The organism is Candidatus Poriferisodalis sp., from assembly GCF_965208555.1.
Taxonomy (GTDB): domain Bacteria; phylum Actinomycetota; class Acidimicrobiia; order Acidimicrobiales; family Poriferisodalaceae; genus Poriferisodalis.
The window spans coordinates 2,515,104-2,572,216 of sequence record NZ_OZ242342.1 but is presented as its reverse complement, the minus strand read 5'-3'; the positions used below and the strand labels follow the sequence as shown (position 1 = coordinate 2,572,216).

Here is a 57,113-nt window from a genome sequence, read left to right as displayed (position 1 = left end):
CGGCCTCGTCGAGCGCCCGGTTCGCCTCGCGCGATTCCAAGCGGCGGGCCTGGATGCGCAGCAGCGATGAGACCGTCTGCAGGTTGTTCGTGACGCGGTGGTGGATCTCGCGGATCGTGGCGTCCTTGGAGATGAGCAGCCGGTCGCGGCGCCGCAGCTCGGTCACGTCGCGCAGCAGCACCAGCGCGTTGCGCACGGGGGTGTCGGTGAGCGGCAGCGCCTGCAGCTGCACCGTCACCGACTGGTGCTCCACCTCGCCCACCACGGGAATGCCGCCGCTGATGGCGCGTCCCACCACGTCAGGCCCCAGTTCGAGATCTCGCACGCGGCGGCCTTGCACGTTGCCGCCGACGCCGATGCGGTGCAGCGCGCTGACCGCATTCGGCGATGCGAAGCCGATACGTGTCGTCTCGTCGGTGAGGAACAGCCCGTCGCCCACCCGCGGAGCCTCCTGGTCGGCGACATCGGCACCCCGGTAGGGGAACAGGCCGCCGGCGACCATGCGGGCAAGGCGGCCGAACGTCGCGATGTAGGTGCGCTCGAGTTCGCCTGGATCGCGGATGTCGGTGAAGCGCGGTGTGACCTCGCTGCTCATCACGGCAATGGTCACGCCGTCGAAGGTCACCGGCACTGCGGTGATGCGTGCTCGCCGGTCGCCGGGCACCCGCAGGCCCTCACCGGTGACGATGACGCCGCGGGCGAATGCCTCCGACACCAGCGGCCGCTCGCTGGCAGCCACGCACAGCCCGATGTGGTCGTCGCGGTACAGCGTGCGACCGGTCGTGGGCCGGATCTGGCCGATCACGGTCAGCGGAGTCTCAGAACCGAGCCGGCGCCACGGACGCGACGGGCCATCGGGGTCGTTCGAATGCAGGTCGGCGACCTCGTCGGGCAGTTCGTCAAGTGCGGTCACCTGCCCGGGCACGAACAGCAGCAGGTCGGAAAACGACAGGTCGGCCAGCAGCGACCACCACGCGAGCAGCCGGCGCAGGTGCTCGCGCGGGCCGTCGTCGGCACTGTCGCGCATGTCGGCCGCGGGCAGCGGCCGGTCGGCGGGCGCCCGCATTCGAATCTCAGTCCGCTGCGAAGCCGATGCGCCGATCGCCGGCCGGACCCAGCTCGAGGTAGGCGAGCTTGTCAATGGGCACGCCGACACGACGCCCGCTGCGATCGGTCAGCCAGAGCACCGTCTCGTCGCCGCTCAATGCGCCTTCGAGCGACGCCGCGGCGTCCTCGGCAGCCTCGTCGTCGATCTCGACGCTGAGCTCACGACCGCCGTGGGTGATGCCGATCCGGATGTCCATGGCCGCAGGCTACCGGTGGTGCCCGCAACGCCCTAGGAGCTGCAGGAGAGCTGGCTGCAGCCGACTCGGGTGCGGGCCCAGTCGGGGCGCATCGCCGCGTAGGTCTCGCTGTCGGGCTGCTCGTCGTAGGGGCGGCGCATGACGTCCAGCAGCTCGCCGATGGCCTCGGGGCGGCCCTCGGTGGCGGCGTCGATGGCCAGTTGGGCCAGGTAGTTCCGCAGGACGTACTTGGGATTGACCCGGTTCATGGCCTCAAGCCGAGGCCCGTCGGCAATGCCGAGCGCCCGCAGCCGTGCCGCGTAGCGCTCGACGAACTCGCTGGTCGCCGAGCGGTGCTCGTCGGTGACCTCGTCGGGGCGGTAGTACGCAGCGGCGAGCGGGGCGATGCGCTCGGCCGGATCGACGCCATCGCCCGTATCGACTGCGGCGAGGCATCGCCAGAACACCGTCATGTCGGTCTCGACGAGCCGCAGCACGCCGAGCGCGCCGGTGGCCAGATCGCTGTCGGCATCGCCGTCGAGCCTCGGCAAGCCGAGCTTGGCGGCCATCATCGCCGACCACTTCTGCTCGAAGTACGGCACATAGGCGTCGAGCGCTGCCTGCAGCGGCTCGGCCTCGCCGATCAGCGGGTAGAGCGCATTCGCGAGCTGCATCAGGTTCCACTGCGCGATGTGGGGCTGGGTGCCGAAGCGGTAGCGCCGGTGGGCGGCGTCAGTGGTGTTGGGAGTCCAGTCAGGGTCGTAGTCGTCGAGCCAGCCGTAGGGGCCGTAGTCGATGGTGAGGCCCAGGATCGACATGTTGTCGGTGTTCATGACGCCGTGGACGAAGCCCACCCGCATCCACTCGCAGACCATGTCGGCCGTGCGCCGGACCACCTCGTCGAAGAACTGCACGTAGCGGCCCGGTGCCGCCTCGGGAGCGAGATGCGGGAAGTCAGCGTCGATGACGAAGTCGGTGAGGGTGCGCAGCGTGTCGATGTCGCCGCGGGAAGCGAAGATCTCGAAGTTGCCGAACCGCACGAACGACGGTGCCACACGGCAGACCACGGCCCCGGGCTCGAGCTCGGGATGGCCGTCGTAGAGCATGTCGCGCATCACCATGCCGCCCGTCGCCACCAGGCTGAGCGCCCGGGTCGTCGGCACACCCAGATGCGCCATGGCCTCGCTGCACAGGAACTCGCGCACCGAGCTGCGCAGCACTGCCAAGCCGTCGGCGGTACGGGAATACGGCGTGGGGCCGGCGCCCTTGAGCTGCAGGGTCTGGTGCTGTCCGTTGCGGTCCACCACTTCGCCGAGCGCGATCGCACGGCCGTCGCCGAGCTGACCGGCCCAGTTGCCGAACTGGTGGCCGCCGTAGCAATGGGCATGCGGATCCATGCCGTCGAGCAGCGCGCTGCCGCCGAACACCGCAGCGAACTCCGGATCGCTGGCCAAGTCGGCGTCGAAGCCCAGCAGTTCGAACATCTCCGCGCTGTGCGCCAGCAGGTGCGGTGCCGGCACCGGTGTCGGATCGACCCTCGAGTAGCACGCGCCGATCACCTGCCGGCGGGCGTTGGCAGCCTCGGGGTCGGCGGGGAGCGCGGCCGTGAAGCGGTTGTCGAAACTGAGCTCGTCGAGCGAGCCGATCGGCATCGCCACGGCGCTCACAGCAGCTTCAACCCCTCGTTGTAGCGGCGGGTCGGCAAGTGCTCCTCGCAGAGCAGGCGCGCCATGTCCCCGAACACACCGGCCGCCTCGCTGTCGGGATCTGCCGCCGTGATCGGCATGCCCTCGTCGCCACCTGAGCGCAATTGCGGCACCAGCGGCACCTGACCGAGCAGCGGAACCTCCAACTCGTCGGCGAGCGCCTGCCCGCCTCCGGAGCCGAAGAGCTCGTAGCGCTTGCCGTCGTCACCGGTGAACCAGCTCATGTTCTCAATCACTGCCCGCACCTGCAGGTTCACGCGTCCCGCCATCTGGGCAGCGCGCTGGGCAACCTTCTGCGCTGCCGGCTGCGGCGTGGTCACCACCAGCATCTCCGAGCGCGGCAGGAACTGTGCCAGCGACAGCGAGATGTCGCCGGTGCCCGGTGGCAAGTCGATGAGGAGGTGGTCGGGCTCGTCCCAGAAGACATCGGTGAGGAACTGCTCGAGCGCCTTGTGCAGCATTGGGCCTCGCCAGATGACCGGCTGGTCCTCGCGGGCGAAGAACCCCATCGACATGCAGCGCACGCCATGCGCCTCGGTGGGCACGACCATCTGGTCGATCACCGTGGGCGGACGCTGGACGCCGAGCATCCGGGGAATGGAGAATCCCCAGACATCGGCATCGATGACAGCGGTACGTGTGCCGCGCTGGGCCAACGCGATCGCAAGATTGACCGTCACGCTGGACTTGCCGACGCCGCCCTTGCCGCTGGCCACCAGCAGCACGCGGGTCTTGTTGCCGGCTTGGGCGAACGGAACGGCGCGTCCTTCAGCGTGACCGTGACCGTCGTGGGTGCCCGCCGTAGCAGCCGGGTCGCCGATGAGCTGCGCTCGCAGCGCCGACTGCTCGGCCTCGTCCATGACCGTGAACTCCACGACCACGTCGTCGATTCCCTCGAGCGCACACCCCGCCTCGCTGACAGCGTGCGAGACATGCCCAGCAGCCGGCCAGTCATTCGACGGCAAGGCGACGAGCACCTGCGCGGCGCGTCCGGCCACTGCGGCAGCTCGCAGCATGCCCATCTGACCGATGGGCCGGCGCAGCTCGGGATCGATGACGTCGGCCACTGCGGCAGCCAGCTGCTGATCGGTGACGCTGGCTGGTCCGCCGTTGGCGGCTGACCCTCGACGCTTGCCCTTCACTGGGTGCCCCTGACCGGTTGCGATCCATTGTCGCGTGGTGACTGCACCGGCATTACAGCCGCATCTGCCGCTCGCCAAGCACGCTACTGCCGCAACCGACGACTCGACAGTTAGTCCAGTTGAGGTGTCGCTCTGTTGCTGGATTTGGGTTGCGATTGCGACAACGATTCCCGGACCGTCGACTGCTTGCGCCTCAGGGCAGCTCTCGCCGACTCGCCCGACTACAGCGTCCGAGAATGTGGATATGAGGAAACACCTATGCAAGACTCCTGCGCGGTCAAACACACATAATCGATGGAGTCAACGTGAAACGACACCTACGTCTCGGTGCAGTGGCAGCCGCCCTGGCTTTGGCAGGCAGCTTCTTAGTGACGGTACCGGCAGCCGCCGAGAACTCGGGTGTCATCGGCCCCGGCAGCGGGGAGCTGAAGGACGACTCGCGCCCGCAACCCAACACCGGCGCAGGAACCGGCCCCGGTGAGAGCCGCGAGGAGTCCCCACCCATCGACGAAGGGACCGGACCCGGCGGTGAGGAACAGCCCAGCCATAACGATGCGGTTGGGGATCTGCAACCCGAGGGGCCGATCGGCCCCGTCGGCTCCACCGGCGTGCCCACATATGAGGCCGTGTGGATGCCCGGTGAGACAATCCCAACAGCTGTCACGATTCTCGCCGACGACGCAAACGTTGAATTGGTCACGCTCGGGACTGAAGACAGATCGCTGTTTGCTGCGCTGGTCGTAATCGACAACCACGAGGCACCCGCCGAGTACCGGTTCGAGAACGCCGTGCCGGACGGCCACACCGCTAAAGCGCACCCGGATGGATCAGTGAGCTTCGTCGATATCGACGGCACCGAATCGGGCGGCATCGCCGCGCCATGGGCCCTCGACGCCAACGGCGAGGAAGTGCCCACCCGCTACATCCTCGACGGCACAACGCTCATTCAAATCGTCGATCACGAAGGCGCTGCGTATCCCGTCGTTGCCGACCCAGCGTGGGTTGTAGCCGCCGTCCTAGTGGTACGGATCGTGGCTCCCACGGTCTCGACAGTTGCGGCGGCCTGTGCTCGGGCGTATTGCGGGCATATCGCCGCGACCACGGGCAGTGCCCTCTACGACGCCGTCAAGCCCAGTGGCGGATCTGGCGGCGGCCGCCCAACCAATACGTGCAATATGCGCAACCGGACTGGGTGTTAGGTACTGGGGCAAACCGTCGTTGCAGTCCGTGGCCTTCTGGCCCGGAAGCTCTGGTTCATGACTGGTTGAGACGATGACACATGCTGCGGAGATGTTCCGCAGGCCGCGCTGGTCCGACGGTCGTATTGCCAGTTATCGGCAGGCCCGAGTCGCGCTCGGCCTCCACCTATTGTCCTGGGTGTCTACGGTCACCGTGACTGTCCTGTGGATGGTCTCCTCGAGATGGGCGGGATGGTGGGTCCTGATTCCAGTGAGTGCTGCGTGCAACCTTTCCTTGGAACAGATCGCAAGAATCCGCTTGCGCCGCGCTGTTCTGCGAGTCGAGGCCGTCGAAGGTTCAGCACGGGCCACGTCCGATATGGGTCATGAAGAGATCGGTCTCGAAGACTGGATCAACTTCAAGCTCAATCGCTTCTACGACTACGGGATTCGGCTATGCGATCGGAAAGCGGTGGACTTCCAGGCTCGAGCCGAAACGGCCATGGCCAACGGGAAGCAGCGGTCTGCTGCGAGGTACTTGCGACGTGCTGAGCGTGAGCGCAAGTACAGCAGGTGGAGTAGGAACATCACCCAACGCGATCCCGATCCAGTCTGAAGTTGTCCAATAGGCGTCGAAGCAGCGAGTTGCGGGCACTCACGGATGCTGTGCGGTCGGTTATTCGAGTTCGGCTTGCATTTCGGTGATTGCGTTCTCGAGGGCGGCGGCCATGGCGGGGGGCGGGTTGCGTTGGAGCGCTGCGCCGTAGTAGCCGATGGCAGCTTCGAGGTCGCGCTCGATGAAGCGGGCCGTGTAGCCCCGGAACACCCACGGGTCGAAGTCGCCGGGCTCCAGCGCCACGGCGGCATCCAGCGACGCGATGCCGGCGGCGATCAGCTCGGCGTCGGGGATGCGCACCAGCAGCCAACCGCGCAAGGCGAGCGCTTCGACGTCGCTGGGGTCTCCGGCCAGCACACGGTCTAGGTCCACGAGCGCAGCAGTCGGGTCGCAGCCACCATCCCCAGCGCTGTCGGTGCCTTGCGCGACGGCCGTTTCGCACTCTCGCAGGTGCAGGCGGGCTGACAGCACCAAGGCGCCGCGCAGGTCACGGTCGAGGCGAGAGATCTCCTCCAGCGTGGCCCGAGCCTCGTCGAGCTGATTCGCCGCGAACTGCCGCTGGGCGTCGACCAGCAAGGAGCGGGCCGAGCGGTCGATGTCTCCCGAGAGGGTCTCGCCCCCCAGGCGCAGCCCTGCTGAGCGGGCGACGAGCAGGCCGGCCGCGACGCCGATGACGACGAGAGCACTCACTGTGAGGACGCCCGACGTGCGCCATCGGCGCTGCCGCTGCGGGCCGCCCGGCTCGGCACCAGCAGAATCGCCGGCGGCAGTGCGGTCTTCATCGGAGGCGTCGGCTCGCGCCCGCCAACGCCGGGCAGCGGCCCACAGGCCGGCCGACGCGACCGCAAACGCGGCCACCGGCAGCGCCCACACCAGCGTGCCCACCCCCTCCCCTGGCGGCAGCGCATTGACGTCATCGCCATAGGCGGCGGCGAGGTCAGAGCGGATCTGCGTGTCGGTGCGGCCCTCATCGACCCAGAGGTCGATCTGGCGGCGCATGGCCGCCGCCGCCGGTGCGTTCGACTCGAGCACGCTCTGGCCGTCGCAGACCGGGCAGAGCGTGTTCTGCTTCAGCTCATAGGCCCGTTCCGATTCGGTTGCAGGCGGGCGCGAAGCAGTGGCAGCCAGCACGCCGGCAACGACGGCGACGGCCGCCACGACGAGCCAGGCGGTCCGTCGCAGCGAGCGGCTGCGAGCACGCGCCGGCTGCGGGGCCGTCGAGGGCTGGACACCGGAGGTGCTCATCACTCAGCCGCTGGTGCTGCCGGATCGGCACTCGCCGCACCCACGAGCAGCGCTATGACATCGTCAGGGTCGTCAGCGCTGATCTGGCCCTGCCAACGAGCCGCCACCACGCCGTCCGGAGTGATCAGGAACGACTCAGGCGGTCGCAGAACACCGAACTCCACCGCCCAGCGGGCATCGGGATCGTCGATCACGGCCCAATTGCCGCCGAGCCGCTGGTAGAAGGCGATGGCATCGGGCGTCCGGTCGCCGAACGGCACGGCGACGACGGCGCCGTCGAAGCGATGGCGCTCCGCCCATTCGACGAGCGCCGGATGCTCTCGCTCGCAGGGAACGCACCACGATGCGTAGAAGTTCACGAGCACCCAGCGGGGCGCGGCAGCGTCGATGTCGAAACGGGCCACACCGTCGGGACCCGAGCGCACGCCGGGCAGCGTCGGGGCGAGGTCGGACGCCAGCAACGGTGCCGGAGGCCAGATCAGCTCACCGCGCAGATGCGGCACCGGCTCGCCGATGAGCGGGCTGGCCGCCCGGATGCTGCCGCCGTCGGAATCCCTCGTCGCGAGCAGGGCGATCAGTCCCGCAGCGACGAGCCCTACCAGCACGGCGGCGACACGCACCCACGAACGCGAGCGAGATGCGTCCGCAGACCTGCCGGAAGAGTCGGGTGTATCCGACTCCGGGGCGGACTCTGTCCTCGTCTCGCCGTCAGACGCAGGGATCATGTGTGCGGTTCCGGCGCATCCGCGCCGGTTCGTTCGGGCGCGGTACCAGCAAGGACCCGACCGTCGTGGGGACGGCGGATCCGGTCGCGTGCCCCGATCCGGGTGGGAACCAAGGCCGCAGCCACACCGAGGGCGAGGACAGCGCCGCCCAGCCACATCCACGCCACAAGCGGCTTGATGAGCACCCGCAGCGCCACCTCGCTGCTGCCCTCTTCGGGAATCGTGGCCAGCGACAGGTAGACGTCGTCGACGAGGCTCGTCGCCACCGAAGGCGTCGAGATCGGCTGTCCGAACTCGGCGAAGCGCGTCACTGCGGGCTCGAACACGCCCCGGCCTTCGACGTCCACGCGTACCCGCACCACCCGGTTGCCGTTCTCGACGCCGTCGGTCAGCCCGAGGTAGGTGACCTCGTGGCCGGCGACCGTGCCGGATTCGCCGGGTGCGAGCGTGAACTCCCCCTCTGACCCATAGGCACTCGAGGCGATGAACCCGAAGGCGATCACTCCCACACCGATGTGGGCGATCATCCCGCCGCCGGTTCGTCCCAGCAGCCCGCGCCAGCCGTTGCGCCGGACGCCCAGCCACAGCAGCCGCACCGCGGAGCCGATCACGAACCCGCCCAGGCCCAGGGCCAGCACCTGCCACAGACCGTGTGCGCCGGCCCAGATCGACAGCACCATCGTCGCTGCTCCCGCAGCTGCCGGGCCGAGCAGGCGTGCCGAACGCACCTCTGCGGGTGTGCCGCGCCAGTTCAGCGCCGGCGACAGCGCCATGAGTCCCAGCAGGGCGATGCCGACCGGCGCCAGCATTCGATCGAAGTAGGGCCGGCCGACGGCCAGCCGCTCATTCGAGACGGCCTCAGCCAGGAGCGGGAACACGGTGCCCAGCAGCACGACGAAGGCCGCTACGGCGAACAGCAGGTTGTTTCCCAGGAATGCTCCCTCCCGCGACCAGATCGAACGCAGGCTGGCGGCAGTGCGCAGGGCTTCGCCACGCCATGCCACCAGCACCACGCCGGTGGCCACGATCACGCCGAAGAAACCCAGCAGGATGGGCCCCAGCGATGACTCGCTGAACTCGTGCACCGACTCCAGCACGCCCGAGCGAGTCAGGAACGTGCCGAAGATGGTCAACGCGAACGTGACGATGAGCAACGACAGGTTCCACACCCGCAGCATCTGGCGCCGCTGCTGGGTGATGAGCGAATGCACGAACGCCGTCGCGGTCAGCCACGGCAGCAGCGAGGCGTTCTCGACCGGGTCCCACGCCCAGTACCCGCCCCAGCCCAGGACCTCATACGACCACCAGGCGCCGAGCATGATGCCGGTGCCCAGGCAGCCCCAGGCCACCAGCGTCCAGCGGCGGGTGTCCGCCAGCCAGCGGGTGTCGAACTGGCCCGTGATGAGCGCGGCGACGGCGAATCCGAACGGCACGGTGAAGCCCACGTAGCCCAGGTACAGCATCACCGGATGGATGGCCATGAGGGGGTGGTTGCGCAGCAACGGGTTCAGGCCGCCGCCGTCGGCCGGCGGGCTGGTCAGCGTGCCGAACGGGTTGGCCGGGCCGGCGAGCAGCGCGAAGAAGAAGATGCACACGCCGAGCATCACGGCCAGCGCCCACGCCACCGTCGGCTCCTCGGTGCGCGCACGGAATCGCCATGCGGCCGCCGCGACGTAGCCGCACAGCACCAGGACCCACAGCAGGATCGATCCCTCCAACGCTCCCCAGAGGGTCGCGATCTTGTAGATGAGCGGCGTCGCGATTGTGGAGTTGCGAGCCACGTAGGCCAGCGAGAAGTTGTCGCTCAGCAGCGCAATCTCCATGGCAACCACCGCCAGCACGCAGCCGAAGGTCATGGCCGCGATCCACGCCAGCGCCTGGCGGCAGCGCGCCGGCTGCCGCTGCACCCTCGCTGCGACGAGCGTTGCAGCCCCGCCGAGCGCGCTGACGAGGCCGACGGCCACGCCGAGCGTGCCCAGCACGGCGGTCACAGCCGGGGCACCTCGAAGGGGCAGTCGTCCAGGAAGCCTTCAGGGGGCTCGTTGGGGTCGGGCAGGCGGTTTTCGTTCGCCGCCACGTACTCGTTGGTGTGCTTCACCAGCATGTTGTCGCTCGAGAAGAAGTGAGTGTCGCGGCCCGCCACCGTCACGACGTCGCCCGCCACCCATCGGCCCTCGAGCACGACAGGTATCCAGGGCGACTCGAACAGGTCCGGCGGGTCGACGCTGTGACGCACCGAGACCGACGCGCAGTTGTGAACGACCTCGAAGGTGGTCACTCCCCCGTCCACCGCCACCGACGCTGGCACCACCCGCCCCTGCAGACGGAACCTGCGATCGCCCAGCTCGACCCGCTCGGCGATGGCCTCATCCGCGTTGCGGAAGAACAGCGTGGCGTTGCGCAGGCCCGCAACCGTGGCCGCGCCGCCCGCGATCACCAGCAGCACCACGAAGGCGCCGATGATGGCCTTGCGGCGGCGGCCCAGCAACTGGCGTGCCTCGGCCCGGTCTGGCTCGGCGGGAAGGGGATGACGGGGGCTGAGGTCGGTCACTGGCTGGTTTCTGTGTGCGACCGGCTCGGATCGGGGATGGCTCCGGCGGGGCCGATGCCGAGGTCTCGGCCGAGCGCGCGGCCGCGGCGGACCACCCAGGTCGCGTAGGCGACAACCGCAAGCGCGGTCAGCGCGTAGCCCGAGAAGACGTTGGCTGCCCAGGTCATCGGTCCGTCACTGATTCGTGGTGGCCCGCCTCGCTGCGACGCGCCGAGAGCAGTTCTTCGAGAGCGGCCTCTTCGGCGAGCTCTTCCAGGCGCAGCACCCGGTAGCGGTGGATTCCGATCCACAACGCGATGAGGGTGAAGGTGGCCCAGGAGTACAGCAGCGTCCAGTACATCTCGCCGCTGTAGTTGCGATCGCCGCCGATCCCGATCTCCAGGCTGGCTTCCTGGTGCAGCGTGCGCCACCAGTCCACGGAGTAGTGGACGATGGGCAGGTTGACCACCGCGATGAGGGCCATCACCGCCGAGCGCCGAGCGCGGGCGCGCGACTCGGCGGGGAGCCGCCGCAGAGCCAGATACCCCAGGTAGGTCACGAACAGCAGCACGGTGGTGGTCAACCGTGCGTCCCACTGCCAGTAGGTGCCCCACGTCACTTTGCCCCACAGCGACCCGGTCACCAAGGTGAGCGCTGTGAACAGCACGCCGAGCTCAGCCGCAGCACCGGCTACCCGGTCCCAATGGCGCGCCTGACGATCGGCGATGACGCCCTCGGAACCGCCTGCCCCGCTGCGTGTTCGCCACAGAACCCGTGCGCTGGCGAATGCGGTCAGCACGAAACTGCCGTATGCGACCCAGATGGAGGGCACATGGGTGTACATCAGCCGGACCGCATCGCCCTGCACCTCGTCGGCGGGCGAGACCCACAGCGCCAGCACTGCCATGACGGCCGCTGCGGCGAGCGCGATGGCGCCGAGCACCCTCGTCGCCACGCTGCCGGTCATCGACACGGATCCGACTCGCTGTGCCTGCCGGCGAAGGTCGGGCGGAGCGGCCTCGGTCATACTCAGGCATCCTCCAGCAGCGGACCGGCCGCCGCCCAGCCCACTGCGATGTAGGTCACCAGCACCACTGCCAGCAGTGCTGTCCAGCTCCAGCCTTGGTCGGCGCTGGTCCCGAGCGCCACGTCGAACGCCCGGGTTCCGGCCAAGAGCACCGGCGCCGCCACCGGAATCAGCAGCAGCGGGAGCAGGGTATCCGCCGACCGCAGGCCTACCGTCATCGCCCCGTACAACGTCCCGCAGATGGCGAAGGCGGCCATGCCGCACAGTCCTGAGACCACCATCAGCAGCCAGTCGTGGACGGTCACCGAGTAGAGCACCAGCAGGCCGGCGGCGGTGAAGACGCCGACGACCACGAGCTGCAATGCCAGCGCTGCGGCCTTGCCCCACAGGATGGCAGCGGGCACAAGCCCTCCGAGGCGCAACGCGTCGAGGTTCCCGCCTTCGGCTTCGATGTCGAAGCTGCGCTTTGCGCCGAGCACGGCGCCGAAGAGCACCGCCACCCAGAACAGGCCGCCCGCCCCGGCGCCCAGCAAGGAGGGGTTCGCGTCGAGCGCAAATGCGAAAACGACCAGCACCAGCAGCACGGTCGGGACGATCTGGACGAGGGTGACGCGCGCTCGCCACTCGATGACCATGTCCTTGCGGCAGACGAGCCAGATCTCACGCCACATCGGTGGGGCCATCCGTGGGTTGCACCAGTCCGGGCGTCTCGACGCGGCCGCCGGCCAGCAGCACCTGGCGGGCGGCCGCGACGCGGGAGCGGCCCGTCTCGTGCGTCGCGAACATCACCGTGGCGCCCGCCTCGACAGCGTCAGCCAGCAGTTCGTCGAGCGCGTCCCGGCTCGAGGTGTCGAGCCCGGCATGCGGTTCGTCCAGCAGCCACAGCCGCGGGCGCGCGATGGTCAGGCACGCCAAGGCCACCCGCCGCTGCTGACCTTCGGACAACCGTCGAATGGCAACATCGCCGAGACGGCCGCCGAGTGCGAAGCGCTCGACGGCGGCTGACACCTCGGCCGCTCCAGCACGATGCACGTCGGCGCAGTGGCGCAGCTGGTCGGCGACCCGCAGATCGCCGTACAACGGGGATCGATGGCCCAGCAGCCCCACGTGCGGCCGTACCGAGCGACGCTGCGCTTTCAGGTCAAAGCCGAGCACCTCGGCCCGCGCGCCTCGCACCGGTACCAGTCCCGCGCACGCCCGCAGCAGCGTGCTCTTGCCCGCTCCGTTGGGTCCTCGCAGGCAGACCATCTCGCCGGCTTGCACGCTGAGATCCACTCCCGCCAATGCGGGAAAGCGGTCCAGCAGGGCCACGACGCCCTCGAAGGCAACGGCAGCGCCCACGGAAAACCAAGGCTACGGCCGGGGCACGGCTCAGGACGTGGCGACCACCGCGAGCACGTCGCCCTCAGCCACGGAGTCGCCCTCGGCCACGTGCATCTCCGCGAGCGTGCCGCCTTCGGGTGCCGTGACCGGGATCTCCATTTTCATGGACTCGAGGATGAGCAGCTCGTCGCCGGCAGCGACAGCAGTGCCCACCTCGGCGACCACTTTCCACACGGTCGCGGTCAACTCAGCTCGAACGTCCAGCACGTTGTCTCTCCTCCACGGACCCGGAGCGAAGGGCCGGCGCAAAGCTAACCGCACGACGGCCGCGCCGCCCCGCTCGAGCGCCTCCGACCATCCACAAGCGCGCGGCAGACGTTCGGTACCTTCAAAACGCGGTGTTCTTCATCGTGCTCGTGACCATCATCGGACTCGGCGTCGGCTTCGCTGTCGCTCTTGTTTCCGGCGGCACTCCCGCAGGGATCTTCAACAGGCTTCGGGTGCTGCAGGTCAACCATTGGCCCGTGCTGGCGCTCGGAGCAGTCCTGTCGCTCGCCGTCGGGCTGGACACCAACATGCTCGCTGGCAGGTACGCCCTCGGCATCTCGCTGGCGCTGCTGCTCGCGGGATGCCTGCTCAACCGGCACATCACCGGTGCAAGCGTTGCTGCAATCGGCCTCGCTGCCAATCTCGGCGTGCTCCTGGCAAACGGCTACGTGCCGGTGAGCGAGGGCGCTGTCGTCGCTGCAGGCATCATCGATTTCGAAGGACTCGACCGAGTGCTGCTGGGCGCAGCACGCCGGTGGTCCGATGACGCGACGATCACCGCATGGTTGGGTGCCGCAATCCCGCTCGCGCCGCTGAAAGACGTCATCACGCTGGGCGACCTGTTGACGGCAGCCGGCCTGGCCAATGTCGGATTCCGGCTGATGTGGCCGGCGGCCCGGGATCCGCGACAACTGGAGGCAGTGTCGCGAAGCGATTTCGAGGACTTCGACGAGGCGTCGGTGGTGCTGCGACCCGCAGCGCAGCGCACGACCCTCGAGCATCCCCCGCTCATCGGTGCAGCAGCGGCGACCCCGGAAGCGCCGGCGCCGACGGCCGCCCCAGCGGAACCCAGCCCGGTGCCGGCACAGGCCGAGCCGGCCTGGGCGAAACGAGTCGAACCCGCACCGTGGCCGGCCCCTGCGCCATGGCCGCACGAACAGCAAGACGATGAGGTTTCCGCACGCAGCCGAGCCTCAGGCGACGAGCCGACCGAGAGCCACGATCCCCAGCTGTTCGGAGCCTGAACGACACGGCGGGCCGAGATAATGGGGCCGTGGACGATGTTCTCGTTCGGCGAGCGCGGCTGAAGCGGATCACGAGCCTGGGGCAACGGACCGGGTACGGCCTCTATGCCGCGTCGCTCATCTGCGGCGCCATGGGCCTCCGCTGGGGATACACGCCGCTGCTCAGCACGCTCATCGCCGTGGCGCTCGTGGTCGGCTCGATGCTGCTCGCGCCGACCATCGTCATGAGCCACGGCATCAAGGCCGCCGAGCGCGAGGAGCGCCAGGCCGCTGCAGCCGGATCGTCTGACTCATCGACCGGGTAGCCGAGGATCTCATGCCAGAAACTGCAGGCACAGCCGCCGCGGCCGGCGACGAATCGCCCGGGGCGCTCGATGGCATACGCGTGGTCGATCTCACCACCGTGCTCATGGGGCCGATGGCGTGCCGGATGCTGGGCGACCATGGCGCCGACGTCATCAGGGTGGAATCGCTGGACGGCGACTCCACGCGCAACGGTCTTCCCGCCCGATCCGCCGGCATGTCCGGCTTCAGCCTCAACATCCAGCGCAACAAGCGATCCCTGGCGCTGGATCTCAAGTCCGAGTCCGGTCGCTCCGCCATGCGGCGGCTGCTCGCGAGCTCCGACGTGCTGGTCACCAACATGCGAGCTGCCGCGCTCGAACGGCTTGGCCTCGACGCCGACTCGCTGCGGGCGGAGCACCCGCAGCTCATCTGCTGCCGAGCGAATGGCTACGGCAGCGTCGGCCCCTATCGCGACAAAGCGGCGTACGACGACGCCATCCAGGCAGCATCAGGCCTGTCGAATCTGATCGGCCGCATCGCCGGCGAGCCTGGCTTCGTCCCCTCGGTGATCGCAGACAAAGTCACGGGACTGCATGTTGTCGAAGCAGTGCTGGCGGCGTTGTTCCATCGGGAGCGAACCGGTGTGGCGCAGACCATCGAAGTGCCCATGTTCGAAACGATGGTGGCGTTCAACCTGGTGGAGCACTACCGCGGGGCGGTGTTCGAACCGCCCGAGGGACCATTCGGTTATGACCGGCTCCTTACTCCCCACCGGCGGCCGTACCCCACGGCCGACGGCTGGGTGTGCTTGTTGCCGTACAACGATGCCCAGTACCGGGCCTTCTTCGCGTTCGTCGAGCGACCCGAGCTGGCCGACGATCCTCGCTTCGCCGATCACAATTCGCGGATTGCGCACATCGACGAGTTGTATGCGCTGTTCGGGGAGCTCTCGGTGCGGCGCACGACCGATGAGTGGATCGCCTACTGCGACCGCCACTCCATTCCCGCGGCACGGGTCATGGACTTGGCAGAACTCGACACCGACCCTCAGCTCGCTGCGGCCGGCCTGGTGAGCATCTCAGAGCACCCCACCGAGGGGGCGTACCGCTACGTGGCCGATCCAGTGGTCTACTCGGCGACGCCGACACGGTTGCGGCGCCACGCCCCGCTGCTGGGTGAGCACGCAGTCGAGATTCTCAGCGAGCTGGGCTACGACGCGAACGAGATCGACACGCTGCGGGACGAGGGCGTCATCGTCGCGCCGAGCTGACGGCCTGCTGGCGGTTCATTCACACAACGCAAAGGGGCACCCCGCAAGCGGGGTGCACAAACGCACAGGGCACCCCGCAAGCGGGGTGCCCCTACGTCGGCTCGTTGCCGATTGCACGGCGCCCAGCGGGCGCCGCCCGTGACGCTGCTCAGTCGCTGCGTCCGCCGATGCCTTTCTTCAAGGCGCTGATTGCAGCGTCTCGCACCGGGATGAACGCAACGAGAACGATGGCTGTCGCTACGTCCATGCCGAAACGGCTCAGCGACAGCAGCTCCATGTTCGCTCCGAATCCCAGATCGAGCACGTCGTTCGCGCCATTGATCTGAGAGATCAGCACGAACAGGTAGGCCCAGGCCAGGTTCAGATTGCTTCCGATAATCGGAATGGACTTGAGCGTGTCGTTCACCTTGACCGCATCAAGGACGCTGTCCACGACCGCCATCGCACCCTGGAACACCATGCCCAGGATGATCAGCGTCAGGATTGTCGCCATCATGCCAATCGACCCCCTTTGGTCGGCAATACGGCTGAAGTTGCCGACCGCCCCCGCAGGCGGCAACCACCGCACACACTAGTCAATGCCGTTGCACTTTTGTGACAATTTCATGACAGTCTTTAATGCCTCGACGAGACATCGCGCGACTGGCGGGCGGCAGGGATCGGCCTCGGGCGAAGCGCGCCGGTAGCTTTGCGCCGCATGACGCAGGTGCCCGACAGGCCCACCGTCGACGGGCTCGAAGCGAAGTGGTCGCAGCGCTGGGAAGCAGACGGCGTGTACCGCTTCGATCGCACCGCCACCCGCGACCAGGTGTTCAGCATCGACACGCCGCCGCCGACGGTGAGCGGCTCGCTGCACATGGGGCACGTGTTCAGCTACACCCACACCGACAACATCGCCCGCTACCGGCGCATGGCGGGCCACGAGGTCTTCTACCCGATGGGCTGGGACGACAACGGTCTGCCGACCGAACGGCGCGTCCAGAACTACTTCGGGGTGCGCTGCGACCCCTCGCTGCCGTACGACGAGCACTTCGAGCCGCCCGCTGACGGCGGCGATCCCAAGGCGGTGGAGGCCAGGGGCGAGCTGGCGATCTCGCGCCGCAACTTCATCGAGCTGTGCCATGTGCTCACCGCCGAGGACGAGCACGCCTTCGAGGCGCTGTGGCGCCAGCTCGGGCTGAGCGTGGACTGGTCGATGACCTACGCCACCATCGACGAGCGCTGCCAGCGGATCGCGCAGCGCGCATTTCTCGAGAATCTCGAACGCGGCGAGGCCTACCAGATCGAGGCGCCCTCGCTGTGGGATGTCACCTTCGGCACTGCTGTGGCTCAGGCCGAGCTCGAAGACCGCGAACGGCCCGGCGCCTATCACCGCATCGCCTTCCATCGCACCCGCCCTCAGGGATCGGGCGAGAGCCCGATGTCAGGCAGCACCGTCGAGATCGAGACGACCCGGCCGGAACTGCTGGCTGCATGCGTGGCGCTGGTGGCACACCCCGACGACGAGCGCTACCAGCCGCTGTTCGGCTCCACGGTGCTGACTCCCCTGTTCCAGGTAGAGGTGCCGGTGGTGGCGCACAAGCTGGCCGAGCCCGACAAGGGCACCGGCATCGCCATGATCTGCACCTTCGGCGACACCACCGACGTGACATGGTGGCGCGAGCTGGACCTGCCGGTGCGGGCGATCGTGGACCGCCGGGGCCGCATCGCTGCCGATCCTCCCCATGGCATCGACTCCCCTGCGGGTCGCGAGGCATACGAGCACCTGGCAGGCCGGACGGTGGGCGGCGCCCGCACAGCCACGGTCGAGCTGCTGCGGGATTCCGGCGATCTCATCGGCGAACCCCGTCAGATCACCCATGCCGTCAAGTTCTTCGAGAAGGGCGACCGGCCGCTCGAGATCGTCTCGAGCCGCCAGTGGTACATCCGCAACGGCGGGCGCGACGCCGATCTGCGTGACGCGCTGATCGCCCGCGGCTCGGAGATGACCTGGCATCCGCCTTACATGCAGGGCCGGTACACGAACTGGATCGAGGGCTTGAGCGGTGACTGGCTGATCAGCCGCCAGCGCTACTTCGGGGTGCCGATCCCGCTGTGGTACCCGCTCGACGACGCCGGCGAGCCAGTCTGGGAACAGCCGCTGGTGCCCGGCGACGGCGCCCTGCCGACCGATCCCAGCAGCGATGTGCCGGCCGGCTACGACGAATCGCAGCGGGGCCGGCCAGGCGGCTTCATCGGCGACCACGACGTGATGGACACTTGGGCGACCTCGTCGCTGACGCCGCAGATCGCCTGCGGCTGGAGCGAGGACCCGGACCTGTGGGAGCGCACCTACCCGATGGACATGCGCCCCCAGGGCCACGACATCATCCGGACCTGGCTGTTCTCGACTGCAGTGCGCAGCCATTTCGGGCATGACTGCGCGCCCTGGCACCACTGCGCCCTGTCGGGCTGGATCCTCGACCCGGACCGCAAGAAGATGTCCAAGTCCAAGGGCAACGTGGTGACACCGGTGGACCTGCTGGACACCTACGGCGCCGACGCCGTGCGCTACTGGGCCGCCAACGGCCGTCCCGGCACCGACACGGCGTTCGACGAAGGACAGATGAAGATCGGGCGCCGGCTGGCCATCAAGCTGCTGAACGCCGCCAAGTTCGCGCTGACCCTGACGACCGGAGCGGCGCCTGCCGAAGGTGGGACTGGCGTGCGCAACCCGCTGGACGCGGCACTGCTCAGCGAGCTGGCCGAACTGGTGCGCGTGGCCACTGACGCGTTCGAGAACTTCGATTACGCCCGCGCCCTGGAACGGTCCGAGCAGTTCTTCTGGCGGTTCACCGACGACTACGTGGAGCTGGCCAAGGGTCGGGCCTACGGCGGGCAGGGTGACGAGGCGGCCGCAGACGCCCACCTCGCGTTGGCCGTCGCACTCGACGTGCTGCTGCGATTGTTCGCACCGTTCCTGCCGTTCGTCACCGAGGAGATCTGGTCGTGGTGGCGTGACGGTTCAGTGCACCGGGCGACCTGGCCCGATGCCGACGAGATCGACGCGCTGGTGCCCGACCACCCCTCGGGCACGTTCGAACTCACGGCGTCAGTGCTCAGCGAGGTTCGCAGGGCCAAGACCGAGGCCAGGCGCAGCCTTCGCGTGCCGGCAGAGCAAGTGACGGTCCGCGCCGCGGACGCTCACATCGCCACGCTGACCCAGACGCGAGCCGACTTGATCGATGCAGGACGCATCGAGAGCCTGATGTTCGTGGCGGATGACTCTCTCGCGCATCCCGAAGTCAGCGTGACGCTGGCGCCAGCCGACGCCTAGTTCATCGCTGCTCTACAGATCGCTGTCCGCGCCGTCCGTGTCCGGTTCTTCAGCTTCCATCGGCGCAGCGGTGGTCTGGAAGGCACCCACTGCCGGCTTGGCGTCGGATTCGGCTGTCTCACCGCTGCGCACCCACACCGTCCGCTGCGGGAACGGGATCTCGATGCCGGCCTCGTCGAAGGCGTCCTTGATGCGCTTGCGCATCAAGCGCGCCGTCGCCCACTGCTCCGATGGCTCGGTCTTGAGCATGACCCGGATGGTCACGGCATCAGCGCCGAAGGCCTGGACTCCTGAGAGGGTGGGCTCTTCAAGCACCGTGGTGCTCTCGCCTTGCTCCTGCCACACCTCATCGGCGACGCGCTTGATGATGGCCATGGCCTCGTCGAGATCGGTGTCGTAGGCAACGTCGAGGTCGAGCGGCACCCGGGCCCACAGCTGCGACATGTTGCCCACGCGGGCGATCGCGCCATTGGGCACATGCCAGACCGTGCCCGAGATGTCGCGCAGCCGAGTCGTGCGCAGCCCGACGGACTCGACCGTGCCGACCGCGTCACCGAGGTCGACCACGTCGCCGACGCCGTACTGGTCCTCGATGAGCATGAACACACCGGTCAGCAGATCGCGCACGATCGACTGCGCGCCGAAGCCCACGGCAACGCCGATGATGCCGGCCCCTGCAATGAGCGGCCCGAGATTCACGTCGAACTCGCCGAGCAGCATCATGAGCGCAACGGCCCAGATGATGGTGGTGGCGATGCTCTTGAACAGCGTCCCCAGCGTCTTGGCGCGCTGGCTGGCGCGCTCGGTCCGCTCGCGCAGCTGCGTCATCTTGGCCGCGAGCCGCTCGGGGTCCCACGTCCGGCCCTCCTCGGCGGTGCGGGCGGCCTCGTCTTCCTCGGCGTGCTGCTTGTCCGAAGCGATCCGCTCCACCATGTGGTCGATGGCCCGACGCACGATCCGGCGGGCGATGATGGCCAGCAGCAGGATGATGAGCACCGTGAGCGGTTTGTCCACGATCCACACCGACGCCGACGCGAAACCCTCGCTGCCAGTCCAGGACAGGATGCGCTCGCAGACCCAGCTGGGCTCGGTACCGCACACCTCGGTGCCGCGGGTGGCTTCGAGCACCGCGTCAACGGCGTCAATCGCCGACTCAGCCTGTGCGAGGAGTCCGTGCATCTGAGGGAGCCTAGGAGTCGGCTCGAGTGCTGTGTGCCGCCGGTTCGATGCCTAGCATCGCCGCGATGGTCCAGGACAGTCCTTCAGACGATCGCACCCCAACCGACGACCCGGAAGCCGCCGTGCTCTACGAGCTCGCGGGCGGCGTGGCGACAATCACGCTGAACCGGCCCGACTACCGCAACGCGCTCAGCGTCGAGATCGTGAACGGCATCGGCGATCACTTCGAAGCGGCGCTGGCGGATCCCGAGGCTCGGGCAATCCTGTTCACGCACGTCGGCAACACGTTCTGCGCCGGTGCGGACTTGCGTGCCGCACAGCCCGGGGTGCCTCAGCCGACGCTGCGCCACAACTTCGTGGAGATCCTCGAGAAGATCATGACCTGCGACAAGCCGGTGGTGGGCCGGCTGGCGGGCCATGTCACCGCCGGCGGTGTGGGGCTGGCCGCCGCGATGGACATCTCGATTGCCGCCGACGACGCGATCATCGGCTTCACCGAGGTTCGCATCGGCGTGGCTCCTGCGGTGATCTCGGTGGTATGCCTGCCGAAACTGCGCCGCGCCGACGCCAGCGAGCTGTTCCTGGAGGGCGAGCGCGTACCAGCCTCTCGAGCAGCGGCGGCCGGACTGATCAACCGGGCGGTGCCGCGCGACCAGCTCGACGACGAGGTGACGGCGACGCTGCGCCGATTGGTACGGGGCGGTCCCAACGCCCTGGCCAACACGAAGCAACTGGTCACCAGGGTGCCCCAGATGCCCCGTGAGGAAGCTTGGGCATGGACGGCTGAACTCAGCCAGCGGCTGTTCCAGAGCGACGAGGCGGCCGAAGGCATCGCAGCCTTCCGCGAGCGTCGCGACGCGAGCTGGGTTCCGCCCGAGTCCTGAGCACTTCGGGCACGTCTGCGAGCCGGGCGGTAGCGTCGGCCGCCGTGAGCGGGCAGGTGCATCTCGAACGCGACGGCCATGTCGGCCGCATCATCCTCGACCATCCAGAACGGCACAATGCCATCAGCGCGCAGATGTGGAACGGCATCACCGACGCTGCGACCGAGCTGGAGAACGACCACGACATCCGGGTGGTGGTGATCCGCGGTGCTGGCGAGCGTGCCTTCGCGGCAGGCGCCGATATCAGCCAATTCGGCGAGCAGCGGTCTGACGCGAGCGGCAACCGTGACTACGACGACACGACGTCCAAAGCGCACGCGGCGCTGCTCGGCCTGTCCAAGCCGCTCATCGCCGCCATCCACGGCTACTGCATCGGCGGCGGCCTGGCGGTGGCGCTGACCGCCGACCTGCGCGTCGTCGCCGAGGACGCCCAGTTCACGATCCCCGCCGCCCGGCTCGGGCTCGGCTACGGCGCCGCGGGCATCGGCACGTTGATGCGCCTGGTCGGCCCCTCGGCCGCGAAGCGCATCTTCTTCCTGGCCGACCGGTTCGGAGCGCAAGAAGCGCTGCAGATGGGTCTCGTCAACCGGGTCGTGCCCAAAGCGCACCTCGAGGCCTCCGTCGACGAGTGGACCGACCTCATCGGCCAGAACGCCCCGCTGACCATTGCCGCCGCCAAAGCTGCGTTGACGCAGTGGCAGAAGCCGGAGTCGCAGCGTGACTTCACCGAGGTGGAGGCCATGATCCGGGCGTGCTTCGACAGCGAGGACTACTCCGAAGGCGTGGACGCGTTCATGAACAAGCGCCGACCGGAGTTCAAGGGCCGCTGAGCAGGCCGCCGCTGCGGCTCAGCGAGATCCTCCCCCGCTGCCGAACGCATCGGGAATCTCCATGTCAGCGACGAGTTCGAGGTACGTGCTGAGGCGTTCAGCAGCGAGCCGGCCGTCCTCGACGGCGGCGGCGACAGCGCAACCCGGCTCGACCGTGTGCGTGCAGTCAGCGAAGCGGCATTCGTGGGCGAGTGCGGTGATCTCGCTGAACGTCTTCGCCAAGCCGAGCTGAGCGCCGACGGGGGGGCGCAGCCCCAGATCGCCTCCCCAGGGGACCAGGTCCTGCAGGCCCGGCGTGTCCACGACGGTCCCGCCGTCCGGGCCGCCGACCGGGACGAGCTGGCGGCGCACGGTGGTATGCCGTCCGCGGCCGTCCGCGCTCAGGGGAGCCACCGGTACCACGTCGGCTCCCGCGAGCCGGTTGACCAGCGATGACTTGCCCACTCCGGACGGTCCGCTGAGAGCGACCGTGGCCCCGTCGGCGGCCAGGGCACCGAGGCTCTCGAGCCCCCGGCCGTCGAGCGCGCTGGTTGCCAGGATCGGCACGTCGGCCGCTGCAGGGCCGAGCCGGCGGCGCAGCGCGTCCACCGTTGCCTCGTGCTCGGCGCCCGACACCGTGTCGATCTTGTTCACGACGATCACCGGCCGGGCACCGCCGCTGAACGCCGCCGTGAGGTACCACTCGATTCGATGGCCGGCGGCGGCCAGTTCCGGCGAGATCGCATCACCGGCGGGGGCAGGCGTCGTGACCACCGCCAAGACGTCGGCATTGGCCGCCACGAGCTGCGGGCGGGTCCGCGGCCCGGGAGCGCGACGGCACAGCAGCGAGACGCGATCCAGCACGCCGGCGATCGCCACGCGACGGTCGTGACGGGCTTCCAGCGAGCGAACGACCCAGTCACCGACGGTCGGGTAATCGAATGGCGTTCTGGCCGCACGGCGCGCTGTGGCATCGAGCGCTCCGGTGGCTTCGCCCGAGGCATCGACCAGTTCGTAGGCGCCTCGATGCTCGACTGCGACCCGGCTCACGGTGTGCCCGTCCGGCATGTCTGCGGGGGGAGCGGCCCGACGCAACCAGCCGAGCTGCCGCACGCTCGGCGGAGACTCGCCGGACGCGGCGCGGTCACTCACGGCGCAGCCACACCTCGTCATACCGGCCGACACCGAGTCGCTGCCCTTCGACCACGCTGCCATCGGGAAGCGACGTGCGCCCCAGCGCTGCGACATCCGCCGTCGCCGCCACGACGCTCGAGGAGTAGGACAGGAACACGTAGGGCGCTTCGTTCGCAAGCTCCAGCATGAACTGCGCTACTGCGTCAAGCCGTTCGCTCCCTGCGTCGGTCGACTTGATCAGACTCGCCAGCGCGGCGAGGTGCTCGCCGGTGAAGTTGGACACGTTCAGCGGTGTCGTGCGGACCGGGCCGACGGCGGCCGAGGCCAGAATCGCCGGATCCGACTCGCCGCCGACGCGCCAGCACGTTGCGCCGAAGTCGCCGGCGAACGACGGGCTCTGGATCACCGAGCCCATGACCCGGCTGATGAGCCCGGTGCGGGCAAGCGTCTCGACATCGACGTCGACCAGGTCGGTGCTTTCCCATTGTCGCTCGAGTTCGGCGGTCATCCGCGCAAGTGCGAGGTCGTCGGTGCACAGCACCCTGACCCGTATGGGCTCGCCCGGATCCCGATCGTCGGAGCGTTCGGGGTCCTCCGTGTACTCACGCAGCAGTGAACGGGCACGCTCGACGTCATGGGTCGGCCAGGCCGCTGCGACTTCGGTCGAATGCCAGATGCTGGCGGGTGACCACCATTGCGTTGCGGCCAGCGAATCGACGTCAGGGCCGAGTGCGGAGACGAGGCGCTCCTGGTCCGTTGCAGCCACCAACGCTCGCCGTACCCGGATGTCGTCGAGCGGCGCACGCAACAGGTTGAACAGCACGACGCCGGCGTTGTCGTCGAAGCGCCGGACTGCGGTGAGCGGGCGGCCCCCGCCATCGGTGGCTGCGTCCACAGCAGTGGACAGCTCAGCCGATCTCGACATCAGGATGTCACCGCGGCCGTCCAGCAACGCCGCGAGCCGCTGTCGCTCGTCGGCAATCTCGGTGAACACGATGTCGTCGGCCCACGGCAGGGTTGCGCCGTCTGCGGCAGTTCGCCAGTAGTCGGGGTTGGCCTCCAGCACCGCCGGCTCCCCCGCCGACCAGCGCCGGAAGACGAACGGCCCCGTGCCGACCGGCGCCCTGGCAAAGATGCCCGGGTCGGCATCGGCGGCGACAACGGAGAAGACGCGCCCGACGGGGCCGGCCAGCGCCGCGGGCAGGCCGGCGTTGGGCTCGCTCAACTCGATCACCAGCGTCAGCTCGTCGATGACGATGACCGAGGTGATGCGAGCGTCCCGCAGGTGGCCGCTGCTGGCCCTGCCGGAGCGCAGGTAGTCGTCGATGCCGGTCTTGACGGTGAGGGCATCCAGCGGCTCGCCGTCGGTGAAGCTGATGCCCGGCCGCAGGGTCACGGTCCATCGCTGCAGCGAAGCGTCGGCGGACACAGACTCAGCCAGCCAGGGCTCTACCGATCCGTCGGGCAGCACGACGGTGAGCGTCTCGAGGACATGGTCGAGCACATTGCGGCACGACCAGGCGCAGGTGTGATCCCACGGTGTCCAGCCGGTGATGGGCGTGGGATCTGCGGCCAGCAGCACACGCAGCGTGCCGCCCCGGCGCGGTGCCGCCTCTGATGGTGCCTGCGCCGTCGGCACAGGACTCTGCACCGCGGCGCCTGTCGTCGGAGTGACAACTGCGGTGCCCTCGACGGGAGCGACGGTCGTCGCCGGCGCCGCCGAGGCCTCGGGTGTCTCCTCCGCAGCGGAGCTGCAGGCCCCGGCCAGCAGCAGGGTCGTGACAAGAGCCGAAATGCCGACGCGCCGCGATCTCAGGAGCCGCAGCCTTTGCTGCTCGTGACCCATCCACTCGCGGAGGCATTCGTGCAAGGCACCAATGCCGACGCTAGTGGCGCGATGATCAAGGCCGATTGAGGAGTGAGCCTTATGTCCACCGGTCTTGCTGTCGTTCTCGCCATCGTGGCGGGCCTCGCCGTCGGCGCGATCGTGGTGTGGGCCGTGCGCTCTCGCCAGCTGGGACAAGTGATCCTCGAACGCGACACGGCTCGCGACGAATCGGCGAGCCAGCGCGACGCCGCGTCAGAACTGCGGACCCAGCTGGCCATGGTCGAGGCCGACCGGGCCGCTCGCATCGAGGAGATGACCAAGAAGCAGGCCGAGATCGAGAACCGTTTCAAGGAAATCGCGGCCGAGGTCAGCCAGTCCACCCGCGACACCTTCATGAAGGAGTTCCGCGACCTCACTTCTGAGCAGACAAAGACCGCTGGCAAGACAGTCAAGGAGTTGGTCGAGCCCATGCGCGAGCGCCTGCGAGAACTGCAGGAGCACGTCAACAAGGCAGACAAGGCGAGGGTGGAGGACACGGCCAAGGTCTCACAGAGCGTCGATCAACTGGTCTCCGAGACGAGCGGCCTGCGACAGATCCTGCGCGATTCCAAGATGCGGGGTGCTTGGGGCGAGCAGCACCTGCGCAACGTCATCGAGGCGGCCGGCATGAGCCGGCACATCGACTACATCGAGCAGGCCACGGTCGGCGAGCTTGGCGCCGAGGGTCGGCTGCGGCCCGACGTGGTCGTCAAGGTGCCAGGCGGGGCAAGCGTCGTCATCGACGCCAAGACGCCGTTCGCCGCGTACGACCGCGCCGCGCAGTCTTCTGATGAGAGCGAACAGCGGCAAGCTCTTGCCGAGCATGCGGCCGCCCTCAGCGAGCGAGCCAAGGAACTCGGCGATCGCGACTACGGCCGGTGGGTATCGGGATCGCCTGACTTCGTGCTGATGTACGTGCCGACCGACCCGATGCTGGACGTGGCCATGGATGTCGACAGCGATGTCTGGCAGAACGCTTGGCATCGGCACCGGGTGCTCATCGCGACCCCTGGGCTGCTCATCGCCTTCTTGAGAACGGTGGCATTGGCATGGCAGCGACAGGACATCGCCCGCAACGCCGAAGAAGTCGCCCAGCTCGGCAACGAGCTGTACTCCCGCCTCTCGACCTATATCGAGCACGTGGACAAGATGGGCCGCGGCCTGCGCAGCGCTGTCGGCGCCTACAACGACAGCGTGGGCTCGTTCGAGCGAATGGTGCTGCCACAAGCCCGTCGATTCCGTGACTTGGGATCGGTGACGGGCGGCGACGAGCTCAGCGAGCCTGGCCTCGTGGAGCGCGATGTGCGCGCCGCCAACGCCCCTGAACTGTCCTCAGGCGACGACTGAGCCGTTTCCGGTTGCGGCGGTGATGGCTTGCCAGACGCGTTGGGGGGTGAGCGGCATGTCGATGTGGCGGATGCCCAGGTGGGCGACGGCATCGACGACGGCGTTCTGGATGGCGGGGGTGGCACCGACCGTGCCTGACTCGCCGATGCCCTTGGCGCCCAGCGGGTTGATGTGCGTGGGGGTCTCGAGCACCACACGGTCGAAGAAGGGCAGCTCCGCCGCCGAGATGATCGGGTAGTCCGCGAAGTTCCCGGTGAGCGGGTTGCCGTCGGGGTCGTAGACGAATTCCTCGTACAGCGCCTGGGCCGCCCCCTGAGCCAAGCCGCCGTGCACCTGGCCGGCCGCCAGCAGCGGGTTGAGAATGGTGCCGGCATCGTCGCAGGCCACGAGCTGGCGCAGCTCCACCTCGCCGGTGTGGCGGTCGACCTCCACCACCGCGACATGGGTGCCGAACGGGAATGTGGGCGCCTCGGAGTCGAACACTTCCTCGGCGTGCAGCAGGCGCGGCCCCGCAGCGCTGTCGCCGTCCGAGCCGCCGTCGCTCCCAAGCGCCGCTGCCGCAAGCTGTTCGGCGATGGCCGCCCAGCCCACCGAGACCGCCGGTGTGCCCACGACGTGAAAGGCACCGACCTCGGTGTCCAGCGTGATGTCCGCGGGGTCGGCTTCCAGCAGCGTCGCCGCCACCGATCGGGCCTGATCGACCAGCGTCGCCGAGGCCTGCCAGATGGCCGCGCCGGCCAGCTGCACCGAGCGCGAACCGCCGGTCACCTCGCCGCGGGGCACTTCGTCGGTATCGCCGTGGATGATGTCGATACTGTCCATCGGCACACCAGTGCGGTCAGCGATGAGCATCGCCCATGAGGTGTGGTGGCCCTGCCCGTACGGCGACGAGCCGGTCCGCGCCACGATCCGACCGCCCGCGACCAGCTCCACCGCCCCGTACTCGGAACGCCCGATCCCCGCGGTGCGCTCGACGTAGGTCGCCAACCCGATGCCGAGCAGCTTGTCGTCGCCGTCTGCCCGACGGCGGGCCTGCTCTTCGCGCAGTGCGCTGTAGCCGGCCGCTTCGAGCGCGGCATCCAGGCTGGCCTCGTATGCGCCGGTGTCGTAGGGCATGCCGGTGCGGGTGGTGAGCGGGAAGACCTCGGGCTGCAGGAAGTTCTTCCGGCGCACCTCGGCGGGGTCCATGCCGATCTCGGCAGCGAACACATCGACGGCGCGCTCGACCGCAGCCGCAGCCTCGGGCCGGCCGGCACCCCGGTAGGGACCGGTCGGCGTGGTGTTGGTGAGCACCGAGACCGACGTGAAGCCGAGCGTGGCGATGTCGTAGCAGCCGGCCAGCATCGCCCGGCCGTTGTTCGGCAGCGCTGCACCCATGTTCCCGTACGCGCCCGCCTGCTGAACCACGTGCACCTGGAACGCCGTGATGCGCCCGTCGCGGGTGCCGCCGATGCGGCAGTACTGGATCTGCCCGCGTCCGTGCACGAGACCCACCATGTCGTCGGTGCGCGAGGGCACCCACATCACCGGCCTGCCGGTCCGGGCCGCCAGCCAGCCGAGCAGCGCTTCCTCGGGGTGCGGGCGAGCCTTCGCCCCGAAGCTGCCGCCCACGTCGCGCGAGAGCACGCGCATCTGGGACCGGTCCAGGTCCAGGATCTTCGCGAGGCCCGCGCGCACCGGGTGAGGCCCCTGTCCGGCGTTGACATGGTGCAGGCGGCCGTCGTCGGCCCAGCGGCTCGCAGCCACCCGCGGCTCCAGCGGGCACGGGGCGATGCGATTGTTGATCGTGCGCACCTCGGCGACTGCATCGCACGATGCGAAGTCAGCCTGCTCGCCGTCGAGCGACATACGGATCACGACATTCGGCTCAGCCATCCCGTCGAACAGCGCTGGACCCTCCAGCGCCTCTTCGGGATCGACGAGGGCCGGCAGCGGCTCGTAGTCGACGATGACCAGCTCGGCCGCGTCCATCGCCGCCGCCGGGCTGTCCGCCACGACGACGGCGATGGGCTCGCCCACGAACCGCACCCGCTCCCGAGCCAGCATCGGGCGCACGATGGCGCCGTCGAATGCCGGATTCGGCGACGGGTAGGGGCCCAGATCGACGTCGGCGGCCGTGACGACATCGACCACACCGGGCGCGCTGCGCGCCGCGCTCACGTCGAGTCCGGTGATGTCGGCATGGGCGACCGTCGAGGTCACGTAGCAAGCGTGCGCCATGGGCGACCAGGCCGCATCCGCTGCGAGGTTGGCGACGAACTGTCCCTGGCCGCGCAGCAGCGACTCGTCCTCGCGCCGGACCACCGATGTTCCTCGCAATGCCATGAATCGACCTGCCTCTGTGTCGCGTTGTCTGCCGCCGGCGGCCTCCGGCCGACGCCCGGGCGATTGTGGCAGAGCAGCTACCAGCGCGCCGCTGGATCCAGCGAGATCACCTCGACCATCTCCGCGTGCAGCGCGGCGAAATGGGGTGAGCGCCGTCCGGCGCGGCCCTCTGCCGCAGGTGCGGGACCGGCGTGGTCAGGCCATCGTGGCTGGTATCCAGCCCCAGCGACGGCATCGTCCACCATTGCCTGCCATTCGGCGCGCTGGTCGCTCACCGGGCGAGTCATGACCCCCGCAGCGACGAGGTCATCGCCGGAGCAGCCGGGCGGCAGCTCGAACAGCTCGCACGCCATCGGGGCGAACTGATCGAACAGCGGGAGCAGGTGCGAGCGGCCGGCGTCGGTGCGCAGCAATCGCGACAGCAGCCCCGATGCGTGGCGCAGGTGCGATCGTTCCTCGGCCAGGGCTCGGCGCGCCACGGCGCCGAGGGCTTCCCACGACGAGTCCGCCAGTGCCGCCCAGCGGACGGTCTCGGCGGTGTCGTACAGGAAGTGCCGGACCAGCGTCTCGCCCCAGTCGCGACAGGGCAGTTCGGTGAGATGCGCGCTGCGGTACTCGTGCGGCTGGCGACCATAGGCCAGCGCGTCGACGTCGTCGCCGAGCAACCCGTAGAGCGCCCGGGCGTGGCCCAGCTCGTCTTGGCTGATCGAGGTCAGCGCCAGGTCTTCCTCGAGGAACGGCCCCACGGCGATCCACCACGCCAGGTTCTGACCGATGCACAGCTCGTCGTCAGCGAGCGCCAGCACGACATCGTGCGCGCCGTCAATGCCCGCTGGTGCCAGATCGGTCATGAGGTTGACGAGTCTCCGGCCTTGCGCAGATCCCGCAGCAGTGCTCCGTCGTTGTGGCGGTGAGGACGGTCTGCCATTTCGAGCTCGACAGCGTCGGCGACGAGCAGGTCTTCGCGAGCCACCACCCACATCTGGTCGCCCTCAGAGCGCCGGGTGTAGCAGTCGCGGGCGAAGCTGAGCGCCAAGTCGTCGTCGGGCGCTTCGAGGGCGCCGACGTGGGTGAACGGGTCCTTGCCCGGACGCTTCAGGAACACCTCGTAGGTCTTCATGCGAGGACCGCATTCGCTGGCGCCGCCTCCATGGCGGCCGGGAAGTCAACCCTGCCGACCACCTCGATGGGGTTGCGGCAGCTCGGGCACCATTCCACGCTGCGGCACGGCGTCGGCCCGAAATCCGACCGGTGCTCAAGCGCGGTACTGCCGCAGATGGGGCAGGGCGCATGGGATCGCGCACGGCGGACAGCCACCGAGTACTCGCGGGCCATGAACTCCACCGCTCCGGGCGATATGCGGTCCGGCGTCCAAACCGGGTCGGCGATGAACACCACTTCCACCGACACGTCGCTGCCGATGCATGCCGAGCGTGCCGCAGCGGTCACGTCGCTGGCGATCACGTCGAGGGCCGGGCAGCCGAGCATGGTGGGGACCAGCTCGATCCGTACGGCGCCGCCGCGGTCACGGGCCGAGACGCTTTCGAGGATCCCCAGCTCTGCAATGGTGATGTCGGGATACTCGGGATCGCATACCGACGACACTGCCTCGAGAACCGCCGCCTCCATGGCGGCTGTGTTCGCCGCCGCCGCCTCCATGGCGGCTGTGTTCGCCGCCGCCGCCTCCATGGCGGCTGTGTTCGCCGCCGCCGCCTCCATGGCGGCTGTGCTGCCGGGGCCGTCGCTCATGCAGGCACCGCCGCTGCCTCGTCCAGGGCCGAGCGCACCCACGCAGCCCCGTCCCAAGCCAGGCGCGCATCGTTCAGACGCCGAGCGCTGTCGGGTCCGCGGCCCGCGATCGCGGCCTTCAGCGCGTCCCAGTCGATGTCCCCGCTGATCCAGCGACCCGTCTCAGGATCCTGGCGCAGATCCGGGTCGGGAATGGTGAAGCCGGCCGCCTGCAGCTGCGGCACCATCTTCTGCACGAACCGATCCCGCAGAACCTCGTTGCGTTCGGACTTGATGTGCCAGCGCAGCAGCACGTCGTCGGGACGTGTGTCGGGTCCGAACAGCTGCACCGACGGCCACCACCACCGGTCGATGCCCTCCTGCATCAGCTGGTGCTGCTGGGCGGTGCCCTTGGCCATCTTCAGCAACAGCTCCTCGCCGTTGCGCATGTGGAAGCCCTCCTCGGCGATGATCCTCCGCAGGATGCGCTTGTACGGCCCGTAGCTGCAGTTCTTGAACACGGCCTGCTGGCTGGCAAGCGCCGCCGCATCCACCAAGTAGGCGATGGCGATCTGGTCGCCCCACGAGTAGGCCCGGTAGTGGAACACGTTGTGAAACGTCGTGCGCCCGGCCAGCAGGTCGACGGTCATCTCGTCGCGGGTCTTCACGCCCATGTCCGCCGCCACCATGTACAGCAGGTGAGCGTGGCCGATCTCGTCCTGGGTCTTGGCCAGCGCCGTCAGTTTGTTCGCGAGGCCCGGCGCCTTGGCGATCCAGTCCCGCTCGGTGAGACCGCCCATGTACTCGCTGTTGGCATGCAGCTCGATGAACCGGAACACCGCCTCGCGGTATGCGTCGGGCATGTCATCGTCGGGCTCGACCAGCCCGCCGTCGTCCAGGAACGCCTCGAACTCCTCCATCGAGCTCCAGCTGCGCATACACGCCTCCCCGCCGAGATGAACAACTCGAATGCTACGCCTGCAACGTCACGACCTCGCCCGCACGCTCACAGCTCGGGTGCCTGCGCGTGATGGTCGGTCGCCCGCTGGAACGCCTCGCCCACAGCCACCAGCGTCCGCTCGGCGAAGGGGCGGCCGATGAGCTGGAAACCGATGGGCAGGCCGTCGGCGGCGAAGCCGCCCGGCAGAGCGATCGCTGGCAGCCCGGCCCCGTTCACCGGGAACGTGAACTGCGTGGTGGCAGGGATGAGCGGCACGCCGTTGAGCTCTGATGCGCCGTGGGGCACCGCCTGATTGGGGTTCACCGGGGCGATGATCAGGTCGACGCCCTGATCGTCGAACACATCGAGGCAGGCCCGCTCGAACGCCACTCGCTGCGCCTGTGCTCCTGAGACAGCCGTGCCCGCAATCGCCGCTCCGGCTTCCAGGACCCCGCGGACCTCCTCGCCGATCAGCTCGTCGTGCTCGGCGCGCAGGCCCTCGAGCAGCGCTGCTGCCTCGGCGATGACGATCGCCAAGCCGATCTCGGCATGGTCTGCGCTGTTGGGGACCTGCGCGGGCTGCACGCGGCGCACGAGCGCGCGCAGCTCGTCTGCCGCTGCATCCATGACGGCTCGCACCTGCGCGTCGGTCTCGATGCCGTCGAAGAAGCTGTCGCCGGGCACCCCCAGCGTCAGCTCGCCAGGGTGACGCGCATCGCTCAGCGCCGTCTTGACCGAGTACGGGTCGTCGGGGGCGTGGCCGGCAATGACCTCCAGCAGGATCCCGCAGTCCTCGGCGGTCCGAGCCATCGGGCCGACCGTGTCGTAGGTCCACGAGATCAGGTGCACACCGTCACGCGGCACCAGGCCGCGCGTGGTCTTGATGCCCGTGGTGCCACAGCAATTCGACGGGATGCGCACCGAGCCGCCGGTGTCCGAGCCGAGCGCGCCGAACACCTGATGGGCTGCCAACGCCGCGGCGCTGCCGCCCGACGAGCCGCCGGTGGAGCGACCCGCGTCCCACGGGTTGTGCGAGGCCGGGCAGGAGACCCCGAAAGCCAACTCGTGGGTGTTGGTCTTGCCGACGATCACCGCGCCGGCCTCGCGCAGGCGTGCAGTGACGGTGGCATCGCGGTCGGGCACGAAGCCCCGCAGGGCCTCGCAATTCGCCTCGGTGGGGACGTCTTGGGTGAAGAAGAGGTCCTTGAGCGCCACTGGCACGCCATGCAACGGTCCGCGGACTTCGCTGCGGTCCAGTTCGGAGGCTGCGACCCGTGCCGCCTCAGCTTGCAGCGACGCGAACGAGCGCACCGACGGCTCGGTCTGGTCGATCCTGGCGAGGCAGGCGTCGAGCAGCTCGGCAGCGCTGATCTCGCGGCTGCGCACGGCCCTCGCCGCTTCGGCGAGCGTCAGACCCGTCAATCGGGTCCTTTCGGCTGCTGATGTCATGGCTTCCTTCCTTGGCTGTCGGATGAGTGCAGGGGAATGCGTGCAGTCGGACAACTGCGGTCAGATGGCGAGGTGCTGGACCAATCTGCCGGCGAGCTCAGCATCGCCGGCTGTGCCGGCATCGACGACTTCGCCCTTGGAAAGCACGATGAACCGGTCGGCCAGGCGCATCGCGAGCGACAGGTGCTGCTCGACGAGCAGGACGCTGCGGCCCGACTCCTTGGCCGAGTGGAGCGCGTCGCCCAGCAGTTCGACATTCGAGGGCTGCAGGCCTTCAGTCGGCTCGTCCATGATCAGCAGGGACGCGCTCGACGAGAGCACCAGGGCCGCAGTGAGCATCTTCTGTTCGCCGCCGGACAGCGTGCCGGCGCGCTGCGCGGCGCGACCGGCCAGCGATTCGCCGAACAACGCGAGCACCGCCTCGTGCTGCTCGGCCGGGAACCCGTTCAGCCGCAGGTTGTCGCCGACAGAGAGCTGACCGAACAGCGAACGCTCCTGAAAGGCCGCGCGCAAGCCGGCGCGGACCCGACCCGACGGTGGCAGCCTCGTGATCTCCGCGCCGTCCAGCATCAGCCCGCCTCCTGTCGCCCGGAGCACGCCCGCAACGGTCTTGACCAGGGTGGTCTTGCCGGCTCCGTTGCGCCCGACGACCGCCACGACCTCGCCGCTGCCGATGTCGAAGCTGACGCCGTGCAGGACCGGCACGCTCCCGTAACCCGAGCGCAGCCCGTGCGCCTCCAACCGCATCAGCTGTCGACCCCGGCGTAGATGGCGTGAACATCCGGGTTGCTCTCCACTTCCGCAACGCTGCCGTCAGCCAGCACTTCACCGCGCGCCAGCACCGTGACCCGGTCGGCAACGGCACGGATGAACGCCATGTCGTGCTCCACGATGAGAATCGGCAGGCGATGCGCTCGATGCAGTTCGCGCAGCAGCGCGGCGGCCTCCAGGCTCTCGGCCACGGTCATGCCCGCCGTCGGCTCGTCAAGCAGCAAGAGCCGGCAGTCGCCGGCCAGCGCCATAGTGATCTCGAGCCACTGCTTGTCGCCATGGGAGAGATCTCCCGCCCGCGTCCCCAGATGTTCACCGAGTCCGGTCTGGGCGAGGATCTCCATGGCCGCCGGCCGGACACCTGTGTCCCATGACCTGCACAGCAGGTGCCACGGACTCGAATGTGTGCCCCATGCGGCGATGGCCACGTTGGCCGCGACCGACAGGTCGTCGATGAGCTGCGGTGACTGGAACTTGCGGCTCACCCCGTGTCGGGCGAATTCCCAGGAACGGCGACCGGTGCACTCCTGGCCGAACACCACGACACGCCCCGCCTGGCAGCCCTGCTGGCCGCACAGGATGTCCAGCAGTGTCGACTTCCCGGCTCCGTTCGGCCCGATGAGGCATCGCAGTTCCGGCTCGCGCATGGTCAGTGTGATGTCGTTGAGCAGGCGGAAATAGCCGAAGCTCTTGTCGACGCCGCTCGCCTCGAGGATCGAGGGCGGCAGCGCCTGCGACCCCGTGGCGCGGAGACTTGGCTCGGAGCGCCGCAGGGCGGGCTGCTGGCGCCGTCGGGCCGGCATGCCCGCCAGGCGCTGCACGCTCGGGATCAGGCCCCGCGGCATCACCACCGCGACGCCCACGAAGATCACGCCGGTGGCGAGCGTCCAGTACTGCAGCCAGACATCGGCCAGCGTCGCGGAGGCGAAGTTGATGGTCATGGCGCCGATGACCGGCCCCACGATGGTGCCGCGCCCCCCGACGAGGGTCCACAGCACCACGTTGGTCGCCAAGGCGAATCCGAAGATCTGCGGCGAGACGAAGCTCGTGCGGTGCACGTACAGCGCGCCGGCGAATCCGGCGAGCGCACCGCCCACGGTGAACGCCCAGATCTTGATCTGGACCGTGTGGTAGCCGAGCGCCTCCATGCGGCGCTCATTGGAACGGATGCCGATCAGCACAGCGCCGATCGGGCGAGTGACCAGGACGCCCACCGCAGTGATGGCCGCTATCGCCAGCACGCAGAGGAGCATGTCCTGCGCGGTGTCCGAGAGCCGGACCCCCAGGGCCTCGATGCGAGGAATGCCCGTCAGCCCGTTGAATCCGCCGGTGACGTCCCGCCACTGCTCGGCCAACTGCTCCAGCGTGAGCGACAGCACCAGCGTCAGCAGGGCCACGACCACGGGCGATGGGCGGCGTCGCAGCATCGCCACGCCGACGACCGCAGCGACGGCAGCGCCGACCGCAGCGGCAACCACCAGCCCCAGCAGGCTCAGCGACGGCGCCGCCAGGGCGATCTTGGCGGACGAGTACGCGGCAATGCCGAAGGGCAGCAACTGGCCCAGCGAGAGAATGCCGGTGTAGCCCCACACGAAGTCGAGGCTGACGGCGAGCGCGGCCAACACCAGGAACAGCGAGAGCTGCCCCGACCGGTAACCGCCGAACGCCCCGCTCGCGGCCGCAGCGCCGCAGCAGCAGACCGCCCCGACGGCGAGCGCGCGCCTCACGCCGGGGCTCCTTCGGCGCCGAGCCGGCGAAACTGCAGCACCAGCACGGCGAGCCCCAGGGAGGCGATCTGGGCCCAGACGGCGTCGTAGAAGTGGATGACCCCGGTCTGGGTGGCCGCGACCACGAGCGCCCCGACGATGACGCCCCAGAGCCGGTTGAACCCGCCGACGATCACCACCAGGAAGGCCCCGGGGAGGTAGGCCAGCCCAGCTTGCGGTTCGATGGCGCCGAGCGGGGCCACGAGAGAACCCGCAATGCCGGCGGTCGCGGCGCCGATGCCGAAAGCGCAGAAGTTGGCGATGCCAGTCCGCACGCCGGATGCCTCGGCCAGATCCCGGTCAGCCACGATGGCCCGGACAGTCAGGCCGAAGCGCGACCTCGTGAAGGCAAGCAGCGTCGTCACCACCACCACGACGGCGATGCCGATCAGCAGGTACCGGTAGGTGGGAAACAGCACGCCGAACGCCCGCGTCGCCCCGGGCACCGGGTTGGGGACGCCGCGGAAGTCCTTGGTGAAGATCAGCTCGATGGCCTGTCGCAGGCAGATCGACAGCCCGAACGTGGCCAGGATCGTCACCTCCGGCTGGCGGTGAATGCGACGGATCAGCGTGAGCTCGATGAGCGCGCCGAGCGCGAACAGCACTGCTGCCGCCAGCGGCACCGACAGCCAGTGGCTGAGCCCGTTTGCGTGCACCACGTAGGACACGTACGCGCCGATCATCACGAACTCGCCGTGGGCGAGGTTGATGACGCCCATCAGCCCGAAGACGATGCCGAGGCCCAGCGCGACCACGGCCAGCGTCGAGAACAGGCTGAGGCCGTTCAGCAGTTCGAGCGTCAGCGCATCCAATGGCTTGCGCTAGGGATTGCAGGTCTCGTCGGGCTCCACTGACGGGAAGGCCTGCACGATCACCTGGCTTCCGTCGGCCTGGATCTCAGCCACATAGATCGGCTGCGCGAGGTGGCGGCTGTCGGTGACAGAGATGTCCCCGGTCGGCGTCGACAGGGTCAGTCCCTCCAGCGCTGAGGCGACGGCCGCTGTCTCGGTGGTGCCCGCCGCATTCGCCGCTGCGGCATACAGCAGCGCTGCGTCGTAGATGTGCGAGCTGAACGTCATGTGCGGTGGCGCATCGGCCCCGAAACGCTCGAAGTAGCGGCTCACGAATTGGGCGTTGGCGGGGTTGTCGACTTCCTTGAAGTAGCCGAGCGTGACGCGCATGCCTGCGGTCACCGCGGGCCCCATCGCGCCGAGGACGTTCTCCTCGTAGATGTTCGCCAACCGCGGGATGGCCTCCTGGCCGATGCCGAAGTCCAGGGCCTGGGTCTCGAACGCAATCGCATCGCCGCCCACGAGAGCCGGGAAGATGAGATCTGCGCCTGAGCCTGCGATCTGCTGGGCGACTGAGGAGAAGTCCTGCGTTCCCAGCGGGACGTACTCCTCGCCGACGACCTCGCCGCCGGCACCCTCGATGTACTGCCGGGCCAACTCGAAGCTGCGGCGGGGCCACACGTAGTCGTTCCCCAGCAGGAACCAGGTCCGGCCGCCGGTCTCGTCCATCATCCAGGGGATGACCGGCGCGAGCTGCTGACTCGGCACCTCGCCGGTGTTGAACATCACCGACGAGCACTCGCCGCCCTCGTACAGCGCCGCGTAGATGTACAGCACGCCGGCGTCCTCGGCCAGCGGCTTGGCGGCCTCACGTGTGGCGCTGGAATGCGTGCCGAGCACCACGTCGACGCCGTCCGACTCGATGAGCTGCTCCATCGCCTGGCGGCCCACGGCCGGATCGGTGGCGTCGTCTGCCAGGAATGTCTCGACCGGGCGGCCGTTGATGCCGCCGGCGGCATTGATGTCCTCTTCGATGAACTCTGCGATGTTGGCGGTCGGCTGGCCGAAGATGCCTGCCGGCCCGCTGTTGGAGAACAGGATGCCGATGCGCACCGGTTCCCCCGACGGCTCCGACGGCTCGTCAGGATCCGTGGCGGCAGCCGCTTCGGTTGTCGCCGGAGCCGGCTCAGGTTCGGGCTCGGACGCCGGCTCGGCGTCCGCAGCGCCGCCGTCGGCCGCGGGTGCAGCAGTGGCGGCTGCCGGTTCGGACACCGCCGGTTCATCGTCGCTCGTGCCGCATGCGGCGGCGATCATCGAGAGCAGCACTGCCAAGATGACCGCGGTGCGTCCAAGCGACGGCCGCGGCCGGCTCCGTCGAATTCCCATGACTCGCCCCCAATATGTGAGTAATTGTTGACATATTGTCTTGTCAACGGGAGCGGGTCAAGCGCGGTCAGGGAGCGGGACCTGCCACGGGAAGCTCGTCCAGCACCTTCACACCCGACGGGGTCGCCTCCCCCAGCAGCAGCGATTCCAGCGATCCGCCGCGACCGCAGCGCCTCGGGCCGCGGAAACCCGACGTGCGGAGCCCGCCGAGGAATGCGCCGGGCTCGACGCCGCCACCGGATCGGCAGGCACTGGCCCACGTATGGATGGCCTCGTACACGCCCTCTGCTGCAGCGGACACCGGCGGGGAGCAGCGGCCGAACCGATCCCGGTAGCGCCGCAGGAAAGCTCGGTTCTCGGAGGTGTCCATGGCGGCGAAGTAGCCGAGTGCGTTCCAGATGCCCGCCGCCGCGGGGCCCAAGTGCTCGACTACCGCATCGTCCATCAGCGGCGCAAACGTGCGGGTCGTGCCGCGCAGCCCCGATGCCGAGAACTGGCTCTCGAAGCGGACGTGATCCTGCCCGACGAAGCTCGAGACGATGTGGTCGGTGCCGCAGTCACCGATGGCAGCGATCACCGGGCCGAAGTCCTCGGTGCCGAGCGGCACGTAGCCCTCGCCCGTCACCGTGCCTCCCATGCGGTCGACCACCTCCCGCGCTGCGGCGCCGACCGCCCGCGGCCACGAGTAGTCATTGCCGGTGAGGAACCAGCGGGTCCCGCCTGTCGCCTCGGCCATCAGCGGCAGCGCCCGGTGAAGCTGGTCGAGGGGCCGCTCGCCGAACCGGACGAGCAGCGGATGCGTTGCGGCTGCCTCGCTGGTCGGGGTGTAGAGGTAAGGGATCCCGTTCGCGACGGCCATCGGCGAGGTGGCCGCGTAGGTCGCCGAGGAGTGCATGCCGACGACCGCAGCCATGCCGGACACCCGGCAGAGCCGGCGCATCGCGATCGCGCCGACGCCGGGATCGGTGGCATCGTCGGCCACCACCAGACGCACTTCGCGCCCCAGCATCCCGCCGTCGGCGTTGATCTCGTCCACTGCGAGCTGCGCACAGTTGACGGTGGATCGCCCGAGGATCCCGGCGCTGCCCGACAGCGAGGTGAGCAGTCCGAGCGGGATCTCCCACTCCTCGACATCGGCGCAGGAATGAAGCCCGAAGTCGGCGCCCAAGCGCACCAGCTCCCGGTCGTCGATCGTGACGCGGATGCGCAGGCGGGTGCCGCCGTCGCTCAGCGCGTCGAGATGGCACACCACACGGCCCGCCCACGGCGCTTCATGCACCAGATCGATGCGGCGGCCGGGCATGCAGCGCTGGACCCTCGCGGTTCCCGCCACCCACGCCCCCTCGCCCAGCGGCAGTGTCAGGCGCACCAGGGCACCGGGCCGGAGTGTTTCCGCCTCGGATCCGAACAGCCAGCCCAGCGACGGGTCGCCCGAGCCGAACAGGGCGAACAGCTCGCCCGGGCATGCCTCCAGGCGGGCCTCGCTGCGGAGAACGAGCTCAGCCATGGCAGTGCCGTCAGGCGCTCAGCTCGTCGTCTCGCTGGGCCGCGCTGCCGGCCGCCTCCACCGCCTCGGTGAGTGCCGCGGAGAGCTGGTCCAGCGAGTTCTGGTACACGGATGCAAGGAAGGCCACGACCGTGTCGGCCGGCGTCGAGGTGAGCGAGTAGTGCCGGTAGCGGCCGTCCCGGCGCTCGGTGATCAGACCGGCGAGACGCAGGATGCGCAGGTGAGAGGAGACCGCCGTCCGGCCGACCCCGTCGAATCTCGCAGCGATCTCGCCCACAGTGAGCTCGCCGTGCTCACCGACGAGGCCCAGGATGGCCCGGCGCGTCGGGTCCGCCAGTGCCGAGAACGTGGCATTGCTCGTGGGGTCCGACATGCGTGCGCTCGTATCGGTGAGTCAACAGCTGTTCACACATAGTGCCATACCAGCAGCGCACGCTGACCGGGCGGACTGGGCGGTCAGCCGCCCGTCACATGCTCCGCACGGCGTGGCCGAGCAGGGCGAACAGCGGCTCCTTGGTGGCCTCGAGCGCCGTCGAGACGTCTTCATGGGAGATCTCGCCGTCGAACATCCCCGCGGCCATGTTGGCCACCACCGCTATTCCCGCATAGGGAATGCCGGCCTCGCGAGCGAGCGCCACCTCCGGGTAGCCCGTCATGCCGACGACGCTGCCGCCCATCTGGGCGTACATGCGGATCTCCGCCGGGGTCTCGAAGCGGGGCCCATTCGTGCAGACATATGTGCCGGTCTGAGCTACGTCGATGTGCTCGGCATCGGCCGCCACCGCCAGCACGGCCCGCAGCCTCGGGTCGTACGGCGTGGTCATGTCGGTGTGCACCACCTGGCCGGGCTGATCGAAGAACGTGGCAGCACGGCCCGTGGTGAACTCCAGGTAGTCGTCGAGCAGCAGGAACGAGCCGGTCCCCCGCTCGGGCACCATCGAGCCGACGACGTAGACAGCCACAATCGCCGTGGCCCCCAGGTCGGCCATGGCGGCGATGTTCGCCCGGTAGTTGATGGCCGACGGCGGTATGGAGTGGTCACCCCCATGACGCGGCACGAAGACGATCCGCCGGCCGTGCCAGCGACCGGTCATGGCGTGGGCCTCGCCCCAGTCGGTGCTCACCGTGAGACGTTCGGCATCGGTGAGGCCGGGAAGCTCGTAGAAGCCGGTCCCCGCGATGATCCCCACCGGCGCCGGCTCGCCGGCCGTCGCGGCTGTGTCGCCGTTGCCACCCGTGTCGCTCATGTTCCCGACTCCTGTGCCAGTCGCTGTGCTCGATGCTGCACCTCGTAGCGAGCCCGTGCCTCGTCCACCGTCAGGCACACCCGGTCGGCCACGACTCGCTCACCGCCCACCCAGACGTCGGTGACGTGGCGGCTGCCCCCGGCCCAGGCCACATGCGCTATCAGCTCGGCTTGCGAGGTGACCGGCACAAACGCCGCGTCGTCGAGGTCAAGCCTGATCATGTCGGCCCAGCGGCCGGACTCGAGCACCCCGGTGTGCAGGCCCAGCGCCTCCGCACCGTTGCAGGTCGCCATGGAGATGACCTGCTGCGCGCTCAGCACGGTCGGATCGAGCGAGGTCACCCGGGCCAGCAGCGAGGCGATCTTGATCTCCTCCCACATGTCGAGGTCGTCATTGGAGGCCGGACCGTCGGTGGCCAGCGACACCGTGATGCCGCGCTCGAGCATCTCGGACACTCGGGCCACGCCCGAACCGAGCTTCATGTTGCTGACCGGGCAGTGCGCCACCGCGACGCCCGACGAGGCGTAGATGTCGAGGTCGGCGTCGTCCAGCCAGACGCTGTGCGCAGCGAGCACGCTCCCGTCGAGCACCCCCGCATCGGCCAGCAGCCGCGGCACGCTGGCCCCGCCGTGCCTGGCGGCGAGCGAATCGCCTTCGTCGGCCGTCTCCGCCACGTGGATGTGCAGCAGTGCGTCCCGCTCACGGGCCGCTTCTGCGATCTCGGCGCAGGGTCCCACGCCGAGGTCGTACGCAGAGTGCGGAGCGAACCCGATGGTGACGAGGCCCGACGGATCATTCACCGCGTCGTGCACGGCGGCGACCTCGCCGACGCGTTCGGCGACACTTCCCGTGTCATCCAGGTGCGCCACCGACAGCACCCCTGGGCACATGGTCAAGCGGATGCCGGCGCTGCGCCCCGCATCGATCACGGCGTGCTCGAAGGCGTACATCTCGCAGGTGGTGGTGACGCCCGAACGCAGCATCTCAACCGAGCCCAGCGTCATCCCCCACCACGCGTCCTCGGGTTGCATGCGGCCTTCGCGGGGCCACATCACCTCGGCCAGCCATGCCATCAGCGGCAACCCGTCGCCGGCGCCGCGCACCAAGGTCATCGGCGTGTGCGCATGGGTGTTGACCAGGCCCGGCATCAGCAGGCCGCCCAGGCTGATCACCGGCGCATCGGTGGTCGAAGCGTCAGCAGCAGCGCCGACCCATGCGATGCGCCCGTCGGCGCGCACGTCCACCGCCCCGCTTTCGATCACCGCGAAGTCCTCGTCGCAAGTCAGCACGACATCAGCGAGGTAACGAATGTCAATGGAGGGGGCGTCTGATGCAGTCGGCACGGCCTCATCTTCGCACCGGCACCTGTCCTCCGGTCAACGCCCCCGCCCGTGACACAATCTGCGGCCGTGACCCTGTTCCTGCAGCGGGTCTTCGACTCGTTCGCCAACGGCTCCGCGTATGCGGCGCTGGCGGTGGCGATTTCGATGGTGTTTCGCTCGACCGGGGTGCTGAATCTCGCGCAGGGCCAGATGGCGATGCTCTCCGCGTACATCGCGGTGGTGTTCGCTGCGGGCGCGGATCCGGCGGTCGCGTTCTCGGGCTGGTTGACCCCATTCGCGACGCCCTGGCCGATCTGGGCCGCGGTCGGGGGCGCCGTCGTCGTGTCCGCCGCCGTGGGCGCCCTGCTGGAGTACACGGTCATCCGGCCGATGCGCGGCGACCCGGTGCCGACCATCGGCGCGACGCTCGGGCTCTACTTGCTGATCGGCGTGTTCGTCGCCAAGCACTTCAGCGGTCGCCAGAGATTCCTCGGCTCGCCGTTCCCGCAGGAGCACACCGACCGTTTCGTCATCGGCGGAGCTCGGCTGTGGTTCGACACCATCGGGCTGACGCTGGTGATGCTGGCCGCCATCGGCTTGCTCGCCCTGATCCAGCGCACGACCAAGGTCGGCCTCGCGTTCCGGGCGATCACCTCCAACCGGGACAGCTCAGCGCTGGTCGGCATCCGGGTCGAGTGGGTGGTGATGGGCGGATGGGCCGTCGCAGCCGCACTGGGCGGGCTGGCCGGCGGCCTGATTGCCGGAGAGATCAACATCCGCCCCGACATGATGGAGCGCCTGCTGATCTTCGGCCTGGCGGCCGCCACCCTCGGCGGCTTGCGCAGCCCCGCACTGGCGCTGGCGGGGGGCTACCTGTTCGCCTTTGCCGAGACGATGATGGCCGGCTACATCGGCTTCATCGACAGCCAGGTGACGCTGGTGTGGGCGCTCGGCGTGCTCATCGTGGTGCTGTCGCTGCGACCGTCCGGGCTGGTCTCGCGCAAGGCCGGCCGCGGGGCGTTGCAGACATGACGACGCCTGAGGAGCCACTGGCCCCGGATCCCGAACCGCTGGTGTTCCGATTGGAGCCGACTGAGCCGCTGCAGCCGCCGGTAACGCCCGAGCCACCCGCAGCGCCCGAGCCACCCGCAGCGCCCGAGCCGCCCGCGGCGCCGGTCCTTGACGATGCCGGCGCTGAGGTCGTCACCGGCGACGCCTCGCCCACGTTGGCGTCCGAACAGAACCGCACCGCGCCGTGGCCGGCGCTGCTCACGGCCGTATCGCTCATGGTCATCGCGGCGCTGGTCGTGGTCGTGCCGCTGCAGGCGTCGTCCACTTTCGTGACCGACGTCACCCAGCTCACGGCCTTCTGCCTGGTGTTCGCCGGACTGTGGCTGCTGACCCACCGGATGGGGCTGCTGTCGGTCGGCCATGGAGCACTGACCGGCGTCGGCGCCTACGCCGCGCTGCATGCGGTGAACGACTTCGGCTTGCCGCCGATGCTGATGCCGCTGGCCGGCTTTGCTGCGGGCTGCGCGGTCGGTGCGCTGCTGGGAGTGCCGGCGCTGCGCTTGCCGAAGGCCTATCTGGCCTTGCTGACCCTGTCGGCAGCCGTGGCGTTCCGCATCGTGCTGCGCCAGCTCGACGGCCCGCTGCCGGTCACCCTCGATGGAGAGTTCATCCCGCCGGCCTGGACCGGAATTGCAGCCAACGACGAGCACATCTGGGAGTTCTGGTTGGTGGCTGCGTGGGTGGCGGTCGCCTTCTGGCTGCTGCACCGGCTGCTGACCGGTCCGATCGGGCGTGCGCTGGTGGCCACCAGGGACGAGCCGACCGCAGCGGCAGCGTTCGGCGTGTCGGTGTACCGGCTGCGGCTGGCCGGCGTCAGCCTCAGCAGCGGACTCGCCGGCCTGGCTGGCGGTCTCATGCTGGTGCCGGTCAACTTCAATGACCAGTCGCTGTATCCCGAAGAGCTCTCGATCAAGCTGTTCGCATTGACAATCGCTTTCGGCAGCACGGCGATCGGGGGCAGCCGGCTCATCACGACGGTGCCGGCGGCAGCGGTGCTGGTGCTGCTGCCGGTGTGGCTGGTCGACCGGCCCGGCTGGGTGACTCAAGGCGGCTGGATCGGTTTTCTCAAGTCCGAGTTCTTCCTGTACGCGGTGCTGCTGCTGATCGCCGCCTACACGCGCAGCCGCCGGTCTCGAGGGGTTCGGGTGTACGACGCATGAGCGCCGCTGAGCGCTGGGACGCCAAGTACGCCGACGCGCGCGAACCAGGGCTTCCGTCGGAGTTCGTCACGGGTCACGCCGATCTGCTGGCCGGCTGCGCTACCGCGGTGGATCTCGCCGGAGGCACGGGCGGCACGGCGCTGTGGCTCGCGCAACGGGACATCGACACAACGCTGGTGGAGGTCTCCCAGCGGGCGTTGGACGTGGCCACCAGCGCCGCTGCTGATCGGGACGTGCAACTGCGGACGGTCTGGGCCGATTTGGAGGCCGAGCCGTTGCCGACTGCTGCCGAACTGGGCAATGAGCATGGCTGGCATGCCGCGGTCTGCGCCAATTTCCTGCACCGGCCGCTGCTTGACGCCTTGGGGGGGCTGCTGGCTGCCGGCGGCATCGCGTTCGTGCAGATCGCCACCGTCGACAACCTGCACGTCAACGCGCGCCCGGGCCGTCCCTACCTTGTGGAGCGGGGCGAGCTGCCGGAGCTGTGCCGCGGGCTCGAGCCGGTCGGCTTTGACGAGGGCTGGTTCGGCGACCGCCACGAGGCGCGCCTGATTGCGCGCCGGGCGGTCTGAGCCGCCTCAGCAGGGGCTCAGCCCAGCAGCCAGTCCGCAGGGGTCACCGAGGCGTCGGCGAACAGGCGCGCCTGGAAGCGGCGCATGCCCGACAGCCAGCGGTCGATGTCCGATGCCTTGCGTTCACGGTAGGTCTGCACCTCGGGATGGGGCAGCACCAGGAAGCGTTCCTCTGCCATCGCCTCGATGACCGTGTCGGCCAGCTGCGAGGGCTGCAAAACGCCGTCGCCTGCGGCGGCGCCCGGCGTGCCGCGCTCCTGGTCGCCGTTGCCGGTGCGATCCGGGCTGTTGGCCAAGATGTTGGTCTCCACCGCCTGCGGGCACAGCATCGACACCACGATGCCCTTGTCGCCGTAGGTGATGGCCAGGAACTCGCCCAGCGACACTGCCGCCGCCTTGGTGACCGCGTACTGCAGCGAGCCGAGCTGGGTCAGCAGGCCCGCCGCCGAGGCCGTGTTCAGCAGGTAGCCGCCGCCGCGCTCGACCATGACGGGGACCGCCGCGCGGGCCGCGTACACGTGGGACATCACGTGCACGTCCCACATGCGCTGGATCTCGTCGTTCGAGACTTCCAATCCGCCCTGGGTGACGTAACCGGCGTTGGAGACGAACACGTCGAGCGCACCGTGTTCATTGACCGTGTCAGTCACGACTGCCTTGATGGCTGCCTCGTCGGTGACGTCGAGCCCGACGGCCGTACCGCCCACTCGGTCAGCCACTGCCTGCGCGCCGGCTTCGTCGCGGTCCACGACCACCAGCGCCCGCGCCCCCTCAGCCTTGAAGCGCTCGATGAGTGCTTCCCCGATTCCGCTCGCACCGCCGGTGACGACAGCGACCTTTCCCGCAAGTTCCATGGCCGGGCAGCGTAATCTCGCGACTCCGACTCGACGCTGGCTTGGAGGTCCGATGGCGGCACCGTTGGACGATGTGAAGGTGATCGAGGTGGACAGCTGGATGGCGACTCCCTCGGCGGGCGCGATCCTGGCCGACCTCGGTGCCGATGTCATCAAGGTGGAACCGCTCGACGGCGACCCGATGCGGGGCTACAGCCGTCCGGCGAAGCTGCCGCCGGAGATCAAGGACTACGACTTCCAGTTCGACGTGGACAACCGCGGCAAGCGCTCGATCGCCGTGGATCTGGGCTCGCCGCAGGGCCAGCAGGCGGTCCACCGGCTCATCGCAGGCGCAGACGTCTTCATGTGCAACCTGCTCATCCACCGCCAAGAGCGATTCGGCCTCGATCCGGCCACGGTGACGACGGTCAACCCGCGCATCGTGCACGCCACGCTGACGGGATACGGCACCGCCGGACCGCACGCATGGCGTCCCGGCTATGACGTGACCGCGTTCTTCGGCCGTTCGGGCATCTACGACGCCATGCGTGAAGGACCTGACGGCGCCGTGCCGATGGCGCGCCCCGCGCAGGGCGACCACACGACGGGTCTGGCGCTGGTGGGCGCCGTGCTGGCGGCCCTGCGGCTGGCCGAACGCACTGGCGAGGCCCAGGTCGTCGAGACATCGCTGTACGAGACGGCGGTGTGGACCCAGGCGTCCGACTACGCCATCACCGCCGTCGACCGGGCGCCGCTTCGCCAGCGAGCCCGCGAGAACATGATCGTCCCCACCGCCAATCGCTACCCCTGCGGCGACGGGAAGTGGGTGGTGCTCAACATGCCCCAGGAGAGCGCCTGGCCGCTGCTGTGCCGGGTCATCGAGCGGCTCGACTGGCTCGACGACGAGCGCTTTGCAGACATTCGCGGCCGGTTCAACCACATGCCCGAGATCGTCGCCGGCATCGACGAGGCATTGGCGCACCGCACCCGCGACGAGTGGGGCGAGATCTTCGATGCCGAAGGAATCATCTGGGGCCCGGTGCTGGGACTGCACGAAGTGGTTGACGACCCCCAGGCCGAGGCGCTCGGCCTGTTCCCCACGCTCGACAGCCCCGACATCGGCCCCTATCGCAGCGTCGGCATCCCGATGCGGTTCGCGAACGCTGCCGTCGGCCCCCGCGGACCGTCGCCGAAACTGGGCGAGGGCACCCGCGACGTGCTGGCCGCTGCAGGCATGTCCGACGCCGAGATCGACGGACTGATCGCCGAGGGCGCCGTGCGCGAGGCGCAGGAGCGCCGCGTCTAAGTTCGCTTGCACAGACCGCCCATCGAGGAGGTGCCCGGAATGCGACACGTGTTGATCGTGGCCAACCAAACCCTCGTCGGCAGCCATCTGCACGAGCGGGTGGAGCACATTTTGGCCGTCGACCCCGAGACCCGGTTTCACATCGTGGTGCCGGCCACCGGCGCCAACGGTCCTGATCCCGCACGGGCGCTCGCCGGGGCTCGCCGCCGGCTCAGCCAGGCATTCGAGGCGCTCGACGACATCGGGGCCCGGGTCACCGGCGAAGTGGGTCCCGCGCACCCAATCGTTGCGGTCAACCTGGCCATTGACCGGCTGAACCCCGACCTCATCATCTTGAGCACGTTGCCCGCGGGCGCCAGCAGGTGGCTGCACCTCGACTTGCCGCACCGGCTGCAGCGGCGCTTCGGGGTACCCGTCGAGCACGTCTCGGCCGAAACGCAGACGGTTGATCGCGCCGGCACCTTCGAGCCCCCGGTCGTCCACACTCCTGACGACACAGTCCACGTGCTGCTGGCCGAGGAGAACCAGCATGACGTCGACGTGATCACCATGGCGCTTGCCGAGGCCGGCACCCGCAACCAGCTCCGTGTGGCCCATGACGGTGCGAACGCCCTGGCCTTCATGCGAGCCGTCGGCCCATCGGAGATCGACTTGGTGCTGTTCGATCTCAAGCTGCCTGTGGTCAGCGGGTTCGATCTGCTGGCCGAGACGCGTGCCGCCGACGAATTCGACAAGGTGATGATGGTTGCGCTCACCACCGATGAGGCCGCCGACGACCGCGCTCGCGCGTATGACCTCGGCGCCGATGCGTTCGTGATGAAGCGGCCCGACTACAGCCAGATGGCCCACGTCATCGACGACTTACTGGCCGAAGTCGCCGGCTAGCCGGCGACCATCGGATACAGGCCGGCTAGCAGTCTCGCGGGCAGCGTTCATGCCGCCGGGGAAGCCGATCTCGGCTGGCGCCTCGACTTGGCTCTGCAGCACCCACCCGAGCAGGCCGTGCTCGTCGCTGATGGCCGTGTGAGTGCCGGCCAGCCCTCGGGGTGCCACCACGGTGGCCGCATCAAAGTAGAACCACTCCCCCGCTGGCACGCGCAGCAGTTGCAGCGTCACGTCGGTGTTGATGTAGGCGCCGCCGGAGGGCGAGAAGTCCCAGCCCACGGCCGCGCCGAGATCGGCCAGCGTCGCAACCCGAGCCAGCGGTGACGTCTCCTCGCCGGCCACAAGCGGATGGTCCAATCGCAGCCACGTGCGGCCGGGGCCCGGCTCCTCCGTCGAACCGCCGACGAAGCGAAAGTCCACCGCATCGGCGTTGAAGCCCGGACGTGGGTAGTCGATGTCGGGGTTAGCGCCGGGGTCGGCCCGCTCGGCGGGGATCGGCGGCAGCGATTGCCCGTCACTCCCAGGCTCGCCTGCCGGGATTGTCGGCGTCAGCCATTGTGAGGTCGCGCGCGCCACCAGCCGGCCTGCGCCCCGCTCGCCTGACGCTGGAATGTTCGACGGCACGGCACGCACCTCGGCGTCCACCAGGGCAGTCCGCTTGCCGGCCTTGACGGCGGTTGCGGTGACCTCATAGGTCGCCATCGGCATCCCCGAGAGGATCTCCACCGTCAGCCGGCTGCACACCTGATCGATGCCGCCCCGTCGCTGCTCGCGCTCGACCGCCCAGCCCAGCAGTCCGCAGATGGCGCCGCCGTGCATCACTCGGTGTGCCCACGGGCCGCGCGTCAGCTCGGTCGCACGGATGCCGTCCGCTTCTGAGACGAACAAGGCGGGCGGCATCGGCGCCAGCGATGCCGGGCCAGGGCAATCTGAGTTGGCGCCGGTCGGCCCGGATTCGATGTTCACCACGGCGACAAGCTAGGTGGCAGGATGGTGGATCGCCGGTTTGCCGAGCCGGATCGCAAGGGGGGATGGGTGTCGTGACCGATACCGCGGCGGCGGCGCCGTCGGCACCGCCAGTCGCCCGGGAGATCAAGTGGTGGGCGCGGCTCCATCCCATTGGTTGGCTGGCGGCCTCCACGATCGTGATCGCGGTCATCGCCCGGCTGTTCACCGACACCGAGTTCTGGATCGGCAACCTGGTCTGGTGGAACTGGCTGGTGCTCGCCGGTGCCATTGCGATGGGGCTCTGGCACGACGGGCTTGACCGGTTCCGCCGGAGCGTCGAGTCCATCTCCACTTTCAGCCTGACGGTGGCATGGATCCTGGCGTGGGTGGTCTTCCTGCTCCAGTTGTTCAACGTCATCACGCGCTACGGCAATGACCTCGTCGAAGCCGACATCCTCTTCGGCGAAACGACCAGCCTGGCGTGGCAGTCATTCGCGCTGATGTTCCTTATCGCCATCAACTTCGGGGTGCGCGAGGGCGTCAATCCGCGCATCGACTTCTGGTGGGCGAATTTCAGTCCACGTCGCAAGGCTTGGCTCGATTTCATCGTTCACTCGGCCCTGCTGCTGCCGTTCATCGTCATGGCGATCCGGATCCTGAAGGGATACGCGGCCGCCTCATTGGGCCGCCGGCACAATGGCGATTGGCCCAGCGGCTGGCGCGTCTGGGAGACCTGGGAAGAAGGCGTTGACGCTGGCAGCCTGCCCGTCGGCCCGATCAAGGTGATGATCCTCATCGCCTTCATCCTGTTCGGCTTGCAGATCTTGGCCGAGATGATCAAAACCGGCTTCGTGATGATCGGCGACGACGAGAAGGGCGACATCGTCGAACACGAATCGCCGCTGCGAGTCGAGTAACTGCCCCATGAGCGAACTGCTGGCCATTTTCGGCATGGACACGGGCGTCTTTCTGGCCCTGACGATGTTCGTCGTGTTCATGGGCATGATCCTTACCGGCTACAACGTGGCGTTTTCGTTCGCCGCGACTGCACTGGCGTTCGCGTTCATCGGCGACCTCACCGGCGCGTTCAACACGGCGACGCTCAACACGCTGCCAGGACGATGGTTCGGCAACATCAGCGACCCGGTGCTGCTGGCGGTACCCCTGTTCGTCCTCATGGGAGCGATCCTGGAGCGATCGGGCATGGCCGAGCGGCTGCTGAACGCGGTCGGCATGCTGATGGGGGCACTGCGCGGCGGCGTGGCAGCGGCAGTGGTGCTGGTGGGCACGCTGCTGGCCGCGGCGACCGGCGTGGTGGCCGCCACCGTCATCGTGATGGGTCTGCTGTCGCTCCCTGCGATGGTGCGACTCGGTTACGACAACAAGCTCTCGACGGGGGCCATCACGGCTTCCGGCACGCTCGCGCAGTTGCTGCCGCCCAGCATCGTGCTGATCCTGCTGGCGCAGCAGATGGGGGTCGGCATCCTGGGCCTGTTCGCCGGCGCGCTGCTGCCCGGTCTGATGCTCAGCGGCCTCTACGTCGCCTACGTGCTGGCCGTCTCGTGGTGGAAACCCGACATGGGTCCAGCGATGCCGCTGGAGGAACGGAAGCTGGAGGGCAACCCATCGGTCCAGACCAAGCTGCTCATCGCCGCGCTGCTGGGCTTCATGGTCGGCTGCGTGATGCTGCTCGCCAACCTGCGGGTCGCATTGATCGCCGCCGTGCTGGTGCTGATCGTGAGCTTCGCGATCATGTTCTTCACGCGGATGCTGGCGTGCGAGGTGCTCATCGCGATCGTGCCGATCGTGGTGCTGATCCTCGGCGTGCTGGTGTCGATCTTCCAGGGGATCGCCACGCCGTCCGAATCGGGTGCCGTCGGCGTGTTCGGAGCGCTGGCGCTCACGGGGCTGAACTGGCTGTTCGACCGGCTGCTGGTGCGCGACGGAGCCACCCACATCACGCCCCAGTGGCGGCTCAACCGTGCTGCGGCAGTGCAAGCGGGAAAGTCGACGGCCAGCGTGGTCGTGCTGGTGATGACGCTGTTGTTCAGCTCCACCTTCTTCAGCGCCATGTTCTTCCAGCTCGGCGGCTCCGATCAGACCTCAGAGTGGCTCACTTCCATCGGTGGCGGCAAGGTCGGCTTCGTCCTCGTCGCGATGGTGGCGGTGTTCCTGCTCGGCATCAACCTGGAGTTCCTCGAGATCACCTTCATCGTGGTGCCCATCTTCGTGCCGGCAATGGAGGTGCTCGGTTTCACCCAGGATGAGAAGATCTGGTTCGCCGTGATGATGGCCGTCAACCTGAATATGGCGTTCATCTCACCGCCCGTGGGCTTCTCGCTCTTCTACCTGCAGAGCGTGGCCCCGCCAGAAGTGCGCACTGCCGACATCCACAAGGGCGCCATCCCGTTCATGGGGCTCCAGTCGATCGCGCTGGTCATTCTTGGCGTGTTCCCCGGGATCGTGAACACGTCGCTCGAGCTATTCGGCAGCTGAGTCGGCTCATTCCGAGACGTTTTGGGCGCGTGCTACGTTCGGGCGCAGTAGTAGGCGCGCTGATCGGCGCGCAGGGGAGGTACTACGCATGACTATGGAAGCCGGGGGCGGTACGCAGACCGTCCCCGAGGACTCCGGCGTTGACGGCGGCTTCGACCGGCGATCATTTCTCAAAGCGGGCATCGGCGTGGCTGGATTTGCGGCCGCCACAACACTGCTGAACGCCTGCACATCCGATGGCGACGGCGACACTGCTGGGACCACTACGGAAGCGCCGAGCGGCACGGACGCGCCAGCCACCTCGGTGGCGCTCACCCAGGACGGGCCCGAGATCGAATGGGACATGGCGACGAGCTGGCCGGCGGCGCTGGTGACCCTGTTCGGATCGGCCAACTTCTTCGCCGAGCAGGTGAGTCGGCTGACCGGCGGCAGGTTCAAGATCAATCCTCGGCCGGCCGGCGAGATCGTCGGCGGCCTCGAGGTGCTGCCCACTGTGCGCGATGAGGGCGTGCCGTCCGGCCACACTGCGTCGTACTACTACGTGGGGCTCAGCCCCGTGCAGCAGTTCGGCACCGCCGTTCCCTTCGGACTCACCCAGCGCCAGCAGAACGCTTGGCTGTACAAGGGCGGCGGCCTCGACATGCTCAACGAGTTCTACGCCGAGGAGCACGGCATCATCGCCTTCCCGGCGGGCGGCACGGGCTGCCAGATGGGCGGCTGGTTCACCAAGGAGCTCAACTCGGTCAGCGATCTGCAAGGCCTGAAGATGCGCATCCCCGGTCTCGCAGGGCGTGTCCTCGAGAGCCTGGGCGGCGAGCAGGTCACCCTGCCAGGCGGCGAGATCCTGCCTGCCATCCAGCAGGGCGCGATCGACGGCGCCGAGTTCGTGGGACCCACCGACGACCTGATCTTGGGCCTCCACGAGTTCGACGGCGACCTGTTCTACTACCACCCCGGCTGGTGGGAACCCGGCACGGCAGTGGAGGTGCAGTTCCCGCTGTCGCTGTGGAACGACCTGCCGCCCGAGTACCAGGCAGCCATCGAGATTGCGGCGGCATCGGCAAACATCAACACAATCGCCGACTACGACGTGCGCAACCAGGCAGACCTGCAGACAATCAAGGGGTTCGCCAGCATCCGTGAGTTCCCGGCCGAGCTGATGGCGGCGTTCAAGGAAGAGACCGAGAACGTGCTTGACGGGGTTGCGGCCGAGGATTCCCGGTTCGCGGCCATCCTGGAGCCGTGGCGGGCATTCCGTGACGGCATCGCGGAGTGGCACGGCCTGGCAGAGCGTTCGTTCCTGACCCAGCAGACGCAGTTCTAAGCGGAACCGGCCGTACCGGGCCGGTTCGCGGCGGCGCGGCGGCGCCCCACAACCTCGGAACGCGGCCGAGCATCACCCGTTCATGCCGCGCGTAGGGTGCCGCTGTGCATCCATTCAGATTCGGTGTCCAGTACGGCAAGCCGGAGAGTCCTGCGGCGTTCCGCGAGATGGCACGCAAGGTCGAGGACCTCGGCTACTCGTCCCTGTTCTGCCACGACCATTTCTGGGACAGCTGGTCCCCCGTCGTCCATCCCGCCGTTGCGGCGGAGATCACCACGACCCTGCGTGTCGGCACGCTGGTGTATGCGGCCGACTACCGGCACCCTGCGGTGCTGGCGAAGGATTTCGCCACGCTCGATCTGCTGGCAGAAGGCCGGACCGAGTTCGGCATCGGTGCGGGCTGGCTGACCGAGGATTACGAACAAGCGGGCATACCGCTGGACCGGCCTGGCGTGCGCATCGACCGCATGATCGAGGCCCTGGAGGTCATCAAGGGCCTGTGGCGCGGCGAGCCGCTCGACTACGACGGCGAGCACTACCAGATCTCCGGCATGGTCGGGCGGCCGCTGCCGCATACACCGGGCGGGCCGCCGGTCATCATCGGCGGCGGCGGCCGCCGGGTGCTGACTGAGGCGGCACGCTTGGCCGACATCATCAGCCTGAACCCGAATCTGCGGTCGGGCACGGTGGGCCCTGATGCGGCGCGCAGTTCGGTGGCGACCAAGTTCGCAGAGCGGCGTCAGTGGATCGCCGATGCCGCCGGTGAGCGGTTCTCAGAGATCGAGATCCAGCTCAACACGTTCATGGCGCTGGTGTCCGACGATGCCGACAGCGTCCTGGAGGCGTTCGCCCCCGGTTTCGGGCTGACGCTCGAAGAGGCTCGTGAGGTGCCGCTGGTGCTGGCCGGAACGGTCGACGACATCTGCGAGCAGCTGCACCATCACCGCGAGGCCTACGGCGCCAGCTACATCATCATCCACGATCCCGAGGTGGATGCGATGGCGCCGGTCGTGGCGCGATTGGCCGGCACCTGAGCCCCTCTTCCGGCGGGCCGTTCGCGGCGCGGCGGCGCTGCGACAATGGGCCGATGACATCCACACCGCATGACTCCACCCCTGCAACTCCCGCGCTGGAAAACGATGCTGGCGCAACTGGTGACGTGCGCGAGGCTCGCCGACGCGGCCACCGGCTGCCGTCGTTCCGCCCCGTTCGAAAGAGGAGACCTCCCATGGGTACAACGCACGTCACCGTCACCGTCAAGAACCCAGCAGCACGCGATCGCACCTGGCAGGGCGAGTTCCTGGTGGACACCGGCGCCGTCGAATCGGTGATCCCCCGCCAGCACCTCGAGGCCATCGGCGTCGAGCCGTTCGGCTCCCGCACGTACGAGATGGCGGACGGACGCCGGCTGCAGCTCGACATCGGAGGCGCCGAGCTCGAGTTCATGGACGAGATGGTCATGGGCACCGTGGTGTTCGTCGACGACGATGCCGAGCCGCTGCTGGGGCTGACAGCGCTGGAGTCAGCCGGCATCGAGGTCGACCCGCGCAACCAGCAGCTCAAGCGCCTGTCCGCAGTGCGACTCAAGGCGCTCGCCACGCACTGAGCCTCGCCGGCCGCGCTGGTCCCCAGCGCAACGGCGCCGCCCGGCCCACACATCTTCTTGTCGCACCCCCTGCGTAGTGTCGCCTGCGTGACCGACCAAGCGGCCGCTGCCGTGCCCGAGCCTCTTGGCGACGGCTGGCCTCAGCCGTGTCATGACGGCAGCGGTCTGCGTGTGATGCCGGTTCGGTTCGGCCAACCCGCGCGTCAAGCGCTCATCGACCTCATCGCCGAAGCCAAGGCATCCGATCCGCTCGCACCCATGACGGTGATTGTCTCGTCGAACCCGGCGCGGATGGAGCTGCGGCGTGCGGTGGCGCGAGGCACGTCGCTCCAGCCGGGCGACGACGCACAGGGCGTGGCTGCGCTCGAGACGCTCACCCTGCCGTCGCTGGCCGGGCGCTTGGTCGCCGAGCAGCGCAAGCAGGCGGGCGACCTGGTCATCGAGGCCGCTATGCGAAACGAGCTGCGGGAAGCGCCCGGGTTGTTCGAACCGGTTGCCGAGCATCCGCAGACCGCCGCGGCGCTTGCCCGCGCATTCGGCGAAGTGCGTGGGCTGTCGGCTGACGAGCGTCGACGCCTCGGCGCGATGTCCGAACGTGCCGCGGCAGTGGTGAAGTTGTGCCAACGCGTTCACGAGTCATTACGCCCAGCGTGGTTCGACACAGCCGAGCTGCTCGAAGCTGCAACCGCCGCCGCGATCACCGACGCCGGTGGGCAGGTGCTCGGCGAGCTGGGGCGGCTCGTGCTGTACCTGCCCCGGCGGTTGTCGGTGCGCGAGGCCCGGTTGACGGGCGCACTCGCTCGCCATTGCGCTGCGCAATCGGACCTGCCGATGCTCATCGGGGTCACCGGCGACGAGTCAGGAGACAACGCGGCCCAGGTGGTGTGCGCCCGGCTCGGCGTGTCGCTGCCGACTGCGGCGCAGGCTTCGACTGGGGCGACGGCGACAGCGCAGCAGGTAGTCAGCGTGACCGACCCCGATGAAGAGGTCCGCACGGTGCTGCGGTCGGTCATGGCCGACCTCGATGATGGGATCACTGCGTCCGACATCGCTGTCTTCTACGGCCCCGAGACGCCCTACGGCCGAGCTTTCGAAGAACAGTTCGAGGCTGCAGGCATCGTCACCCACGGCAGCACGGCGCGAACGCTGGCCGAATCGACCTACGGGCAGTTCGCCTTGCGGCTCACCGCATTGGCCGACGCTCGGCTGGCCGAGCCTCACCTCGCTCGCCGAGACGTCTTCGATCTGCTGGGAGGCGCGCAAGTACCCCGTCGTACGGCCGGCGAACACCGCGACGGCGAGAGCTTCTTCGTTCCCGACTCCAAGTGGGAGCATCTCGCCCGCGCGGCCCGGGTGACGGGCGGAGACGACTGGAGCGTCCGACTCCGGGCGCACGCCGACGAGCTGGATGCGCGCGCCGAACGTGAACGCTCCAGCGAAGATCCCAGGACGCGCCGTATCGAGTGGTTGCACGACGAGGCAGTCGAGTGCCGCCGTCTCGCCGAGTTCATCGCGGAGCTGCGAGGTCAGCTCGTGGCGGGCCGCTCACGGCGAACGTGGCCGAGCCTGTGCAATTGGCTTCGCGCGGCGCTGCGTCGCTACGTGGGACATGTCGGGCGTGCCTCGTGGACGCTCGATTGGCCCGAGTGGCAGACACATGCCGCAGAGCGGGTGCTCGAAGCGCTCGATCGGCTGTCAGAGCTGGGCGCTGTCGAATCGCGTGTCCATCTCGCCACGATGGCTCAAGCCCTGTCCGATGAGCTGTCTGACCCGCACGGGCACAGCAGCGTCACCGGCACGGGTGTGTATGTCGGACCGCTGAGCCGCGCCGTCGACATGGCTCCTCGCAGCGTCTACGTCGTCGGTCTCGTCGAAGGCATCCTGCCGCGACGGCACGCACCTGACAGCCTCATCCATGACGACGAGCGCCGAGCCGTGGGCCAAGCCTTGGCGTCGAGCGCCGACACAGCAGCCGACGAGCACCGTGCACTGCTCGCCGCGTTGGCGGGCGCAAGCGGGCGCAGCACGCTCACCGTGCCGCGGGGCAACCTGCGCCAGAGCGCCGAGTACGTGCCCTCGCGCTGGCTCGCACCGACCGTCAGGGCACTGACGACCGATTCGGGTCTGTTCGAAGACGGCTATGTGAGCGGCGATCGCCTGCGAGCCGCAGCGCAAGATGATTCGGTACGCGGGATTGACGAGTCGCCGTCGTATGTCACCGGTGTGCTGACGGCAACGTTTCCCGCTACGGAGCAGGAGTTCGACTCGGCCAGCGTGTGGTCAATAACGCCAGCTGAGCGAGATGCCGTCGATCAACCGCTGTTCGACGATCCAGCCTTCAGTGCCGGCGTCGCGATGACCGCCGCACGGCGCAGCAACCGCTTCACCCGGTTCGACGGCAACCTCTCGGCGGTCATCGACGGCGACGCTGCGTTCGCTGAGGTGATGTCGCCCTCGCGGCTGGAAGCGTGGGCAGCGTGCCCGCGACGATTCTTGTTCGAGCACCTGCTTGAAGTGCGCGTGATCGAAGAACCCGAAACGCTGCTCCGACTGTCGCCCGGCGAGCGCGGTAGGCTCATGCACGCGGCCATCGACGAGTTCTTCCGTTCTTTCAGCGCGCTACGAGGCAGTGCAGTCGGCTCTCGTGAAGGCGCCGACATCGGCGATACCGAAAGCGAATGGCCTCACCTGCCGCCGGGCCCACAGCGGCCACCAGACGACCGCGACCGGGCCCATCTCGTAGCAATCGGACGGCGCTTGGCCGAGCGAGCTGAGCGACACGGTCTCACCGGCCGCACCGTGCTGTGGGAACGCGATCGCGACATGCTCCTGGCCGATCTCGAAGAGCTGCTGGACAGGGAAGAATCTCGAGACGCCGCGACACGCGGGCAGATTCTCAGCTCGGAGTTCCGGTTCGGACTCGATGGCGGTGCCGCAGCAGTCGCGTACGGCCTCGACGACGGCACCACGGTGCGGTTCCGAGGCGTGGTGGACCGCGTCGAGCACCGAGCCGATGGGTCGGTGATCGTCGTTGACTACAAGTCAGGGAGCACCCGCAGCTACAGAAGCCTCGACGGCGCAGACCCCACCCTCGCCGGCACGAAGCTGCAACTTCCGGTCTACGCGCTTGCGGCAGCCGCGCACTTCGGCGCTGGCGACGTGACCGCTACCGTCCAACACGCTGCGTACTGGTTCATCACCGGCGAGCCGGGGAGATGGCGCTGGTTGGGGCTGGATGTCGACGATCAGCTCATGGATCAGTTCGACCGTGCCGTGAACATGATTGTGTGGGGCATCCGCAGAGGGATGTTCCTCGGGTACGCCGCGACAGGCGATGACCGCAAGGGCTACACGGTGTGCCCTTACTGCGATCCGGATGGGCTCGGCACGACCGAGGTCCGTCGTGATTGGCTGCGCAAGTGCAGCGATGACTCCGTGGCGAGTTTCGCCGCGTTGGCTGAACCCGAGGCCAATTCATGACTCAGTCCTGCGCTGATGCCGGCACAGCGGCGACCACAGCGG

Annotated in this window: 54 protein-coding genes (2 of these 54 cut by a window edge); 21 read left to right on the top strand and 33 right to left on the bottom strand. The window is 68.7% G+C overall.

The annotated features are described in order from the left end of the window. The 4 genes in view from ACOGXE_RS11840 to ACOGXE_RS11825 are tightly spaced (at most 32 nt apart) and all read right to left on the bottom strand, a layout consistent with a single transcriptional unit that may run on beyond the window. A protein-coding gene (locus tag ACOGXE_RS11840) for a sensor histidine kinase (protein WP_419931119.1) crosses the window boundary here: on the bottom strand, positions 1-1,066 show its 5' portion. 545 nt of this gene lie to the left of the window's left edge; the window shows 1,066 of its 1,611 coding nt (coding positions 1-1,066); it begins with the start codon at positions 1,064-1,066; the stop codon falls past the left edge of the window. Positions 1,067-1,073: 7 nt separating this feature from the next. Beyond that, positions 1,074-1,304, bottom strand: coding sequence for a DUF3107 domain-containing protein (locus tag ACOGXE_RS11835; protein WP_419931118.1), 231 nt, complete (start codon positions 1,302-1,304; stop codon positions 1,074-1,076). 32 nt (positions 1,305-1,336) lie between these two features. Next, complete coding sequence (locus tag ACOGXE_RS11830) at positions 1,337-2,935, bottom strand: protein adenylyltransferase SelO (RefSeq protein WP_419933516.1); 1,599 nt, start codon at positions 2,933-2,935, stop codon at positions 1,337-1,339. Between the two features lie 11 nt (positions 2,936-2,946). Then, a complete protein-coding gene (locus ACOGXE_RS11825) occupies positions 2,947-4,131 on the bottom strand; it encodes an Mrp/NBP35 family ATP-binding protein (protein WP_419931117.1) in 1,185 nt (394 codons plus the stop codon). A 368-nt stretch (positions 4,132-4,499) separates the two neighbouring features. Between ACOGXE_RS11825 and ACOGXE_RS11820 the strand changes: the two genes are divergently transcribed. Next, a complete protein-coding gene (locus tag ACOGXE_RS11820) occupies positions 4,500-5,330 on the top strand; it encodes a hypothetical protein (protein ID WP_419931116.1) in 831 nt (276 codons plus the stop codon). Between the two features lie 358 nt (positions 5,331-5,688). After that, positions 5,689-5,925, top strand: coding sequence for a hypothetical protein (locus tag ACOGXE_RS11815; RefSeq protein WP_419931115.1), 237 nt, complete (start codon positions 5,689-5,691; stop codon positions 5,923-5,925). Between the two features lie 60 nt (positions 5,926-5,985). On the opposite strand, the gene ACOGXE_RS11810 is transcribed toward ACOGXE_RS11815, so the two are convergent. The 9 genes from ACOGXE_RS11810 to ACOGXE_RS11770 form a co-directional block, all read right to left on the bottom strand. Then, positions 5,986-7,170, bottom strand: a complete 1,185-nt coding sequence (locus ACOGXE_RS11810; RefSeq protein ID WP_419931114.1) for a cytochrome c-type biogenesis protein CcmH — start codon at positions 7,168-7,170, stop codon at positions 5,986-5,988. Next, the gene (locus ACOGXE_RS11805) at positions 7,170-7,790 is read right to left on the bottom strand and encodes a TlpA family protein disulfide reductase (RefSeq protein ID WP_419931113.1); all 621 of its coding nucleotides are present in this window, start codon (positions 7,788-7,790) and stop codon (positions 7,170-7,172) included. Before ACOGXE_RS11805 ends, ACOGXE_RS11810 begins: the two co-directional genes overlap by 1 nt. Positions 7,791-7,891: 101 nt before the next feature. Beyond that, positions 7,892-9,886, bottom strand: a complete 1,995-nt coding sequence (locus tag ACOGXE_RS11800; protein ID WP_419931112.1) for a heme lyase CcmF/NrfE family subunit — start codon at positions 9,884-9,886, stop codon at positions 7,892-7,894. Further along, positions 9,883-10,446 carry a cytochrome c maturation protein CcmE gene (locus tag ACOGXE_RS11795; RefSeq protein ID WP_419931111.1) on the bottom strand — a complete coding sequence of 188 codons (564 nt, stop codon included), beginning with the start codon at positions 10,444-10,446 and terminating at the stop codon, positions 9,883-9,885. The genes ACOGXE_RS11800 and ACOGXE_RS11795 overlap by 4 nt, the downstream gene beginning before the upstream one ends. Next, entirely contained in the window at positions 10,443-10,613 is a 171-nt protein-coding gene (locus tag ACOGXE_RS11790; RefSeq protein ID WP_419931110.1) for a hypothetical protein, read from the bottom strand. Before ACOGXE_RS11790 ends, ACOGXE_RS11795 begins: the two co-directional genes overlap by 4 nt. After that, positions 10,610-11,452 carry a cytochrome c biogenesis protein CcsA gene (ccsA, locus tag ACOGXE_RS11785; RefSeq protein ID WP_419931109.1) on the bottom strand — a complete coding sequence of 281 codons (843 nt, stop codon included), beginning with the start codon at positions 11,450-11,452 and terminating at the stop codon, positions 10,610-10,612. Before ccsA ends, ACOGXE_RS11790 begins: the two co-directional genes overlap by 4 nt. Before the next feature lie 2 nt (positions 11,453-11,454). Continuing rightward, the gene (locus tag ACOGXE_RS11780; protein WP_419931108.1) at positions 11,455-12,123 is read right to left on the bottom strand and encodes a heme exporter protein CcmB; all 669 of its coding nucleotides are present in this window, start codon (positions 12,121-12,123) and stop codon (positions 11,455-11,457) included. After that, positions 12,113-12,793, bottom strand: a complete 681-nt coding sequence (gene ccmA / locus ACOGXE_RS11775; protein WP_419931107.1) for a heme ABC exporter ATP-binding protein CcmA — start codon at positions 12,791-12,793, stop codon at positions 12,113-12,115. The genes ACOGXE_RS11780 and ccmA overlap by 11 nt, the downstream gene beginning before the upstream one ends. 30 nt (positions 12,794-12,823) lie before the next feature. Then, positions 12,824-13,042, bottom strand: a complete 219-nt coding sequence (locus tag ACOGXE_RS11770; RefSeq protein WP_419863899.1) for a biotin/lipoyl-binding carrier protein — start codon at positions 13,040-13,042, stop codon at positions 12,824-12,826. Positions 13,043-13,173: 131 nt separating this feature from the next. Here ACOGXE_RS11770 and ACOGXE_RS11765 point away from each other — a divergent pair, with 131 nt between their 5' ends. The 3 genes from ACOGXE_RS11765 to ACOGXE_RS11755 are packed head-to-tail and all read left to right on the top strand — an operon-like array spanning position 13,174 to position 15,622. After that, positions 13,174-14,067: a DUF5317 family protein gene (locus ACOGXE_RS11765; protein WP_419931106.1), complete on the top strand. Its 894-nt coding sequence runs from the start codon at positions 13,174-13,176 to the stop codon at positions 14,065-14,067. A 29-nt stretch (positions 14,068-14,096) separates the two neighbouring features. Next, a complete protein-coding gene (locus tag ACOGXE_RS11760) occupies positions 14,097-14,372 on the top strand; it encodes a hypothetical protein (RefSeq protein ID WP_419931105.1) in 276 nt (91 codons plus the stop codon). An 11-nt stretch (positions 14,373-14,383) separates the two neighbouring features. Next, on the top strand, positions 14,384-15,622 hold the full coding sequence (locus ACOGXE_RS11755; RefSeq protein ID WP_419931104.1) for a CaiB/BaiF CoA transferase family protein: 1,239 nt from the start codon (positions 14,384-14,386) through the stop codon (positions 15,620-15,622). A 148-nt stretch (positions 15,623-15,770) separates the two neighbouring features. On the opposite strand, the gene ACOGXE_RS11750 is transcribed toward ACOGXE_RS11755, so the two are convergent. Continuing rightward, complete coding sequence (locus tag ACOGXE_RS11750) at positions 15,771-16,181, bottom strand: hypothetical protein (protein ID WP_419931103.1); 411 nt, start codon at positions 16,179-16,181, stop codon at positions 15,771-15,773. A 138-nt stretch (positions 16,182-16,319) separates the two neighbouring features. On the opposite strand from ACOGXE_RS11750, the gene valS reads away from it, so the two are divergent. Continuing rightward, on the top strand, positions 16,320-18,938 hold the full coding sequence (gene valS, locus ACOGXE_RS11745) for a valine--tRNA ligase (RefSeq protein ID WP_419931102.1): 2,619 nt from the start codon (positions 16,320-16,322) through the stop codon (positions 18,936-18,938). A 12-nt stretch (positions 18,939-18,950) separates the two neighbouring features. On the opposite strand, the gene ACOGXE_RS11740 is transcribed toward valS, so the two are convergent. Further along, positions 18,951-20,117, bottom strand: a complete 1,167-nt coding sequence (locus ACOGXE_RS11740; RefSeq protein WP_419931101.1) for a mechanosensitive ion channel family protein — start codon at positions 20,115-20,117, stop codon at positions 18,951-18,953. A 65-nt stretch (positions 20,118-20,182) separates the two neighbouring features. Between ACOGXE_RS11740 and ACOGXE_RS11735 the strand changes: the two genes are divergently transcribed. Both ACOGXE_RS11735 and ACOGXE_RS11730 read left to right on the top strand, forming a co-directional pair. After that, positions 20,183-21,001 (top strand): enoyl-CoA hydratase/isomerase family protein, encoded by an 819-nt coding sequence (locus tag ACOGXE_RS11735; protein WP_419931100.1) that lies wholly within the window; start codon positions 20,183-20,185, stop codon positions 20,999-21,001. A gap of 44 nt (positions 21,002-21,045) precedes the next feature. Continuing rightward, positions 21,046-21,831: an enoyl-CoA hydratase gene (locus ACOGXE_RS11730; protein WP_419931099.1), complete on the top strand. Its 786-nt coding sequence runs from the start codon at positions 21,046-21,048 to the stop codon at positions 21,829-21,831. An 18-nt stretch (positions 21,832-21,849) separates the two neighbouring features. Here ACOGXE_RS11730 and rsgA read toward each other — a convergent pair whose 3' ends face one another. After that, on the bottom strand, positions 21,850-22,962 hold the full coding sequence (gene rsgA, locus ACOGXE_RS11725; protein ID WP_419931098.1) for a ribosome small subunit-dependent GTPase A: 1,113 nt from the start codon (positions 22,960-22,962) through the stop codon (positions 21,850-21,852). Then, complete coding sequence (locus ACOGXE_RS11720; protein WP_419931097.1) at positions 22,955-24,595, bottom strand: ABC transporter substrate-binding protein; 1,641 nt, start codon at positions 24,593-24,595, stop codon at positions 22,955-22,957. Before ACOGXE_RS11720 ends, rsgA begins: the two co-directional genes overlap by 8 nt. 276 nt (positions 24,596-24,871) lie before the next feature. On the opposite strand from ACOGXE_RS11720, the gene rmuC reads away from it, so the two are divergent. Continuing rightward, positions 24,872-26,158: a DNA recombination protein RmuC gene (rmuC, locus tag ACOGXE_RS11715; protein WP_419931096.1), complete on the top strand. Its 1,287-nt coding sequence runs from the start codon at positions 24,872-24,874 to the stop codon at positions 26,156-26,158. Here the strand turns inward: rmuC and ACOGXE_RS11710 are convergent. The 14 genes from ACOGXE_RS11710 to ACOGXE_RS11645 form a co-directional block, all read right to left on the bottom strand. Continuing rightward, on the bottom strand, positions 26,144-28,483 hold the full coding sequence (locus ACOGXE_RS11710; protein ID WP_419931095.1) for a xanthine dehydrogenase family protein molybdopterin-binding subunit: 2,340 nt from the start codon (positions 28,481-28,483) through the stop codon (positions 26,144-26,146). The genes rmuC and ACOGXE_RS11710 overlap by 15 nt on opposite strands. A 77-nt stretch (positions 28,484-28,560) precedes the next feature. Continuing rightward, positions 28,561-29,334 carry a 1,2-phenylacetyl-CoA epoxidase subunit PaaC gene (gene paaC / locus ACOGXE_RS11705; RefSeq protein WP_419931094.1) on the bottom strand — a complete coding sequence of 258 codons (774 nt, stop codon included), beginning with the start codon at positions 29,332-29,334 and terminating at the stop codon, positions 28,561-28,563. Further along, positions 29,331-29,603 carry a 1,2-phenylacetyl-CoA epoxidase subunit B gene (gene paaB, locus ACOGXE_RS11700; RefSeq protein ID WP_419931093.1) on the bottom strand — a complete coding sequence of 91 codons (273 nt, stop codon included), beginning with the start codon at positions 29,601-29,603 and terminating at the stop codon, positions 29,331-29,333. The genes paaC and paaB overlap by 4 nt, the downstream gene beginning before the upstream one ends. Further along, on the bottom strand, positions 29,600-30,232 hold the full coding sequence (locus ACOGXE_RS11695) for an iron-sulfur cluster assembly protein (protein WP_419931092.1): 633 nt from the start codon (positions 30,230-30,232) through the stop codon (positions 29,600-29,602). Before ACOGXE_RS11695 ends, paaB begins: the two co-directional genes overlap by 4 nt. Continuing rightward, complete coding sequence (paaA, locus tag ACOGXE_RS11690; RefSeq protein WP_419931091.1) at positions 30,229-31,149, bottom strand: 1,2-phenylacetyl-CoA epoxidase subunit PaaA; 921 nt, start codon at positions 31,147-31,149, stop codon at positions 30,229-30,231. Before paaA ends, ACOGXE_RS11695 begins: the two co-directional genes overlap by 4 nt. Positions 31,150-31,217: 68 nt before the next feature. Then, complete coding sequence (locus tag ACOGXE_RS11685) at positions 31,218-32,600, bottom strand: amidase (protein WP_419931090.1); 1,383 nt, start codon at positions 32,598-32,600, stop codon at positions 31,218-31,220. Positions 32,601-32,660: 60 nt separating this feature from the next. Continuing rightward, a complete protein-coding gene (locus ACOGXE_RS11680; protein WP_419931089.1) occupies positions 32,661-33,347 on the bottom strand; it encodes an ATP-binding cassette domain-containing protein in 687 nt (228 codons plus the stop codon). After that, complete coding sequence (locus tag ACOGXE_RS11675; protein ID WP_419931088.1) at positions 33,347-35,098, bottom strand: ABC transporter permease subunit; 1,752 nt, start codon at positions 35,096-35,098, stop codon at positions 33,347-33,349. Before ACOGXE_RS11675 ends, ACOGXE_RS11680 begins: the two co-directional genes overlap by 1 nt. Next, positions 35,095-35,949, bottom strand: a complete 855-nt coding sequence (locus tag ACOGXE_RS11670) for a branched-chain amino acid ABC transporter permease (RefSeq protein ID WP_419931087.1) — start codon at positions 35,947-35,949, stop codon at positions 35,095-35,097. Before ACOGXE_RS11670 ends, ACOGXE_RS11675 begins: the two co-directional genes overlap by 4 nt. 9 nt (positions 35,950-35,958) lie before the next feature. Next, a complete protein-coding gene (locus tag ACOGXE_RS11665) occupies positions 35,959-37,314 on the bottom strand; it encodes a substrate-binding protein (protein WP_419931086.1) in 1,356 nt (451 codons plus the stop codon). Positions 37,315-37,381: 67 nt separating this feature from the next. Then, positions 37,382-38,821, bottom strand: coding sequence for a substrate-binding protein (locus ACOGXE_RS11660; protein WP_419931085.1), 1,440 nt, complete (start codon positions 38,819-38,821; stop codon positions 37,382-37,384). 10 nt (positions 38,822-38,831) lie between these two features. After that, on the bottom strand, positions 38,832-39,194 hold the full coding sequence (locus ACOGXE_RS11655) for an ArsR/SmtB family transcription factor (RefSeq protein ID WP_419931084.1): 363 nt from the start codon (positions 39,192-39,194) through the stop codon (positions 38,832-38,834). A gap of 94 nt (positions 39,195-39,288) precedes the next feature. Next, a complete protein-coding gene (locus ACOGXE_RS11650) occupies positions 39,289-40,068 on the bottom strand; it encodes an S-methyl-5'-thioinosine phosphorylase (RefSeq protein ID WP_419931083.1) in 780 nt (259 codons plus the stop codon). Further along, the gene (locus ACOGXE_RS11645; protein ID WP_419931082.1) at positions 40,065-41,411 is read right to left on the bottom strand and encodes an amidohydrolase family protein; all 1,347 of its coding nucleotides are present in this window, start codon (positions 41,409-41,411) and stop codon (positions 40,065-40,067) included. The genes ACOGXE_RS11650 and ACOGXE_RS11645 overlap by 4 nt, the downstream gene beginning before the upstream one ends. Before the next feature lie 66 nt (positions 41,412-41,477). Here ACOGXE_RS11645 and ACOGXE_RS11640 point away from each other — a divergent pair, with 66 nt between their 5' ends. From ACOGXE_RS11640 to ACOGXE_RS11630, 3 genes are read left to right on the top strand one after another with little or no spacing between them, the layout of a single operon-like run. Continuing rightward, positions 41,478-42,422, top strand: a complete 945-nt coding sequence (locus ACOGXE_RS11640; protein ID WP_419931081.1) for a branched-chain amino acid ABC transporter permease — start codon at positions 41,478-41,480, stop codon at positions 42,420-42,422. Then, on the top strand, positions 42,419-43,621 hold the full coding sequence (locus ACOGXE_RS11635; protein ID WP_419931080.1) for a branched-chain amino acid ABC transporter permease: 1,203 nt from the start codon (positions 42,419-42,421) through the stop codon (positions 43,619-43,621). The genes ACOGXE_RS11640 and ACOGXE_RS11635 overlap by 4 nt, the downstream gene beginning before the upstream one ends. Next, positions 43,618-44,193 (top strand): class I SAM-dependent methyltransferase, encoded by a 576-nt coding sequence (locus tag ACOGXE_RS11630; protein WP_419931079.1) that lies wholly within the window; start codon positions 43,618-43,620, stop codon positions 44,191-44,193. Before ACOGXE_RS11635 ends, ACOGXE_RS11630 begins: the two co-directional genes overlap by 4 nt. 17 nt (positions 44,194-44,210) lie before the next feature. Here the strand turns inward: ACOGXE_RS11630 and ACOGXE_RS11625 are convergent, their stop codons facing one another. Continuing rightward, positions 44,211-45,047 carry an SDR family oxidoreductase gene (locus ACOGXE_RS11625; protein WP_419931078.1) on the bottom strand — a complete coding sequence of 279 codons (837 nt, stop codon included), beginning with the start codon at positions 45,045-45,047 and terminating at the stop codon, positions 44,211-44,213. Positions 45,048-45,099: 52 nt separating this feature from the next. Between ACOGXE_RS11625 and ACOGXE_RS11620 the strand changes: the two genes are divergently transcribed. Then, on the top strand, positions 45,100-46,332 hold the full coding sequence (locus ACOGXE_RS11620; protein ID WP_419931077.1) for a CaiB/BaiF CoA transferase family protein: 1,233 nt from the start codon (positions 45,100-45,102) through the stop codon (positions 46,330-46,332). 39 nt (positions 46,333-46,371) lie between these two features. After that, positions 46,372-47,217, top strand: a complete 846-nt coding sequence (locus tag ACOGXE_RS11615) for a response regulator (protein ID WP_419931076.1) — start codon at positions 46,372-46,374, stop codon at positions 47,215-47,217. Here ACOGXE_RS11615 and ACOGXE_RS11610 read toward each other — a convergent pair. Beyond that, a complete protein-coding gene (locus ACOGXE_RS11610) occupies positions 47,194-48,186 on the bottom strand; it encodes a thioesterase family protein (protein ID WP_419931075.1) in 993 nt (330 codons plus the stop codon). The two genes, ACOGXE_RS11615 and ACOGXE_RS11610, sit on opposite strands and share 24 nt — an antisense overlap. A gap of 71 nt (positions 48,187-48,257) precedes the next feature. Here ACOGXE_RS11610 and ACOGXE_RS11605 point away from each other — a divergent pair, with 71 nt between their 5' ends. From ACOGXE_RS11605 to ACOGXE_RS11575, 7 genes are all read left to right on the top strand, one after another. After that, entirely contained in the window at positions 48,258-49,082 is an 825-nt protein-coding gene (locus ACOGXE_RS11605) for a TRAP transporter small permease subunit (RefSeq protein WP_419931074.1), read from the top strand. Positions 49,083-49,089: 7 nt separating this feature from the next. Further along, a complete protein-coding gene (locus tag ACOGXE_RS11600; RefSeq protein ID WP_419931073.1) occupies positions 49,090-50,661 on the top strand; it encodes a TRAP transporter large permease in 1,572 nt (523 codons plus the stop codon). 88 nt (positions 50,662-50,749) lie between these two features. Then, positions 50,750-51,985, top strand: a complete 1,236-nt coding sequence (locus tag ACOGXE_RS11595; protein WP_419931072.1) for a TRAP transporter substrate-binding protein — start codon at positions 50,750-50,752, stop codon at positions 51,983-51,985. 104 nt (positions 51,986-52,089) lie between these two features. Next, on the top strand, positions 52,090-53,019 hold the full coding sequence (locus tag ACOGXE_RS11590; protein WP_419931071.1) for a TIGR03621 family F420-dependent LLM class oxidoreductase: 930 nt from the start codon (positions 52,090-52,092) through the stop codon (positions 53,017-53,019). Positions 53,020-53,213: 194 nt separating this feature from the next. Then, a complete protein-coding gene (locus tag ACOGXE_RS11585) occupies positions 53,214-53,591 on the top strand; it encodes a clan AA aspartic protease (protein WP_419931070.1) in 378 nt (125 codons plus the stop codon). An 87-nt stretch (positions 53,592-53,678) separates the two neighbouring features. Continuing rightward, a complete protein-coding gene (locus ACOGXE_RS11580) occupies positions 53,679-57,071 on the top strand; it encodes a PD-(D/E)XK nuclease family protein (RefSeq protein ID WP_419931069.1) in 3,393 nt (1,130 codons plus the stop codon). Next, positions 57,068-57,113: the 5' end (the start) of a UvrD-helicase domain-containing protein gene (locus tag ACOGXE_RS11575; RefSeq protein ID WP_419931068.1), read on the top strand. It continues 3,566 nt past the right edge of the window; the window shows 46 of its 3,612 coding nt (coding positions 1-46); its start codon is at positions 57,068-57,070; its stop codon lies beyond the right edge, outside the window. The genes ACOGXE_RS11580 and ACOGXE_RS11575 overlap by 4 nt, the downstream gene beginning before the upstream one ends.

Excerpts from the sequence above, each read along its gene's own strand:
- ccsA (WP_419931109.1), bottom strand. The coding sequence starts at position 11,452 with ATGACCGAGGCCGCTCCGCCCGACCTTCGCCGGCAGGCACAGCGAGTC.
- ACOGXE_RS11595 (WP_419931072.1), top strand. The coding sequence starts at position 50,750 with ATGACTATGGAAGCCGGGGGCGGTACGCAGACCGTCCCCGAGGACTCC.
- paaB (WP_419931093.1), bottom strand. The coding sequence starts at position 29,603 with ATGAAGACCTACGAGGTGTTCCTGAAGCGTCCGGGCAAGGACCCGTTC.
- ACOGXE_RS11780 (WP_419931108.1), bottom strand. The coding sequence starts at position 12,123 with ATGTGGCGTGAGATCTGGCTCGTCTGCCGCAAGGACATGGTCATCGAG.
- paaC (WP_419931094.1), bottom strand. The coding sequence starts at position 29,334 with ATGACCGATCTGGCACCAGCGGGCATTGACGGCGCGCACGATGTCGTG.
- ACOGXE_RS11585 (WP_419931070.1), top strand. The coding sequence starts at position 53,214 with ATGGGTACAACGCACGTCACCGTCACCGTCAAGAACCCAGCAGCACGC.
- ACOGXE_RS11680 (WP_419931089.1), bottom strand. The coding sequence starts at position 33,347 with ATGCGGTTGGAGGCGCACGGGCTGCGCTCGGGTTACGGGAGCGTGCCG.
- valS (WP_419931102.1), top strand. The coding sequence starts at position 16,320 with ATGACGCAGGTGCCCGACAGGCCCACCGTCGACGGGCTCGAAGCGAAG.
- ACOGXE_RS11685 (WP_419931090.1), bottom strand. The coding sequence starts at position 32,600 with ATGACATCAGCAGCCGAAAGGACCCGATTGACGGGTCTGACGCTCGCC.
- ACOGXE_RS11665 (WP_419931086.1), bottom strand. The coding sequence starts at position 37,314 with ATGGGAATTCGACGGAGCCGGCCGCGGCCGTCGCTTGGACGCACCGCG.
- ACOGXE_RS11625 (WP_419931078.1), bottom strand. The coding sequence starts at position 45,047 with ATGGAACTTGCGGGAAAGGTCGCTGTCGTCACCGGCGGTGCGAGCGGA.
- ACOGXE_RS11655 (WP_419931084.1), bottom strand. The coding sequence starts at position 39,194 with ATGTCGGACCCCACGAGCAATGCCACGTTCTCGGCACTGGCGGACCCG.
- ACOGXE_RS11615 (WP_419931076.1), top strand. The coding sequence starts at position 46,372 with ATGCGACACGTGTTGATCGTGGCCAACCAAACCCTCGTCGGCAGCCAT.
- ACOGXE_RS11810 (WP_419931114.1), bottom strand. The coding sequence starts at position 7,170 with ATGAGCACCTCCGGTGTCCAGCCCTCGACGGCCCCGCAGCCGGCGCGT.
- ACOGXE_RS11740 (WP_419931101.1), bottom strand. The coding sequence starts at position 20,117 with ATGCACGGACTCCTCGCACAGGCTGAGTCGGCGATTGACGCCGTTGAC.
- ACOGXE_RS11835 (WP_419931118.1), bottom strand. The coding sequence starts at position 1,304 with ATGGACATCCGGATCGGCATCACCCACGGCGGTCGTGAGCTCAGCGTC.
- ACOGXE_RS11620 (WP_419931077.1), top strand. The coding sequence starts at position 45,100 with ATGGCGGCACCGTTGGACGATGTGAAGGTGATCGAGGTGGACAGCTGG.
- ACOGXE_RS11815 (WP_419931115.1), top strand. The coding sequence starts at position 5,689 with ATGGGTCATGAAGAGATCGGTCTCGAAGACTGGATCAACTTCAAGCTC.
- ACOGXE_RS11660 (WP_419931085.1), bottom strand. The coding sequence starts at position 38,821 with ATGGCTGAGCTCGTTCTCCGCAGCGAGGCCCGCCTGGAGGCATGCCCG.
- ACOGXE_RS11830 (WP_419933516.1), bottom strand. The coding sequence starts at position 2,935 with ATGCCGATCGGCTCGCTCGACGAGCTCAGTTTCGACAACCGCTTCACG.
- paaA (WP_419931091.1), bottom strand. The coding sequence starts at position 31,149 with ATGCGCAGCTGGAGCTCGATGGAGGAGTTCGAGGCGTTCCTGGACGAC.
- ACOGXE_RS11630 (WP_419931079.1), top strand. The coding sequence starts at position 43,618 with ATGAGCGCCGCTGAGCGCTGGGACGCCAAGTACGCCGACGCGCGCGAA.
- ACOGXE_RS11790 (WP_419931110.1), bottom strand. The coding sequence starts at position 10,613 with ATGACCTGGGCAGCCAACGTCTTCTCGGGCTACGCGCTGACCGCGCTT.
- ACOGXE_RS11635 (WP_419931080.1), top strand. The coding sequence starts at position 42,419 with ATGACGACGCCTGAGGAGCCACTGGCCCCGGATCCCGAACCGCTGGTG.
- ACOGXE_RS11710 (WP_419931095.1), bottom strand. The coding sequence starts at position 28,483 with ATGGCATTGCGAGGAACATCGGTGGTCCGGCGCGAGGACGAGTCGCTG.
- rmuC (WP_419931096.1), top strand. The coding sequence starts at position 24,872 with ATGTCCACCGGTCTTGCTGTCGTTCTCGCCATCGTGGCGGGCCTCGCC.
- ACOGXE_RS11600 (WP_419931073.1), top strand. The coding sequence starts at position 49,090 with ATGAGCGAACTGCTGGCCATTTTCGGCATGGACACGGGCGTCTTTCTG.
- ACOGXE_RS11735 (WP_419931100.1), top strand. The coding sequence starts at position 20,183 with ATGGTCCAGGACAGTCCTTCAGACGATCGCACCCCAACCGACGACCCG.
- ACOGXE_RS11695 (WP_419931092.1), bottom strand. The coding sequence starts at position 30,232 with ATGAGCGACGGCCCCGGCAGCACAGCCGCCATGGAGGCGGCGGCGGCG.
- ACOGXE_RS11755 (WP_419931104.1), top strand. The coding sequence starts at position 14,384 with ATGCCAGAAACTGCAGGCACAGCCGCCGCGGCCGGCGACGAATCGCCC.
- ACOGXE_RS11650 (WP_419931083.1), bottom strand. The coding sequence starts at position 40,068 with ATGAGCGACACGGGTGGCAACGGCGACACAGCCGCGACGGCCGGCGAG.